We start from the raw sequence: 41,931 nt of genomic DNA, 5'->3' as shown, positions 1-41,931 counted from the left end.
GACAGATGCTATTTTTATTGGCGGGAGTGACGGGGTAACACTTGATAATACGCTAGATCTTATGGCTCGTGTTCGAAAATATGCCATTCCATGTGTGTTAGAAGTATCAACGCTTGAGTCCATTACACCTGGTTTTGATTCATACTTTATTCCGACCGTTTTAAATAGCACAGATGCTCGATTTATAACTGGATTGCAACATGAAGCAGTGAAAGAGTATGGCGAACTCATGAATTGGGAAGAAATCGTAACAGAAGGTTACTGTATTGCAAACCCTGAGTGTAAGGCAGCACAGCATGCGAACGCGAACGCTAACCTATCACTGGAAGATGTAGTAGCATATGCACGCTTAGCAGAAAAAATGTTGAGACTACCTGTCTTTTATTTAGAATATAGTGGCGTTTATGGCGATGTCGAAACGGTAAAAGAGGCAAGCAAAGTGCTGGAGCGTACGAAGCTTTTTTATGGTGGCGGTATTGCGAGTGAGGAGCAAGCTCGTGAAATGGCGATGTTTGCTGATACGATTGTCGTTGGTAACGTTATTTATGAAAGCATTGATCAAGCCGTTGCGACCGTTAAAGCAGTAAAGAGATGATTGCTGTAATGCTCGTGTTACAGTACAATAAAAAATAAGAACAAACGTTTGGTAGGTGGGATGAATATGAACATGCATCAATTGATTGAAAAGCTATTAACAGGATTAAATCCTGAACAAAAGGCAGCAGTTAAGCATACAGAAGGCCCACTTTTAATTATGGCGGGTGCCGGTAGTGGGAAGACACGCGTCCTTACGCATCGCATTGCCTATTTAATGATGGAAAAAGAAGTAGCGCCATGGAACATTTTGGCGATTACCTTTACGAACAAAGCTGCTCGTGAAATGAAAGATCGTGTCGCGGCAATTACTGGGCCCGTGGCAGAAGACATTTGGATTTCCACATTTCACTCAATGTGCGTGCGAATTTTACGTCGAGATATTGACCGGATTGGCATTAGCCGAAACTTTTCGATTCTTGACTCTACCGATCAGCTTTCGGTCATTAAAAGCATCCTTAAAGATCAAAATATTGATCCGAAGAAATTCGAGCCACGCGCCATTTTAGGAACCATTTCGTCGTTAAAAAATGAACTGAAAACGAGTGCGGATTTTGCAAAAGAAAAAGTAGGTCCGTTTGATAGCGTTGTTTTCGATGTGTACCAAGAATATGAAAAACGTTTGAAAAAGAATGCAGCTCTCGATTTTGATGATTTAATTATGACAACGATTCATTTATTCAAACGTGTACCAGAAGTGTTGCAATTTTATCAACGAAAATTTCAATATATTCACGTGGATGAGTACCAAGATACAAACCGTGCACAATATATGTTAGTCAAATTGCTAGCAGATCGTTTTCGTAACCTTTGTGTGGTAGGTGATTCGGATCAATCCATTTATGGCTGGCGTGGGGCGGATATTGCTAACATTCTCTCGTTTGAAAAAGACTACGATGATGCAAAAGTGATTTTGCTTGAACAAAACTATCGCTCTTCAAAAACAATTCTTGATGCGGCTAATAAAGTCATTGAAAATAACGTCAACCGCAAAGCGAAGAACCTGTGGACAGATCGAAGTGAAGGCAAGAATATTGTCTATTATCAAGGTGATACTGAGCATGACGAAGGTCATTATGTAGCCGGTAAAATCCGTGAGATGACGATGAGTGGAACACGAAGCTACGCTGATATTGCCGTCTTATATCGTACGAATGCGCAATCGCGGATTATTGAGGAAGTATTAATGAAATCAAACATTCCTTATAACATCGTTGGCGGCGTAAAGTTCTATGATCGCAAAGAGATTAAAGACATTCTTGCCTACTTACGCCTCATTTCTAATCCGAACGATGATATTAGTATGACGCGCATTATTAACGTGCCTAAGCGAGGAATTGGTGCCTCCACAGTGGATAAAATTCTTCAATATGGAGCGGACAATGATCTATCGATGTTTCAAGCGCTTCAGGAAGTTGAACAGATTGGACTTGCGGCCCGCTTCGTAAACGTATTACGAGAGTTTTCGCAGTTAATTACACAATGGAATCAGATGCAAGAATTTCTATCAGTGACGGAACTTGTGGAAGAAGTGATTGAAAAGACAGGATATCGTGACATGTTAAAAGCCGATAAGTCGCTCGAATCCCAGAGCCGCATCGAAAATATTGATGAATTCCTATCTGTTACGACAGACTTTGAAAAGAAACAAGAGGATAAGAGTCTTGTTGCTTTCTTAACGGATCTTGCGCTTGTCGCCGATATTGATCGTCTAGACGAAGGCGGAGAAGAGGAAAAGTCAAAGGAAACGGTCATTTTAATGACGCTTCACTCTGCAAAAGGCCTAGAGTTTCCCGTTGTTTTCTTAATTGGTCTTGAAGAAGGTGTTTTCCCACATAGTCGTGCCTTGTTTGAAGATAGCGAAATGGAAGAAGAACGGCGCTTAGCTTATGTAGGGATTACGCGAGCCGAAGAGGAACTATTCTTATCGAATGCACGGATGCGTACGTTATATGGCAGAACGAATATGAACCCGGTGTCGCGCTTTATTGCCGAAATTCCAGAAGAATTGATTGAAAACGAAGAAGTTACACAAATGCGCGCTACAGGCGGGTTCAGCTCAAAGGCTTCCCAAAGCGCGCCATCCTTTATGCGACCTAAGATGAAGCAAACGTCGCCAATGTATACGACAAATGGTAACGAAAAGCTAGATTGGTCGGTAGGTGCAAAAGCGAAGCATCGCAAGTGGGGAACCGGTGTTGTAGTAAGTATGCGTGGTGAAGGTGACTCCTTAGAGCTTGATATCGCGTTTCCTCAACCAGTGGGGATTAAACGTTTATTAGCAAAATTTGCTCCGATTGAAAAAGAATAAAGGAGTTGGATCGTTTGAACGAAGAACAAGCAAAGCAACGAGTAAAGGAAGTACGTGAACTCCTTGAAAAATACAGTTATGAATATTATGTACTTGATCAACCGACCGTTCCGGATGCCGAGTATGACCGGTTGTTACAAGAATTAATTGAACTAGAGAATAACCATCCAACCTTACGTGATGAGCATTCGCCAACGGTCCGTGTCGGCGGTCAAGTACTGGATTTTTTCCGAAAAGTTGAACATAAAGTGCCGATGTTAAGTCTTGGGAATGCTTTTAATGAAGAAGACTTACGTGATTTTGATCGCCGTGTGCGCAATGCTGTGGGCGATAACGTATCGTACGTTGCTGAGCTGAAAATTGACGGACTAGCTGTCTCGTTAACGTATGAAGAAGGGCGCTTTGTACTAGGTGCGACACGTGGCGATGGTACAATCGGTGAAGATATTACGAATAACTTACGAACGATACATGCGATTCCATTGAAAGTCAAAGGGGAAGCAGTTTCATTGGAAGTGCGTGGCGAAGCTTATATGCCAAAGCGCTCGTTTCAAAAGCTAAACGAAGCACGCCAGGAAGAAGGTCAAGAATTGTTTGCCAATCCTCGGAATGCAGCGGCGGGTTCTTTACGTCAGCTTGATCCGAAAATTGCTGCCAAACGAAACTTATCTATTTTCGTGTACGGAATGGGACAGCTTGCTGGTAAAACGATTGAACATCATAGCGAAGGCTTACATTTTTTAAAAGAAGCAGGCTTCAAAACGAATCCTGAATGGAAACAGTGTGATACGATAGAGGATGTTATTACCTTCGTCCATTCATGGGGAGAACGTCGACCGCATTTAGACTATGAAATCGATGGAATCGTTATTAAAGTGGATTCGTATTATCAGCAAGAAGAGTTAGGATTTACAGCGAAAAGCCCAAGATGGGCCATTGCCTACAAGTTTCCGGCAGAAGAGGTTGTAACGAAGCTATTAGGCATTGAATTAAGTGTGGGGCGAACAGGTGTGATTACGCCAACCGCACTATTAGAACCTGTAGCCGTAGCGGGAACGACTGTAAAACGAGCTTCGCTTCATAACGAAGACTTAATTCGTGAAAAAGATATTAAAATTGGTGATTATGTTGTTGTCAAAAAAGCAGGCGACATTATTCCAGAGGTAGTAAATGTCATTGTTGATCGTCGTACAGGTGAGGAAGAAGAATTTCATATGCCTGAAGCGTGTCCAGCGTGTGAAAGCAAGCTTGAACGCTTGGATGGAGAAGTAGCCTTGCGGTGCTTAAATCCAATGTGTCCGGCTCAAATTCGTGAAGGACTTATTCATTTCGTGTCGCGTAATGCGATGAACATTGATGGGCTTGGTGAGAAAGTCATTAGTCAGCTGTTTGCCGAACAACTCATTACCGATGTTGCCGATTTGTATGATTTGAAAAAAGAAGAATTAGTAAAGCTTGAGAGAATGGGTGAAAAGTCGGTTGACAACCTACTAGATGCTATAGAAAAATCGAAAGAGAATTCCTTAGAGCGTTTGTTGTTCGGATTAGGTATTCGTCATGTTGGTGCAAAAGCCGCAAAAACAATTGCACAACGGTTTGAAACGATGGATGCCGTAATGATGGCTTCAAAAGAAGAGCTCCTTGCTATTGACGAAGTTGGTGAGAAAATGGCGGATTCGGTTGCCGTTTATTTCAGTAAGCCTGAAGTAAAGGTGCTTATTGACGAGCTAAGAGACTTTGGCGTGAATCTTACGTATAAAGGGCCGAAAATCGTTAAAGCCGAGGATATTGATTCTTCATTTGCTGGGAAAATTGTTGTATTAACAGGAAAACTTTCGTTGTTTACACGCAATGAAGCGAAGGAAAGGCTAGAAGCGCTCGGTGCCAAAGTAACGGGCAGTGTGAGCAAGAATACGGATTTACTCATTGCTGGTGAGGATGCAGGGTCGAAGCTTGAGAAAGCGCAAACGCTCGGGGTTGCCGTATGGAGTGAGCAACAATTTTTCGATGAGCTAAATAAATAAAGGTTCATAACGTGTTGGAGGAGTGTTACACATGAAGAAGCGGATCAGTTTAATCCTGATCAGCTGCCTTTTGCTGTTGTCTGGCTGCTTTAATGATGACAAGCTAGAAAAACAAGAGGAAGTTGTAAAGAAGAAAGGTAAGAAAGAAGAGAAAGCGCTCATTACAGGGGAAATTAAAACAGGCGAAAAATATTATCGTAGCATTGTGCCTTTTGAGCCAGGTGGTGCGCGTGGTTTAATTAAGTATGGTGTGGATAATCGTCTTGATATTAACGAATTTGAGCTAGGGTTAATGAAGATTGCGCAAGAGAACTTTAGTACGGATAAATACTTCTATCAAGAAGGTCAATATTTATCATCGACAACCGTTAATAACTGGTTGAAACGTTCGGATGAAGCAACCGATAAAGACAATGGTACTTCCATGACACAAAAGGGGCTTAACCCGCCGCTTGGACTGAAAAAAGGTGCTTCTCATAAAGAGGTGCTCGATGCCGAAGACAAGCATCCAAAATACTTATCGTATGCATTAGAGCAAAACTATCTTGTGCAAAGTGGTAAAGATAAAGTAAAGCTTGGCGGTGTGGTCATAGGGTTGTCCTTTAACTCAACTTACTACTATAAAGCTACAGACAGCAAAGGGCTTATTTACAATGGTTCAAAGAAATTACAAGCAAGCGAAGTGAAACGGGAAGCAAAGAAAATGGGTGAAGAAGTACTTCGTCGCCTTCGTCAAAATTCAAGTTTAAAAAATATTCCTGTTACCGTTGCGCTGTATCAAGAAGCCGAAAAAGAATCGGTAACACCAGGTAATTTCTTCTCCTATGCAACAGCAGATTCAGATTCTAACGAACTAGGTGAATGGGAAACCGTCGATGATCATTACTACCTATTCCCATCCAATGATGCGACTAAAGAAAAGCGTGATGACGCTGAAAAGTTCAATAGTTTTAAATCGAAAATTCAAGACTATTTCCCGAACTATGTGGGTGTCGTAGGAAAAGCTCACTATAGTGGCGGAGACCTAGAGCGTTTAGATATTGAAATTCCGATGCAGTTTCAAGGAAAAGCGGAGGTCATTTCCTTTACGCAATATGTTACGTCCTCGGCTATGAAACAGTTACCAAGTGTTCCGGTCACGATTTCAATTCAGTCAGCCGTCGATAAACCAGAGGCATTGATTGTACGTGATAAATCAAATGAAGAACCATTTGTGCATATTTATAGATAATGAGATAAGAGTTGACCTTGTATACGCTAAGGTCACTCTTTTTTTCTTGCATAGATATGAAAGCGGTTGAAACCAACATTTGTCTTATTATTCTGACTATTAATGATTGTTTGAACTATGGGACTAGTTTGCGGTATTATAGACATGTTATACAAATGAAAACGCTTAAGTGCATAGGAGGGGACATAATGATTCGCGAATATAAACACGAACCATTTACAGATTTTTCTATAAAAGAAAACAAGAAAGCTTTTGAGGAAGCATTAGATCTTGTAAATTCACAACTGGGCAAAGAGTATCCTCTTGTGATTGGCGGAGAACAAATCGTAACGGATGAAAAAATCGTTTCTACTAACCCGGCTAATAAAGAAGAAGTTATTGGTACGGTTTCTAAAGCAAATAAAGATTTAGCAGAAAAAGCAATGCAAGAAGCAGTTGCTACGTTTGAAACGTGGAAAAAATGGGCGCCAGAAATGCGTGCTAACATTTTATACCGTGCTTCTGCCATTCTTCGTCGCCGCAAGCACGAATTCTCTGCATACCTTGTAAAAGAAGCAGGAAAGCCATGGAAAGAAGCAGATGCAGATACAGCAGAAGCAATCGATTTCCTAGAGTTCTACGCTCGTCAAATGGAAACAATTAAAAACGGTGTTCCTGTTAACAGCCGTTTCGGAGAAATTAACAAATATCAATACATTCCACTTGGTGTTGGTGTTATTATTTCACCATTTAACTTCCCACTTGCGATCATGGCAGGTACAACAGTAGCAGCTATCGTAGCTGGTAACACAGTACTGCTTAAGCCAGCAAACAACACGCCAGTTGTTGCAGCGAAATTCGTAGAAGTGATGGAAGAAGCAGGTCTTCCTAAAGGCGTTCTTAACTTCATCCCTGGTAGCGGAGCTGAAGTTGGTGACTACCTTGTTGACCACCCGAAAACACGTTTCGTATCTTTCACTGGTTCTCGTGAAGTAGGCTGCCGCATTTATGAGCGCGCTGCTAAAGTGAACCCAGGTCAAATTTGGTTAAAACGTGTCATCGCTGAAATGGGCGGAAAAGATACAATGGTTATTGATAACAACGTAGATACTGATTTTGCAGCAGCTTCGATCGTGTACTCTGCATTCGGATTCTCTGGACAAAAATGTTCTGCAGGTTCTCGTGCGGTCGTTCACCAAGACGTGTACGATGAAGTTCTTGAAAAAGCAGTTGCATTAACGAAAACGCTTAAAATGGGTAATCCAGAAGAATCTAGTAACTACATGGGACCTGTGATTGACCAAGCAGCTTATAACAAAATTATGAGCTATATCGAAATTGGTCGTTCAGAAGGTAAAGTAGTAACAGGTGGAGAAGGAGACGATTCTAAAGGCTTCTTCATTCAACCAACGATCGTTGCTGACTTGGATGAAAAAGCGCGTCTTATGCAAGAAGAAATCTTCGGACCAGTTGTAGGTTTCTCTAAAGCACGTGACTTCGATCACATGATGGAAATCGCTAACAACACAGAATACGGTCTGACAGGCGCACTTGTGTCGAACAACCGTGAACACATCGAACGTGCGAAAGAAGAATTCCACGTTGGTAACATGTACGTGAACCGTGGATGTACAGGCGCAATCGTTGGTTACCAACCATTTGGTGGCTTCAACATGTCTGGTACAGACTCTAAAGCAGGTGGACCTGACTACCTACTTCTTCACATGCAAGCAAAAACAACTTCAGAAATGCTATAAGCATAAATGAAAAGCAAGCAATTCCCGGTGGGAGTTGCTTGCTTTTTTGCGTTGGGAGATAGGGGGGTGTGGGGATTGGCGCGTGGAGGGGTGTGGGGATTGGCGCGTGGAGGGGTGTGGGGATTGGCGCGTGGAGGGGTGTGGGGATTGGCGCGTGGAGGGGTGTGGGGTTTGGTGCGCGGAGAGGTGTGGGGTTCGCGCGCAGAGAGGAGTGGGGTTCGCGCGCAGAGATGCGCTGTTCGCGCGCAGAGATGCGCTGTTCGCGCGCAGAGATGCGCTGTTCGCGCGCAAAGGTGTGCTGTTCGCGCGCAGAGGTGCGCTGTTCGCGCGCAAAGAGTGCAAATCACGAGTAAAACAAGCAAAAACAAGGGCAGAAAGAGCAAATCACGGACAAAAGAGGCAAAATCAAGCGCAAAAGAGATCAAATTAAATGAAAAAAAGCTAAAATTAGAAAAATCAAGCTCTGTTTCAGAGATCGGTTACCGCGTAGTGGGATGTGATTCACGCGCAAAGAGTGCAAATTCCACTCAAAAAAGAAATCAAACTACGCGCAAAATAGCGCTATCATCTAAAAAAATCAAAACCTACATAATTAGCATCATCAAATTCATCCCCTCACTCAATTACCTTTCAAGTCAGGTTGAGACAAAAAAGGTTGCAGACTCAGCGGTTACCATTACCTTAGTGCCCGTTCACGAATTAAAAGCATGGAAACTTCCTCTATGGGCAACGCTAAAGAAAGAGTACGAGATGAGGAGGTTTCCCCGTGAAGAAAAAAGAACGAGATGAACAAAATGAGCCTATTTTAAATGAAATGAAAACGATGCCGCATCAAATCAATGCGCCATCTTTCAAGGATACGACTCAGAAAATGCAAGCTCCTTTCGTCAATGAGTATGGTGTAACGATTGGCGATAGTTTATATGCATCAGAGGAGTCTCCATTAGAGAATTGGAGTGAGGAAACGGATCCGGCGACGATGGCTGGTGATCAGTGGGTTCATCCGACGAATGATATTGGCTGGAATACGGAAGAAAATCGTGAATTACTTCAGCAACAAACACCTCCGGAAGGTCCGACCGAGCATCCGGATCATGATACAGGGTATGGGAGCGACTAATTCGCACCCTTTTTCATACTAAATATGTCCAATCCTTACCGTCTTGTTGCTTATACAGGACGGTTTTTGTTATCATCTACTTATTATGTAAACGTAAGTTTTATTGGAGGTGGCCAAGAGTGTCGCGAATTTCGAAAGAAGAAGTAAAGCATGTTGCTAATTTAGCACGTCTTTCTGTTAGCGAAGAGGAAGTGAATCAGTTCACAGAACAGCTTGGAGCAATTATTGAATTTGCTGAGCAATTAAATGAACTAGATACAGAAAATGTAGAACCAACAACACACGTATTAGCATTGAAAAATGTATTGCGAGAAGATGTTGCCAAAGAGTCAGTAGGTAGAGAAGCTGCATTGAAGAATGCTCCACAAGAGCGAGACGGACATTTTAAAGTACCAAAGACGTTTTAATAGGAGGAAGTATGTCGTTATTAGAGAAGAAAATCTCAGAATTGCATGAGCTATTACAGAGTAAAGAAATTACAGCAACGGACTTAGTGGACGCGTCTTATACGAGAATTGGTCAAGTAGAAGACCAAGTAAAGGCGTTTTTAACCTTAAACGAAGAAGAAGCACGTAAGCAAGCGAAAGTATTGGATGAAGCAGGTGTGTTTAACCAGACGTTAGCTGGCTTACCAATCGGATTGAAAGATAACATTTCAACTAAAGGATTACGTACGACAAGTGGAAGTAAGTTGCTTGCTAATTTTGATCCCATCTATGATGCAACGGTTGTTCAATCTCTGCAAAATGAAGGAACCATTACGATCGGAAAATTAAATATGGATGAATTCGCGATGGGTTCTTCCAATGAAAATTCAGGCTTTTACGGAGCACGTAATCCGTGGAATCTACAACATGTACCAGGTGGGTCTTCAGGTGGCTCAGCCGCTTCTGTAGCAGCAGGGGAAGTGCTGTTTTCTTTAGGATCTGATACAGGTGGTTCGATTCGTCAGCCTGCCTCGTATTGCGGTGTTGTCGGCTTAAAGCCAACGTACGGCCTCGTATCACGCTATGGATTGATTGCTTTTGCGTCTTCACTTGACCAAATTGGTCCAATTACACGTACGGTTGAAGATAATGCCTTCTTATTGCAAGCCATTGCGGGTCATGATGCGATGGATTCTACGTCTGCCAATGTAGACGTGCCAGATTATCGTTCGGCGCTCACAGGGGACATTAAAGGATTGCGCATTGCGGTTCCAAAAGAGTACGTAGCTGAAGGTGTCGATCCTGAAGTGAAGCAAAAAGTGCTAGATGCGCTAAAAGTTTTGGAAGCAGAAGGTGCGGTATGGGAAGAGGTATCGCTTCCTCACTCTAAATACGCACTGGCAACGTACTACCTCCTTTCATCCTCTGAAGCATCGGCGAACCTGTCTCGTTTTGATGGGGTTCGGTACGGTGTGCGTTCAGCGGAAAGTGAAAACTTACTTGAACTCTATAAAAACACACGAAGCGAAGGCTTTGGTGATGAAGTAAAACGCCGTATTATGCTAGGAACGTTTGCGCTAAGTTCAGGCTATTATGATGCATATTATAAAAAAGCACAAAAAGTTCGTACACTTATTAAGCAAGACTTTGATAACGTATTTGCGAACTATGACGTTATTGTTGGACCAACAGCGCCAACGACAGCCTTTAAAGTGGGCGAAAAAACAAACGATCCGCTTACGATGTACGCGAATGATATTTTAACGATTCCTGTAAACCTTGCAGGTGTTCCGGCCATCTCTATTCCTTGTGGTCTATCTAATGGATTGCCAGTCGGCTTGCAAATCATCGGTAAGCATTTTGACGAGCGCACCATTTATCGCGTTGCTTCTGCATTTGAACAAGCAACGGATCATCATAAAGAGAAACCGCAATTGTAGGAGGTGGAGACATGAGTAAATTTGAAACGGTTATAGGACTTGAGGTCCATGTGGAATTAAAAACGAATTCAAAAATTTTCTGTGGTTGCTCGACTGACTTTGGAGCACCAAGCAATAGCCATACGTGTCCGATTTGTTTAGGTCATCCAGGCGTATTACCTGTTTTAAATAAGCAGGCTGTTGAATACTCCATTCGAACGGCGATGGCATTGAACTGTGAAATTAATCCTGTACAACACTTTGATCGTAAAAACTATTTCTATCCAGATAATCCGAAAGCGTACCAAATTTCGCAATTGGATCGTCCGATTGGGGAACATGGCTGGATTGAAATTGAAGTCAACGGTGAAAAGAAGAAAATCGGTATTACCCGTTTGCACCTTGAAGAGGATGCAGGGAAAACAACGCATGCGAATGACGGTACATCACTTGTTGATTTGAATCGCCAAGGAACACCTTTAATGGAAATCGTATCTGAGCCTGATCTCAGAACACCAGAAGAAGCCTACGCTTATTTAGAAAAATTAAAAGCCATTATTCAATATACGGGTGTCTCCGACTGTAAAATGGAAGAAGGTTCATTGCGCTGTGATGCGAACATTTCCTTGCGTCCTGTCGGACAAGAAGCGTTCGGAACGAAAACAGAGCTTAAGAACTTAAACTCCTTCGCCTTCGTTCAAAAAGGATTGGAATTTGAAGAGCAACGTCAAGCGGAAGTACTGACTGCCGGTGGCGAAATTCTTCAAGAAACGCGTCGTTTTGATGAAGCGACAAAACAAACCATTTTAATGCGCGTAAAAGAAGGTTCAGATGATTATCGCTACTTCCCAGAGCCAGATCTTGTTGAACTGCACGTGTCAGAAGAGTGGATGGAGCGCATCCGTCAAGACATTCCGGAGCTTCCAGATGCACGTAAAGCACGCTACGTATCAGAATTTGGCTTGCCAGCGTATGATGCAGGTGTCTTAACGGCCTCTATTAAAATGGCTGATTTCTTTGAAGCCGGTGTACGAGAAGAAGCGGATCCGAAGCTACTTTCAAACTGGGTCATGGGAGAAGTAAGTGCCTTTCTTAACAGCAACAACAAAGAACTGGATGAAACACCATTAACACCAGCGAGCCTTGCTAACATGATTAAACTCATTGAAGATGGCACCATTTCTTCAAAGATTGCCAAGCAAGTATTCAAAGAACTGATTGAAAAAGGCGGCGATCCAGAAACGATTGTCCAAGAAAAAGGACTTGTCCAAATTTCTGACGAAGGTGCCATTCGTTCCTTTGTTACAGCCGTCATTGATCGCAACCCTCAATCTGTTGAAGACTTTAAGAGCGGAAAAGGAAAAGCAGTTGGCTTCCTTGTCGGCCAAGTCATGAAAGAATCAAAAGGAAAAGCAAATCCACAGCTTGTAAATAAGCTATTAGGTGAGGAATTGCAAAAACGATAAAGCTTTAAGCCGTAGCATCCGATGATGGATGCTACGGCTTCTTTTTTATGGTTAGAAATTCCTTTTTTAAGGGAAATGTCTTGGTATAGATGTTTCCAAGTTAGTAGCTAGTTATAGCATGTTAATATCTGTTTAATACTTTGTAGGTCCTTCGAGCCATTTTATGAAATAGGTATTGTAATATTCGTGTCATAGTAGTAATATTCAAGTAACAAGTTTGTAACATTAATGTAATAATAACTACTAAAATATGGCGAGGGGTCTTATACAATGAAAACACTAAATAAAGCTGCATTACTACTCTTATCTGCAGGCCTTGCTGGATCCATGATGAATGTTGGGACAGTAGCTGCTGCAAGCAAACACACTACTCACCACGTAAAATCAATAATAAAAGAAAAGAAACATACCTATAAAACATTGAAATATGGACAAAAAGGAACAGAGGTAACGTTCTTACAAAAACGTCTTCACGAACGCGGGTATTCTGTCGCCGTGAGTGGCACATTCGATAAAAAGACAGAAAAGAGCGTCATGAACTTTCAAAAGAAATTTTATTTAAATGAAACAGGGGAAGTAGACCGCGCAACCCGGACGGCGGTTTATGCCGATCAAACGAAACCAACGCTACATACATTAAACATGAAATTCGTCGGCTGGGCAGATAATCATTCTTTTGAAGCCATAAGCGTTGACACAAAAGAACCGATCGTATTCCAAGCTTACATGGGCGATTGGGACAAACAACTAAAAGACGGCAAAGCCTATCAATTATCCTTTGTGAAACACCAAAATGGACTGTATATTTTAAAAGAAGTACGTGGATTGAAGAAGTAAGTCAGACGAACGGAAGATGAGAACATCACTCATCTTCCATTTTATGTTTTATCCCCTTTTCTTCCACCTTCTCTTCGTCTACAATGGGAGAGAAAGGGTGTGCTTGTTTGAAGGATCAAACGCGAAAGGGAAAGGTATTCTATTACTCAGGTATTCTTGTTTTTTTGATCGGGTGTTTAGTGAATCAACAAAAAGAAAATTCCTCTGAGTCGTTCACTTCGCTGTCTACTTCGCTCGTTTTACTTGGTATTTTCCTGCTATTATTCTCTTATTTTTTTAAAAAAGAATCCTCGAAAACAGAGCGTTAGAGACCATTGCACAATTCTCCCGCTTCTTCGTGAGCATCTGACAGTTTTCTGCGAAACTTTACGAACGATTTCTATCCTACATAGGTTTAAAAGGATGATATGATGAAGTCGATTCAATCGCGGAGGTGGATGTTTTGAAGAGAGCGGGAGTTTTTGTTGCTGCTGGATTGTTACTACTATTAACCGCGTGCCGCGGCACAGAAGTTGCGGATGGCGATATGAAATTGGATGTTTCATATAAAAAAGGGCAGTATCCTCGTTCGTACAAGCCTATTTCTATGGATGAAGCGCAAGACGTTTTACCCTTTAAACCGCATTTTCCTGAAGCAATTCCTTATGCTTTTAAGACGCCTAATGTGGTAATAACCGATTGGGGACAAAAGAAAAAAGTGCAAGTAAGTGCTGATTATGAACGAAAAACCGCTCAAGATGAGAAAGGTTATATTACGTATCAAGCCTTTAATCATAAAAATCTTGTTTCAGATATGATTTCAGAAAAAAAATATAACGAAACGCTAGAGCTTGCTAATGGTGCGACTGCTTATTATGCCTACTATGGAACGTATGCAGAGCTCTTTTGGAAAATTGATGAGGAAGAATACGATCTGCGCCATATGTTTGCAACAAATTATAATGAAAAACAATTAAAAAGCGAGCTTGTAAAAACAGCAAACTCAATTGATTAGTCAGTGGGCGTACGCCCACGAATTGCATAAGTAGGTCCATCAGATAATTTCTGTTGGGCTTTTTCTTGTTTCTGCTGAATGTGTTGCTGTTTTTCGGCCCCATTCCGCGCAGCTGCGGCCTCCACTTCTGCAGCTGTTAACGAAGAACCATAATTCGCTCCAATATTCAGCTTGCCGGTTAAATCTTTAATGCCTAGATTGGCGAAATTATTGCTCAGTTCGTACTTATCGATATGAAGCTGATCGATGTGAACTTTTTCAATGATGACAGAGGCTTCTTTTTGTTCATTTTGTAGGGAGGAGAGCTCTAGTTGTAATTCTGTAAGTTTCGTATGAATAGCGTTCATTTTTTTATCATGATGGAGGACGGCATTGAGTATGGATTTAAACAAGGGCATAACCGCACCTCGCTTTCCTATTTTTCTAGCTTGTACAGTCTATGAACAGAGTGAGAAAACAATGCCTCGTAAACGAAAAGGGGAGAATGACATGACGTTTAAGCAATCAGCACTGAATCTCGGATTTCTTGATATTAATTCCATCGGACGAAGCTGTACATTATCGTACGGCCAGACAATGCGCAGTCGGGTTTTTAATGTCACTCGTAAAAACCAAGCATTTGGGATGATCGATGGTGATGGTGCTCATCATACGGCGGAGCGTTTTACAATGAATGACAATGACATCATTGATATGCCACGAGAGCGCAATACGTATTATTAATCAATGCGTACTGCCTTTTCGTTAGTAGCCGTGCGAAGGATGCGAACTTCGAGTAAACCGTTGTAAAAGCGCGCCGATGTTCTTGCTTCTTGAATAATTTCAGGCAGAGGGATCGTTCGTTCGAATGGTCCTGTTTGTCGTTCTTTATGTACAGGAGTTGTTTCTTGATATGGTGAATCTAAACGCCCTCGAATGGTTAACTGATTAGACACGATTAATAAGGATACATCTTCTTTACGGACCCCGGGTAAATCAAAGAGAATGATCCATTCACGGTTATTATTGTGAATGTCCACTTTTGGAAAGGCTTGCTCTTGTTGTGATGCCACACCTGCTGATGATTGCCGAAATTGATTGGATGATTCACGTGTTTGATTCATTTGTCCAGGAAACGAGTTCCCTGTTGCTCCGTTCGTTGCTCCATCAAATATACTGTTCCAAAAGTCGTTTCCTTGAACTTTTTGTGCAAGCTCAAGCCATTGTTTTAATTTATCCGCATCCATCACAGCACCTCCAAGAGTCAGCCTAAACACATAATTAGTGAAAAGAATCATATAGTTTTAAAAGAAAGGGAGGGAGAACAAGTGAATTCACCTTCTATTGTTATAAATATTTTTCTTTTTAAAATTAATTCCTTTGAAAATGCGTCAGCGGTTAATATTGGGGAAAATTATTTGTCCGAATGGCACAATTCTGATAAAAAAAATCAAGGCTTCGGGCAGCACTCAGGAGATGATTCGCGCTTCTTTGGAAATGAATATGTAGTTGACGATCGTGATGCCGTTGACTCACCATTAACACAGTCTTCCTATGGAAGGTTACCATCGCTTATTGACGGCGTCTAAAAGAGGAGTGAGGCTATGTTATTTGCACCAATGGTTATTAACATGCTTGGCTTTAAAGTGAACATTATGGACCGATCTGCCACGCTGAGCTTTGGACCGATTCAACAGCTTGATTTATTTAGTTCCAATAAGATCAACCAAGGTTTTGGGGAAGAAAACGGTGATTTAGCCGTTGTGAACTTGCCAATTGTTTGGTTAGGAGATCAAGACGTCATCGATTCACCATCCGTCAAAAATAGTGTGCTATAAGGGATAACGAAACAGCCGTTTTATTCAACGGCTGTTTTTCTAAGTCTATTAAATAGGACTGTGAATTTCTCGGGCTGGTGTTAAATACGTTAGAGATACAATCTTTGAGAGCAGGGAAAGGCGAGGAGATGTCGTACTGATTCGTATTATTTTTTGTATACAGCCTCGAGACTCATTGACCACGTTATGTTTTGATTCAATGGTCGTGTATAAAGAAGCCGCTGTCGCTGCCATCAACGAAAGAAAGAGCCCCATGTTTCTTGGGCTCCCTCACTTTAAAAATGAATTTTTCCATAACCGATCAGTACGATGACAACAATTAAAATAATAACGAGTAAAAACATCGCCGGCATACCTTGGCCTTTACGTTTACGTGCAATCATCATTTCCATAATTCCAATAAGTACGATTGCTAGCACTGCTTTTAAAATATAGATGCCTGGAAATTGAAGCTGATACAATAAGTAACCACCTGTTACGATCATAACGAGATAAAACAAGCGTTGTAGCATGAGCGTAACGTTTTGGCGTGTGAAATAAGAGATGACAAACAATAGTGCGAGTACAACCCATGAACCTTCATGGGTATGCAAAAAGGCATTAAACAATCCCAATCCCTCCAATCTTTTTCAAAAATGTACATATATTCATAGTAGCGATAACGCTACGTAAACACAAGAGCTTATAGCATTTTATACATCATGACATCATCCACATAGTGACCGTTGATGTAAAATTCTTGCGGAAGCACGCCTTGGGTGAGAAAACCATATTTCTTATAAAAGGAGAGCGCTCGTGCATTCGTTGCCATTACGCGTAGCGAGAGCTTCTTTTTACCGAGCCTGCGCATCCACACTTCCCCTTCCATCATGAGTGCTTGCGCAATGCCTGCACCGTGATAGTCCGGATGAACGGCAATGGCGAGCTCTGCTACATGCGCATTTGCGGGTAGCGGTATAGGGGAGCGATAGCTAAAATAACCGGCGATCACATCATCGCACAGGGCGAGCAGTTCGCTACCAGGTGGCGATTTTTCCAAATAGTTCTCTGTAGATTCATAGTTGTTTAGAATCGGTGCATTGTCGTTGTTCCATACGAGGCGATTGAGCGCGATTAGAGCGGCGGCATCGTGTCGTTCTGAGAGGCGAAACGTTACTTTCATGTTCGGTCAAATCTCCTTTTCTTATACGTTCTTTTTCATTTTGCGTTGTACATACCAGTTTACGAGTGTGTTTACAAACCCTGTTTTGTGACTGCTTTGACCATCACCGCTAAGCGCATCACTGTTCGTAAGGTCGATTTCTTCGGCGTCTAATTGATAGGAAGCTGCGAATAAGCTAGCCACCTGCTTTTTTACAAGGCCACGTAATGGGATATGAGAAATCATACCATAGGTAGCAGCTTGTCCTGTCGTTCCTCGTGACGGGTCAGCCCGCACGATAGCGACGGCTTCGCGAAGATCTTGTACGTATTGATCAATGACGGCATCGTGTGAGGCGGTCACCATTGCGTGGAGCGCATCGGGACGCTGTAGACGATCGACGAGCCAGCCTTTCTCTTCCATTACGTCACCAACAGCAAAGATATTAAGAGTAGGAGAAGTAGAACGAAAGGATAGGAGACTTGCTTTTGGATCGCCAATTAGCTCTAATCCTTCGATACCGGCAATGCCTGTCTTTAACCCCTTCACCGCATGTAGCGTTCGCTCGGCAAGCTTCATGTAGCCATCGCGCCCATTCGCTTGAATACTTGCCCACGCAGCGGCATACGCTCCGCCTGGTCGCGTGCCCAGTAGTGCAGGGGAGGCAAACACACCACCTGGCCAATCTTGCTGCACGAAAATTTGGTGCTTAAAATAGTCCATGGAGCGATATAAAATACACGAAGCCCCTTTAGCAGCAAAGCCGTATTTATGAATATCCGCTGACATCGACGTGACGCCTGGTACGCGGAAGTCCCATAGTGGTAAATCAACGCCGTGCGCTTCAAGAAACGGTAAAATATAACCGCCAACACACGCATCCACATGAAATGGAAGGTGATGCTTTTGCGCGAGCGCTCCTAACTGTTCAATTGGATCAATTAAGCCATGCGGATATTCTGGCGCCCCACCAACGATTAATACGGTGTTGCGGGTGATCAGCTTTTCTACAGCGGCAACATCGACTGTATAATCAGCGGAAAGGGCAGCGCGTTTAATTTTCACGCCAAAATATTCTCCCCCTTTATCCCAAGCGACGTGTGCTGTGACCGGTAAAATCATCTCAGGCTTCTTAATGCCTTTTGCTCGTCCCCAATCGCGGTACGTTTTCACCGCAAGAAGGCAACTTTCCGTTCCGCCTGACGTCATGACCCCACAGTTTTTTTCATTGCCATGTAGCAGCTCGGCTGTATAAGTGAGAACGTCTTTTTCCAAGCGTTTTAAGCTTTTAAAGGCAGTGGGGTTTAAGCCATTTGCGGAAAAATACTGTCCGTATGCATCACCAAGAAAATCTGTATACTCTTGATCTAAATAATAGACGAGACTCCACGTTTTTCCTTCTTTATAGTGAGGATCATCACTTGCAAAGGTCGCGAGTTCTTGCAGGATTTCCTCATAAGGTCGACCTTTTTCCGGTAAAATGCTGCGCATACTGTGTTCCTCCTTATGTGTTTAAAAAATTGTTTGATATAAAAGAGCGAGAGCAATGCCTAAGTAATTGCCAATCGCATAGCCAATAATGCCCGTCACAAGACCTGTAATTAAGACGGCCTTATTTTTCAGACCACTAACAACACCAGGAACAAATGGCGGTGAACAAATCGCTGATACCGACGTAATAATCATCGTATCGCTATCGATATGAAAGAGCTTACATAAGAGCGCATGAATGAGCATACTGCCGAATATGGACACGACGACGTACGATAAAATGACGCCATTCAGCTGCTCTAATACGCGTAAATCGGTCATCGTTGCCACGGTAAAGCAAAATAAATAAATTATATACATCCCGAGATGAAACGTATATTTTACTTGGCGAAGCGGCGTAATAAAAGAACCAATAATACCGAATGACGTAATGAGTAAAATCGTGACCTCGGTAACATGATCTTCTGGAATGAACCGTGTCACTCCCCACGAGATGGCAAGAATGAAACCCGCAATAAACAATACAGCTAACAGCTTGAATGCATGTTTGCCGTGCAATAATTTTTTGTACGTTGCCACTGATTCATCGCTAATATCGCTAGCGTTTTCACTATAAGCAGCTTGCGAATCGGCACTAAAAGGGCGAAGGCGAAACATTTTTTGAAAAAAGAAGCGTGCAACCGTCGACATAAACAAAATATAGAGCAGGGAGAACACCGTATCATACGTATTAAATAAAATATACGTATTGTTATCGACGTGTAGCGCGGCCTTCATCGCCGCAAGATTCGGGGTACCGCCAGTATAGACGGCGGCTGCCATTCCCGAAAGCTTCCAACTATCGGCATAGTGAGTATGCGTTGCAAGCTGCAGAATGAAGGTCGTCACCGCAATCGCTATGACGGCAAGCAACATGCTAAAAAGGCCAGTATCCGCACGCTTCAGCCACTTTTTCACGTCGAGTGAAAAAAGCAACATCGGTAAAGCGAGCGCGACACTGACGTCTTGAATGGTTGCTTGTATGTCTCCAAAGCCTGATGGTAAAAGGCCGCTATTACCGACAGCCACACCGACTAAATAACAAATAATTGCGATGCCTAGGCGCTGTAATACGGGAAAAGTTGAGCAAAGATAAATAATGAGTGCGGGAAATAAAAGAAATGCAATGAATGTGAGTAGAGAGGAAATCATGAGAGAACGCTCCTGCCGTAAAGTAGTAGATGTCTTTAACTAATACGCTACAATAGGGCGTGATTCCTTTAAGAAGTATTTGGTATACTAGAGCAATAGAAATGGAGTGAGCACTATGAATATATTGTGGGATTTTGATGGGACGTTAATGAATACGTATCCGGCATATACAGACATTATGGCTCGGGTGCTCGGAAAAGAAGCGCAGCGTGACGACATTCAAAAGCAGTTGAAGGTCTCTTTTCCACATGCGATGACGTATTTTCAAGTAACAGCCGAACAAGAACGAGAAATCCGCTCGCTTTGTGATCAGATTTCACCTGCTGATGTTAGACCGTTTGCTGGCGTAGAGAAAGTCCTTGCTTTTGCCGATCAGAACGTCATTATGACACATAAAAATCGCCAAGCGGTGCTTGATATTTTACGCTATCATCACTTAGAGCATTATTTTGCCGACATGGTGACCGGTGATGACGGCTATCCACGCAAACCGCATAGCGCATCGTATGCGTATTTACACAACAAACATCACATCGACCTTGCGATTGGTGATCGTGAGCTTGATTTGTTGCCAGCGAACAATCTTGGCATTGCGACGTGTAGCTTTCAGCGAAATTGTTCCATAGCTACGTATGAGATTTCCGATTATGAGGATTTTTTTCAATTGGAGATCGTTAAAAAAGGAGAAGCTCTTTAAGTGGAACAGGTCCTCTTTTGGAGGAGAAAATTGCATTTAGCAACACAAAAAAACATACAAATAGCAAGCAAATTCGCATAGTAAATAGCAAAGCAAAAGACCACAAAATTGTGGTCTTTTAATTTATTGTGGTGATAAAAACTCAACTATAACGTCCTTGAATTTATCAGCTTCTTCGTAATGGGGAGTGTGCCCGCTATATTCAAATACATAGGTCTCACCATTGATAGCATCCTTCTTAAAAACTTCAATGTGTTTTTCACAAGTAGCAGCATCATATTTTCCAATCGCTAACAACATAGGGTTAGTTACCTCTTTAATTTTAGGAAGTAATGAGTCGAAAATTTTCCCTTCTTCCCTAAGAAGATTAAAGTGTATTTCCGACCTATCATAGAATTCTTCCCATTCTTCTTCGGAGTGAAAAGAGTAGTAATCAGTAGGATTGCTGTGATTGTGTCTATAAATCTCCATTCTATTTTCTCCTAGTTCATCACTTAACTCCATATACTTTTCTGTTAATTCACGAATTGGCAAATTACTTTCCGCAAGGGTTAAGCCTTTATCGTGCAATTCAGGTTTACCGTGTTTTTTTAATAACTTTGCAGTTTTTCTAATTAGACTTCTAGAAGTTAGTTCGAAATCAAAAGTCGGACCTTCAAAAATGACTTTGTCAATAGAGTTAGGATATTTTGAAACGTATAAAAGTGAAAGAAATCCACCAAAAGAATGCCCAATAACTGACCATTTTTCAATATTAAAGTGATTTCTTAATGCTTCGCAATCTTCGATTAAATCATTTAATCCAAATTCTTCGTTATCACGGATAATTTCTGAACGACATACACCTCTTTGATCAATAGCAATCAATCTGATATGTTCTCCTAATTTTTTTGATTGATGGTACGAAAAATCGTGACAGCTTTCCCCTGGACCACCGTGAAGATAAAGAACAGGAGGTTTATCATTCTGACCATAACATTCTACATAGAGTTTTTTACCTCTAATCTCGATTAATTCTCCACTCATATTGTTATTCCCCTTATTCTTTTATTTCTAATTATTAACAATTATATAATATATTCCTTATAAATGTAAGAAAGAAGGGGTTTTCCTGGACCTTAAATAAATGATGTCCTCTAATTCATACGTCTTATTTGTTAATCCAATTCTTTGAGCTGTAGCTGGTGTCAGCTCTTTCTCACCTGCCTTCACGGTCATATAGAAGTTGTAAGATGGTTAGAGCGTACTGGGCGTATTTTGGATTGAAATTGGCATAGATATAACTTTTACCTTCGCCTCTTGCTGTTACAAGGGGACGTTCTAAGATGTTTAGCCTTCGTCTGATTACTTGGATAAACGCATCAGATGATTGATCGTTCACTTGAATTAACAGCTTCGCTAATTCCTTCTCCGAAAGTCCACTCACGTCCGTTTTGCAATCAACGGTATAGTATCCTTTATCGATGGCAGCGATGGGATGTTCTAATGGATTGTCTGCATCTTTGATATATTACAGGTTTTGTAATCGTTTGATAGAAAGCGTGTGTTTTTAATTGTTCCTCCAGATATCGTGTTGCTATTCGGAAGTAAGATCTTGTTTGAAGGTCTTGACTTCAGCCCACCATTTGAGGTTGATTCTCGCATCTTTATACTCCTCATAAGTCTGTTGTTTCAATTTCGTTTTGTCGGTCTTACATAAAAATGATGTGCGTCATACATTTTAAATTCGTTAGAGAATGTACAATATAGAGCGGACATTATAGAGGCATCCTCATCAGTGATAAACCGCCATTCCTTCGCTTGAATCATCTCTTTGATCAACCAGTAATGGGCGATATGGACATAGTGACAGAAAGCGAACGACTTGTTTTTAAACGGATGAATCGCGATGATTTTGCTGAAGTAGCAAACATACTTCAGGACCCAGAAGTCATGTACGCATGGGAACAAGATTTCATGGATGAAGATGTGTATGCGTGGATTGAGCGGCGCAATGCCCGCTATCATACGTTTGGTTACGATTATTTTCTTGCTTGTGATCGATTTTCTGGTGAAGTCATCGGTCAAATCGGACTTTTAGATGAATGTATAGATGAGCAGCATGTGGCAGGAATTGGCTATATTCTAAAAAAGAGTATTGGCACCAAGGATACGCCGTAGAGGGAGCGAGCGCCATGCTTGACTATGCCTTTAACACGCTTGGATTGAACAAGGTGGTTGCTACGATTCGCCCTGAAAATAAAGCGTCATGTAAGGTAGCTGAGCGATTGGGAATGACGATTGAAAGCGAGTTTGTAAAGGTGCACGATGATAAAGTCATGCCGCATTTCGTTTATAGCATTCAGCGGGCGAATTTTAATGAGAATGGAAGGGCAAGGTGAGGCAGGGAGAGCTCACCTTGTTTTTTAAAAAGGGAACTTTTTACCCTGCTAACTAAACGACTTTTCGCCAGTTAAATCATACTTGCTGAGGTTAGGAGTCCTGGCTTATGCATACAACTTAATCAAGGATGAACAACGGTATCATCTATGAGATTGATGATATGGCAGCGTTCGTAAATTTCAACACAGTAGAAAAGATAGATACTTGTCATAAGATAGTGTAAACTGTGAAGACAAGCAACGTTTGTATTCTTTTTTTGCCCTCTTCTTCGTATATATTCGATAGGGTGTGGAGCATAGAGTTGCTTACTATTGTGAAAGCTAGACACACCAACTCTACTTTTAAGGTGGTGTGTAATCGTGAAAAGGAGGAATAAAAAGATGATGAAGACTTCTCCTATCGTACAAACGAGACATATAGCTAGACGATTAAAACGTGAAGCATTTATGCAGCGGAAAAATAAAGAGTATTCAGGGTCAATTGACATTGCTGAGTTATTAAAAGGCAAGGACCTACCCTATATTAATTCTAAAGGAACCGTTGTCATTGATTACTCGAACGAAAATCATAAACAGATCGCTAAGGAGTGGTTGGAAGATTGATCCAAATTGGCGAACTGTATAGTGTATACTTTCCATATCCTCCTGGTGAGGTTGATGAACAAGGGCGGGTCGGTAAGAAACGACCTGCCCTTGTTATTGCCGTGGATGCTGAAAAAGTAATTGCGGTAGCAGTAAAAATTACGAGCAAAGAACGTAACCGATCCTATTCTGATCGTGTAAAAATTGAAGATTGGAGACAAACAGGTCTACGAAGAGAGTCGTGGGCGGTTGTTAGTTCTCTGCTGCCATTGGAGCTCGATCCAGACTTGAATACAGAACTACACAAGATTGGAAACCTAACAAATCGTGATTTTCAAAGAGTTTATAGAGTATTTACTCAATGGCACCGTCTGTGAAAAGCAGTATAATAGTACTGTATTTCTAATTCAGTAATCCGTTTTTATCAAAGCTGTTGACGATATCAAACAACTAATTATAACAAGTAGGCACATTTGGACATGCTTTAGCATGTCCTTTTTGATGCGTTTGGCAAGGATGCAATCTAAAATTTTAGGACTAACGCGTAACGTTACGTTTCTTCTAAATTAAAATCACCGATTCACCGATTGGGTGATACGGTGGTGTGGGCTCGTAAGCAAAATACTTACCCCGCCAACCAAATAAGAACAATAAGAATAACTTGCATCACTGTTCGTGGAAGGAGCTTTGGTGATTCTTTCCCAGCAAACGGCAAGCGTTTTTGCGCCGCACGAATATTGGCGGGAAACATAAGAATAAGTAGAGCGATCAGATAGATAGAGGCTAGTTTTGAAGTGGCTGGTATTAGCAAAGCAACGGCCCCGATGATCTCTAGTATACCAGTTAGTGTGACTAGAAAAGCAGGATTCGGTAGCATGCGAGGGACCATGCGGATCATATCTTGTCTCACCTTACCCCAATGGCCAGCTGCTCCTACAAGCATAATAAGAGCGATGACGACTTGCAGTGGTGTGTGCCAATTGTTGAAATGATCGACACCAAGCCAGCCGATGCTACGTGCTATTAAAAATGTACCGATGAGAGTTACTAGTATTTTCATTTTTTTCTCCTCCGTTCTCTTGTTCACCATCCCCGCTCGTAGCAGACTGTAAACACGTTACTAGTATAAGGAGAAGGCACTTCTTTGACAATAGTTCGTGCACCTGTCATACTATTACCTAACGAACGTTAGTTAGGGGGTCGGAGATGGGCGCACAACAAATTAAAGAAGCGGCGTTACATTATTTTGCAAAAGAAGGCTATGACGGGGCCTCATTAGCGGCGATTGCAAAGGAAGCGGGGATGAAAGCTCCCTCTATTTATGCACATTTTAAAAGCAAAGATGAACTTTTTTTAGCCGTCATGGAAGAGGTTGCTTCCCAAGAGCAAGAAAAGGTGCGCGCTTATTTTGTTGCAAGTGGCGCGATGAGGTTACAAGAGAAGTTGTATGACTTTTTCTTACAACAAATTAAACAGTATGAAGAAAATGAAGCGATGCGTTTTTGGTTGCGCATATCTTTTTTTCCGCCAAGTCATTTGCAGGCGCCTATTCTCGAACGCTTGTATCGTAATTTAGATGAGATGGAAGCGGTGATACAAGAAGAATTCAATCGTAGTAAGCTTGATGGAATTGATGAGCAGAAAGCCGCGAAAGCATACATTGCGGTGCTAGATTCGATTCTCGTCGAGCTGTTATATGGAGGTAAAAAACGCGTGCAAGAGCGTTTAGAGGCATCGTGGTATATGTTTGCACGCGGTGTGTTTTTATAAAAAGGTGAGGTTTGATGACAAAATATTGGATTTATACGTTAATAGCCGGATTATTAGAAATTGTTTGGGTGAGTGGATTTAAGTATGCCCATGACTTTTGGACGTGGGCAGGCACGGCGCTTACGTTACTTCTCAGCTTTTTCTTAATCATGGAATGTTTAAAAAAATTACCAGTCGGCACACTTTACGCCGTGTTTACAGGCATAGGGACAGCAGGAACGGTTGTGACGGAAATGGTGTTCTTCCATGAACCTGTACGGATTGGTAAACTGATCCTCATTGCAATTTTACTTGCAGGCGTTCTCGGTCTTAAAGCATTAAGCGGAGAAAAGCAAGGAGGCGAGGCGTAATGGGTTGGTTGTTCGTATTATTAGCAGGTTCCTGTGAAGTCATCGGTGTGATCGGCTTAAATAAAGTGAGTCAAAAGAAAAATATTAAAAACTTTCTACTAATGGAAGCAGGGTTTCTCTCTAGCTTCGCGCTTCTATCATTAGCGATGCAAACATTATCAATGGGAACAGCCTATGCCGTATGGACGGGAATTGGGACGGTTGGTAGCATTGTAATGGGCATGTTGTTTTTCGGAGAATCGCGCGACCGTAAGCGCCTCTTTTTTATTTCACTCGTCGTGTTTGCAACGATTGGGTTGAAGGTGATTTCATAGTTAAAATCCGCCACTCACACACGTGATGAGGGGCGGATTTTTTTAGTTCCACGTTACCATTATAGGTAGTGAGGCGAGATTTTGGCCGTCGGGTGCGATATGCTCTTGAACGTTGTATGCAGGCAGTGGCTGTATGTGGGTGACATGGCGCAGAAAGGTCTCTAAGGCAAGGGTAGCTTCGAGTCTGGCTAATGGAGCACCGAGACAAAAATGCGGTCCTTTGCCGAATGTTAAGTGCTTATTGCTATTACTACGCGTTAAATCAAAAACATGCGGAGACGGAAAAACCAAGGGATCATGATTGGCAGCGGAGATCCATAACAAAATAATATCTCCTTTTTTCATCGGAGTTCCAAAAATGGTTGTATCTTCTGTTACTTCGCGATCGAGCGTGATTGGAAAGCGAAATCGCAGTGTTTCTTCAATGGCTTGGCTGCACAAGGATGGTTTGCAGCGCAACGTTTCATACGAACTGGGCGCATCATAAAGCAAGCAATAAAAGAGATTAGTAATAAGATTAGTTGTCGTTTCATTGCCTGCTGCAAGCAAACTAATGCTAAATTGGGCGATTTCTTCATCCGTAAGCGTGTCGCCTTCATAGGCTACCGTCGTTAAGTCTGAAATGATATCTTGCGTCGGCTGCTGGCGTTTTGCTTTGATGAGCGGTAGAAGGTATTGTTCAAATTGCGCCATGACGGCAAGTTTTTCCTTCTGTTGTTGTTCTTTCTGATAGGAGACATTCGGTAAAAAGAGCGCATCGGACCATTTTTTTATGGTTTGTGTATCTTCTCTTGGCGCACCAAGTAAGTCACTAATAATCGTGATAGGCAGTGGAATCGCAAAGTCTTGCACCAGATCGATTTCAGCTTTCGTATGCATCGCTGAAATTAATTGGTCAACGATGCGTTGAATGCGAGGTCGCCAGTCTGAGAGGCTATGTGGAGAGAAGGCACGCGAGACGAGATGGCGTACGTCGCGATGAAGGGGCGGATCGACCGTGTTCATGCTCACGCGACTGTCTTTTTTAATAACAGGAATGACACTACGCTTTCGTCGATTAGAGAACAGCGTATATTCTTTTAGCGCATATTGCACATCTTCATAGCGAAAAATGCTCCATACGTCTTGCTGCTCATCATAATAGACGCGCTGCTTGTTCAACATAGATTCATACCAATCGTAAGGATTCCAACGCTTCTCTGGTGTGTTTAGTTTTGAGACATCATGTAAAGAAATCGTATCTCGTACAGCAACCATAACCTAAGCACCTCACCTTATTTGTGATACTAGAAGCGTACGCTAAGTTGGGCAGAAGCACATCGAGATTTTTTCCTAAAAAATAGAAATAGATTTTAGCAGGTTTGGACTATTGCTATTTTGCCACTGTAACTACGGGAACACGAAAAGAAAGATTACACTTTGCTTTTTTTTTCAGGAATCTCTATAATATAAATTGGTAATAACAGTCCTATGGGGCTGTTTTTTTCTGAACACTACAGCAATCCATTAGAACAGTGAATCAGGTGAAAACAATGATGAAACGTGCTCGATTAATATACAATCCAACTTCAGGTAGGGAAGCGATTAAAAAGAAGCTTCCGTACATTCTTGAACGATTAGAAATGGCGGGTTATGAAACTTCAACGCATGCGACGACGCCGGCAGAGGGCTGTGCCACGCAAGCAGCTCGTCAAGCGGCCGAACGCAACTTCGATTTAATTATCGCAGCTGGCGGAGACGGAACGATCTATGAAGTAATTAACGGTCTTGCTGAATTAGAAGATCGCCCGATGCTCGGTATTATTCCAGCAGGTACGACGAATGACTTTGCGCGCGCTGTTGGTGTGCCACGTACGATTGAAGGGGCGTGCGATGTCCTTTGTGAAGGCACGGACATGCCTGTTGATATCGGAAAAGTAAACGATCGCTACTTTATAAATATTGCCGGTGGCGGCCGTATTACGGAATTAACGTATGAAGTGCCTAGTCGCTTAAAGACAATGATTGGTCAGCTTGCGTATTTCTTAAAAGGCATTGAAATGTTGCCATCCATTCGTCCGACGTATGTGGAAATTGAATATGACGGCAAGCTTTTTCAAGGCGAAATCATGCTATTTCTTGTCGCGAATACGAATTCCATTGGCGGTTTTGAAAAGCTAGCGCCGACGTCCGAATTTAATGATGGTATGTTTGATTTAATTATTTTAAAGAAAGCGAACTTAGCCGAGTTTGTTCGCTTAGCAACATTGGCGCTTCGCGGCGAACATATTCATGATGACCACATCATTTACGCGAAAGCTAATCGTATTAAAGTACGACCAACGAATAAGATGCAGCTTAATTTAGATGGTGAATACGGCGGTCTCTTGCCGGGCGAATTTGTGAACCTTCGCCATCATTTCCAACTGCTCGTGCCGCGCGATCGTGTGGAGACGAGTGAACTAGACAACGAAGATGGGACTCTTTAAGAGCCCGTCTTTTCTTTTAAATCGCTAAATAAAGGAAGATGACGCATGACAAAGGCGAACGCGCCTGTTTCAAAAAATGATGAACTACAGGTAACGATTACAGATTTAACGCACGACGGAGCGGGCGTTGCAAAAGTAGATGGCTTTCCTATTTTTATCCCCAATGCACTTGTAAATGAAGAGGTAGAAATTAAAGTCGTTGCTGTGAAAAAAGGCTACGGCTTCGGTCGCCTGCTTAGCATTACGAAAGCAAGTGAGCATCGCACCGAACCACCATGTCCGATTTACAAATGGTGTGGCGGCTGCCAATTGCAGCATCTTTCCTATGAAGGACAGCTACAATTTAAACGAAAACAAGTGCAAGACGTATTACAGCGCATCGGTAAGCTAGAGGACGTTCCCGTGCTAGAAACGCTCGGCATGAACGACGAACCGTGGCGCTATCGCAACAAAGCCCAAGTACCAGTTGGAGCACGAGACGGTCGCCTTATTACTGGTTTTTATCAAAAACGAAGCCATGAAATCGTCGAAATGGATTCCTGCATTATTACCGGCAAACAAGACGATGAGGCCATTCAAATCGTTAAAGAAATTCTAAATAACTACAACATCACACCATACGATGAAAAAACCCATAAAGGCACGATTCGTCACATTATCGCTCGCTACGGCAAAACGACCGAAGAACTGATGATTGTCCTCGTTACAAAAGGAAAAGAACTGCCGCATGCTAAAAAGATCATCGCTGACTTACAAGCAGCGCTACCAAAGCTAAAATCAATCGTTCAAAACATTAACAGCAAAAAAACAAACGTTATATTTGGCGACGAAACAAACGTCCTTTGGGGCAATGAATACATTTATGACAACATTGGCGACATTCGCTTTGCGATTTCAGCACGGTCTTTTTATCAAATCAATCCCGATCAAACAAAAGTTCTGTACGAAAAAGCACTACAATACGCCAAGCTTACGGGAAGTGAAACGGTCATTGACGCTTATTGCGGCATCGGAACAATATCCCTTTTCCTCGCCCAACAAGCCAAACAAGTATACGGCGTCGAAATCGTCCCAGAAGCCATCGAAGACGCGCGTCGCAACGCCGAACTAAACAACATCACCAACGCACAATTTGCCGTCGGCGCATCCGAAGACATCTTACCACAATGGAAAAAACAAGGCATCACCCCAGACGTCATCGTCGTCGATCCACCACGCAAAGGCTGCGACGACGCCCTACTACAAACCATCATCGAGATGAAACCACAACGCGTCGTATACGTCAGCTGCAACCCAGCCACCCTCGCCCGCGATTTACGCGTATTAGAAGATGGTGGATTTAAGACAGTGGAAGTGCAGCCAGTGGATATGTTTCCGCAGACCACGCATGTGGAGTGTGTGGCGGAGATTATTTTGAGAGAAGGCAACTGACCCTGTGGGGGAAGTTGTCTTTTAGTCTTTTATTTATTCTGGAAAGTATTTATAAAGGTATAGTGAATTTCAATATTGCCGTCTATGCTAACGGTTATATTTTCCACCAAGAAATGCAGTAAATTAGAATTAAGGTTTTTAAGTATCTAGTTCTTTAAGCTTTTTGTCTGTTAGCTCTCAATATTCAATTAAATCTTGTTTGGTTATGACTTGCTCGGTATATAGATATAGATTAAGGTATTCAAGCTTCTTTAAGCGTAAATCTTGAATTTGATTATCCACATTAGAATTAGACATTTTCTTTCCACAAGTTAATGCTAATCGAGATATATTAATAAGAGTACAATCTGAAGAGTTCTGGGAAGAAGCAAATATATTTGAATTAGAAGAATTACGTGAAGCTATTCGTGAACTTGTGAAGTTTTTAGAAAAGTAAAAGCAAAAAAATTACTATACCAACTTTAGTGATATGTTCACTCTTATCAATAAAGATGAAGAGGCTTTCTACGGTTCTAGTGATTTGCAGAATTACCGTAAAAAAGTGAGTCGCTACTTAAAAGATCATCAAGATCAAACGGCTATTTATAAATTGAGGCACAATAAATCTTTAACTAAAAAAGATGTAGAAACGCTTGAAAAAATCTTATGAATTGAATTAGGTACAGAAGACGATTATAAAAAAGAATTTGGTAATGTTAGTAAGATAAAATGTAGGTTTGGATCAACAAGCGGCTAACGAAGCGTTTTAGAGTTTCTTAACGAAGAAAAACTAAATGTTAATCAAATAAAATTTGTTAAATTAATTATTTATTATGTAGTGAAAAACGGGACTCTTGAGAAGACATTATTACAAGAAGATTGGTGTGATCGATAGTATTAATAGAAATACAGAGGAATTTGAAGGAGCATAAAATAGATTTAAAAAAAAAACACAAATCCATAAAATAACGGCCCTTATGTATTTAGTGGCGGTTGTTTTATGGATTTTTTATTTTTATAGATTAACCTTAGGAAGAGATAAGTTTTCTATTGCAGTTAAATATTTTCCCAAGGACAACTGATAATTACCTAACATAGTTTTGAATTCATTTTCATCAAGTCTTTTACCTGTAGGATGTCCTGCATCATTTCTAGTTTGACGTATTATATCAAGGAAATTAAAATTTAACTTTAAATTTTCAAATCCAAAACTTTTAAAAAGGTCTGAATGAACCTCAGCCCTTTTAGTAAACTCATCTAATCTAATATAGGCTGTTTTAGCTTTCATTACTTTTGATAAAAAATTCTCTGTCTCTTTTTCAGTGTGGTTGTTTTGATAATAAATATGGAAGGCTTCGCACAGTTTTTTTAATGAAATTTCTGCTGCACATCCTAACATTACACTTGCAGCAAGAATATTTCCTTGGTTGCCTGTTGCGCAGGTCTCATATAAATAGTTTTTTTGTAGTGCATCGATTCTATCGTTTCCAGAAAGGTATTTAATAAAATTGGTGTATACAGAATCTTTTTCTAAGATAATAACCTTATCTTCGTACTCAATTTCTTCTGCAATAATAGCCCTAGTTCCAATACGGGCACCTGAGCAAGCATAATCCTCATCATTCTCATAAATATCACGACAACACTTTGAAAGTATTTGGAGGTTTTCTTGTGCAAATTCCTTTAAATTTACAGGGACTTTTATTTCGACATATAACTTTCTTTGGTCTGATACTATTCCTGAAAATTCCCATTGAGGTGAATAAACTACCTTAGACATTTTCACTATATTTGCTAATTCAGTTTGCTTTTCTATTTCAAGTAAACTAACTAAAGTTATCTTCATTGATTCTTCATTAACTGTTGGAATAAACATAATTCTCTCCTTACTCTAAATTTAAAAAATAGATTTCAAGTTAGTAAATATCTGGGGACAAATTATTTTTCCAAATTTCTTTGACGATTTCTTCAGGAGTGGAAGCAGCCTTGTTTCCAGTTATATTCATTGTCATCTTTAACTTTAATTTTTTCTTTTCGTCAATATCATAAGTTATCATCTCATTCATTGAATTGTCTGACGTACTTATGAGTCTCCCATAAGAAACATTTATACTATTATTTCCAAATAAATTGCCGTACCACATTTTGATTCCACTCACATTTTGACCATTAATATATAAACTAAAAATAGTTTTATAGTTATTTATATTTTCTTGATCAAATTCAAAATCAGGATTTATAGATTGAATGTGCATAAACAGTGAAGTAAAGCCGTCTACAATTTGATTAAAGCTGTCTTTTAAAAATCTTTCAATATCTCGATCAGTAATGCGTTTAGGAAACGATAAATCCAAATCAGAAAAATCTATAGTTGAAGGTTTAACTTTATTAATGTCTTTTGAACCTTCTTTAATTCTTCTTGAAGGTATTCTAGGATTCAATGTCGGAGCTTCACCTACAGGTTCTACATAATAACGCGGTTTTTCATATATTCGATATAGTAACTCTTCAAATTTATTATTAAATTCTGTATCATTACTAAAATCTATTGCATACTGGCCCTTAAAGTGAAATGGAAATACCTTAGCAAATTCCCCTTGATGGAGCATAATTGGAATTAGTTTTTTAGGATCTTCCATAATTAACGGAAGGGTCAATTGAGATTCAAATCCCACTCCCCCTTCAAAATTATCAGCTTTTTTTGCGTAGTTCTCTGTTAAAACAATAATTATGAAGTCACTATCCCTCACTTTTTCAACCATCATTCTATTAAGATGAACTGATGTTTTCTGCGTTTCGAAAACATCAGCATCTGCAATTAATCCTTTTGCTCTTAAGCAATTAGCAAGGTAAAGAACCCATTCTTGATGTTCTTCTGAATCCCAACTGTAACTTATGAAAACACGTTTTTTTTCCATTCGACAAAACTAATCTCCTTAATTGAATCAAAGTATTTTCTAATTAAAAGAATTCTGGGGGAAAGATTGTACAAAACCGCCCGCATTCCACACTATTGAAGGTTTAATTATATCTTTTATATCCATAATATCTTCTCTAGCAATTTCAATTGTAATAGAAGGTAACTGTATTTCCGATTGATCAATATTATGGATTTTTGCTAGTCCCCTTGGAAGAGAGAAGTAACTTCCTTCCACATTTTATGAGCTAATATGCAAATCCACAGAGGTCTCTGAAGTAGTCCGTAAAGTGTAGTCCATTACTCTCAAGTACTCTTCAACAGCTGTAATTATTCCGTTTTCAAATTGTAATGGATAAAATACTTTATCTTCATTCCAAAAATTAGTATTTACTAACTCTACAATTCCATTTCTATATAATTGTGTATAGGAATGAGAAAATGTTTCTTTGTAAAGGATGCCTTGGTAATTTTTACGCTGTGAATCGCCATATTCCCCAATTAGCATAGGTATATATTTTCGATTGAATTCCTGAAGATCAATTGATAGCGAACTTTGCGTAAATGACTTGCTTGGGAACAATATGTACTACAGTTAAGGGTTTTTGGTTAAAATTACCTTCTTTTCTTTTTATTTTGAACACCCTATTGTTAATCCAAGAGGTGTGCGAATCTTCGGTCTGGAGGGTAAGTTTGTACAGTTCCAAAAAATCCTTCTTTGATGACATAATTTTCGGATTTTATTGAGCTGAATTATCCTCTATTTTTTGTTCAAGCTCCAGTAGTTCTTCTTGTAACTGGTTTCTCAAAGTAATAGTACTTCATTCGCAAATTATGAGTTTTTTACATATCTTAGGTGTTATTTCATCATTTATATAGTTAATAGAACCGTATATACCAAATGAATTCCATAATACATCGAAAGCTGGTTTTAAAGTACTTGCTAGCGGTTTTTGATAATCTTCTATTAATATTTGAGGTAGAGATTTTTTCTTTTTCATTAGGATATGTGTCAAGAAATTGATTGAAATTTAAGCTATGGAGGAGTCTTTAGTACCTAAAATAACTATGTTGAGCAAAAAAGGTCCTTCTAAACCCAAGCTGGAAGTGTAGCTACTAGTAAATTAGAACGAGAGTTTGTGTATTTATCATACCATAAATACTATTATGTTGTTCGGGGGAATTGTATTATTATTACAGGTGAATCTGTGTAATTACAAATATTAAGAAGTCTTTTTTTATAGGGAGATCCATTAGCTTCATCATACAATTTCACAATCAAAGAGTTCAAATTGATTATATATTCTCTTCTTAGATTATCTGTGAAATTTTTACCTAAAAGAAAAATTTGTTTATTTAAATGTATTTTATAAATTTATTTAAGGGGGATATATATGTTATCTATCAGCAAAGTACTACAATTCGCAGGGTTAGATATTTCTAAAAATATTAAGATTGCAAGACATATGGACACTAGAGGTGTAGATGTACACGAATTGTATGCTACTGGACATTTTGAATTATATCAATCATACCAAGAAAAGAATCATTTTAGGGATTGTGATTATCTTGTTTCCTGTCTAGGCATTGAGAATAATCAAGCTATTTTTATAGGTGTTTACGAAGTTAGGGCTATAAATAAGGTAAATGGTTTTCCGGACTATCTTGATGTTCCATATAAGGGAAAAGCAAAAACTTATAGCAGATATAAGTATGAGTTAAAAAAGCTTTCTGGATTTGAAGAGTTAGAAAATAGACTATTAATTAAGTGGGAAAGTAGAGCTCAATCTTGGTGTATGAAATTTGAAACAAGTGAAAAAGAAATTATTCAGTTATTACCTAAGGGCTATGTGAGGGACTTTCCTGGCTATCTCGAGATAAATTTATCTTTTCGAGAACTTCAAAAGGTTATTGTTGATCCAAATGCAAATAATATATGGCACAAGATGCTATCTTCAGTAGGGGGAGTATATCTTATAGTAGATACTGAAGATGGATTGCAGTATGTTGGTTCAGCTGTTGGGAAAGAAGGAATTCTTGGTCGTTGGAAAGAATACGCTAATAATGGACACGGCGGGAATAAGAAGCTAAGAGAAATCATTGAACTAAATCCTGAGCGAGTTCAAAATTTTAGATTTTCTATCCTTCAAACACTACCAAGGACGTTAACTCGAAATGAAGCTTTGATTGAAGAAAGTAAATACAAACATAAGCTAGGTACAAGAGCATATGGTTTAAACTTGAATTGATATCGAAATTAGAAAGATTGTACAAGCCTATTAATGCATAACAATAATCAATGCAATGCCCATTAATATTGAGGAAAATTAGATTTATAAAAAAATAAAAGGTGTGGTATGTCAACATCAAATTAAACAACGATTTTAAGGGCTGCGTTTCGATAGCTGACCGGACTTTGATACCGAAGAGATGTTGTTATACCAATTGATATAATCAAAAAGTTCAAGCTCTAGGTGAGTAAGGACATGAAACGGCACACCGTTTATGAGTTCTGTTTTAAAACTTTGACACCGCGTTATCATAAGGGTTTCCTTTATCGCTCAGGGGGCGTTTAATCTGGTATTTACTTAATAATTGATCAATTCCGACGTTTTTAAACTCCGATCCCAGATCGGTATGGAAGAGCTTCACATTCTCCAAGGGTCGATCCATCGTTACGAAGGCACGTTGAACCAGCGCTGATCAATTTTATGCTTTTCAACTTCTAAGTAGCTAATCAGCTCTTTTGGGTAATGCCCTGTATTATAATCTAGCTTAATATCATCGTTTGGGCTATAAAGCATTAAGGAAAACATAGCTCCCTTTAAGTAATCCATATCTATGCAATAAAGCATAGAGATACCACGTGTCCTAAAAACAAACATAAGTCGATAGTTTCCTAGACATAAAATTTATTTTGAGGATTTGATAATTAAACGCGCTAACATCTTTTGTGTTGTCACGTACAAACCGCACATGTGGAGTGTATGGTGGAGGTAGTTTTGAGAAAAGGCAACTGCCCCTTTGGGGAGAGGCTGCCTTTTTATATTTAAAATTTACGAATAAAGGATTGATAAGAAACTAGAAATTTATATTACTTTAAAAAAATTGAGTCTAACTGTATCCTCTTATTAGCCTTATAGGACCGTTTGGAAATCATGATTTCATGACTATTTCCAGATTAAGATTGATCAGATCGGACGAACTTATTTTTTTTTAACATGCTAACAAAATCTTTCTTTTCGTTTTACGCTAATATTTTCATGTTTGCTTGTATAATGAACTACCCCTACTAACGACATGTTCAATCGGCGTCATTAGCAAGTAGATTGTCGTCTCTCGCTAGTTACAGTGCGATGGTAGATAGGTATTGTAAACAGGGAAGGAACCATTACAACTAAAATTAGTGAACAAGGAGGGCTCTTATGTATGACGTTCATACGCGTGTTAAAATCCCCGCAGGCTTTTGGGCAGGATTACGTCAATTAGGGATTGCTCCCTGCGACTTGGTTCGAAACGCACGATTACCTCTCACCATTATTACTGAACCAGTTGTCACCACCGCTCAATATTTAGCGATCTGGCAGGCGTATTCCGACCTTGTTGATGATACTGCCAAAGGAATTGTTAAACTTGCGACCGGTTTTGAAACAGCACATTATCCACCAACCGTTTTAGCGACGTATCATGCTCGTGACTACCGAGATGCTCTAATGCGAATGGCCCGGTACAAACAACTGTGCCCTCCAGAAAGCTTACGTATTACCGAAGAAGGAGAGCACTGTACCATCGAACTGGATTGGTTGGATACGAATCAACCTGGTCCGCCGCTGCTGGTTGGTATCACACTGGCATTTCTTTTGGAGTTAGGGCGGCGGGGCACAGGTCAGCCTTTGACGGCAAGATTTGTTGAATTTTCACATGCTATGGGTGACTTACAAGTACTTGAAGCCTACTTCGGCTGCCATATCCGGATAGGTTCCAATTGTAACCGATTGACGTTAAATAGAAGAGATTTGAATCGTCCGTTTGTTTCCTACAACGCAGAGTTGTTAGAGATATTAACTCCTGCATTGGACCAATCCTTAGGTGAGCAGGAACACAGACGGTCAAGTACCGAAATGGTCAAGTGGATCATAAAACGTAGTCTAACAGGAGGGCGTCCCGACATACAGACAGTCGCGAGCGAGTTGGGGATGAGCGATCGTACCTTACAGCGCCGACTTGCTGACGAAGACACGAATTTTAAGCATCTGTTGACACAAGTTCGACGTGAGCAGGCACGAGAATATTTGGCAGATCCCTCCTTAGATATTAAAGAAGTGGCCTTCTTAATTGGATATGAAGATCAGAACTCATTTTACCGTGCCTTTCGCCTTTGGGAAGGGGATACTCCTGCAAATTGGCGTACTGAACATTTAGGGACACATTTTATACATTAATTCTACCATTGGTACTAAAGAAATAAGGGGAGAACACAATTATGGATATGGGATTAAACAATAAAACAGCTTTAATTACAGGATCAACGAAAGGTATAGGTAAAGCTATTGCCATTGAACTTGCTAAGGAAGGTGTGAATGTACTAATTAATGGACGGAATTATGAGGAGGTGGAACGAGTTGTAAATGAAATGAAATCAGATTTCCCAGGTACCACTTCTCAAAATGCTGCAGCCGATCTTGTAGATAGTCAACAAAGAGAGGCTTTATTTGAAAAATACCCTCATATTGATATTTTAGTAAATAATATGGGGATGTATGAAGTGATGCAATATGAAGACATTGACGATGAAGTATGGGAAAAATACTTTCGGACGAATGTTCTGGCTGCAAATGGTTTATCAAAATTTTATTTACCGAGAATGTTAAACAATGATTATGGACGCATTATCTTTATTGCGAGTGAAGAAGCCGTTATGCCTTCAGGACAAATGCCTCAGTATTGTATGACAAAATCAATGCTATTATCATTGTCAAAAAGCTTATCAAAATTAACAAAAGGAAAAGAAGTTACCGTTAATACAATCCTGCCAGGCCCCACACTCTCTGAAAATGTGCATCAAATCATTGAAGGGATTTATCCTAATAATGAAAGGACTTTTGCAGATAAAGAAAAAGAATTTATGACTACAAACCTACCTCAATCTGAAATTCAGCGCTTTATTAGGCCAATTGAAATCGGCAGACTAACTACATTTATATGTAGTCCTTACGCATCCGCATTTAAAGGGTCTCCCATTCGTATGGATGGAGGAATGGTGCCAACTATTTTTTAACATTTTATTAGTATGCATTATATAGAGGTTAAACTAATGACGATCGTGCTTCGTTTTTCAGCTAATGCACCCGTTAGCTGCTACCCTTTAATGTAACAGCTTCCATTCATGTATATCAATCGTACTCGACATACCCTAAAATAATACGTATAACAGTTTTATTGGAGGCACATCATGAAGAACGAACTGATGAAGTATGTGTTACATTGGCGGCGTAGGATTTGGCAGCATTCTTTTAGAGTGGCACTAGTAGCTTCACTTATTTGGGCGGTTGTTTTTGCAAGCTTATGGGCAGCAGGTGAAATATTTGATTGGGGCTTTTTGGGAGTGGTTGTTGGGATCACAATTATGGCAACGCCAGGTTATCTTCTTATTGCCATTCCTTATCGGGTACTGGTATATAAGTTTATATCTGATAAAAGATTGTCAATTACTGCATTAATTGCGTATTGGCTCGTGTTGTTTCCGCTTTATATCTTGCTAGTTTCTCCGCCGTGGTTGTCTTTGCGAGAATTTTATTCATTTTTGTATATCACTTCTCTTACAGCAATTGCTTTTTGGTTGGCAGATTCATTTGTTAATCGAAAGCGATGTTAATGATGATCGATATATACATAATAAAAACGCAGCAGATTTCGCATCTGCTGCGTTTATTTGATTAGGCTAGCTTATGAAAAGTGTTTGCTGAGCAATATGTGTCAGGTTCATATGCTCTATTAAGAGTTACCGAAGAAATAGAAAATTGCCCTTCTTGTGTTCTAAGGGAAAACAAATCACGTATAAAATAAATTTACATTTTATCCTTATTTCAATAGTATGTAATTTATGGATTGTCATTGTAAATGAAATAAGCCACGGCCCATGAAAGACAATCTCTGGGATGAAGATCAATCCTGATAAGAAAGGGGTTCATAAAGCGAAAAGTGGAGGTTCGTAACTTATGAAATATCCATATAAAATCACTAGAGACCCAATAGGAGATTTAACAATAAAGCTACCAAAAGAACTTGATATTTTTGAGGATTTTGTAGGTGTAATTTATACTGTAAAAGGAGCATTAAGAATTGTTGAGTGTATTGATAAAGTAATAAATGGAGAGCATGAACACTTCGAATACTCCATCAATGGCATTAGCGTTGATATAAGAAAAGAAGAAACCGTCGCCTATAATCCTTATAATGAGGAATTAGGTCTCCATTACGAAGACACAATGGAAACGGATCAGTTCAGGGAATTAGTATTAATCTGGAAGGACGAAGTGTTAGGAAATCCTGAATATTAATTGAATTAAATAGATAGGAAGAGGGCTTCAGGATTTTTCTGAGGCTTTTTGCTTTTTAAAACGATCAACAGATTGCTCGAATCTAGCTGTTTTCTTTAAAGGAAATGATGAAGAAGTAAGTATAACCACCTATCCAAACTACAAAAATAGCCAATAAAGTGGAGGTTAGTAACTTATGAAATATCCATATAAAATCACTAGAGACCCATTAGGAGATTTAACAATAAAGCTCCCAAAAGAACTTGATATTTTTAAGTATTTTTTAGGTGTAATTTATACTAAAGAGGACGCTTTAGAAATTGTTGAGTATATTGACAAAGTAATAGATGGAACCTATGAACACTTTGAATACTCCATCAATGGTATTAGTGTCGATATACGAAAGGAAGAAACCGTCGCCTATAATCCCTATAATGAGGAATTAGGCCTCCATTACGAAGACATAATGGAAACAGATCAGTTCAGGGAATTAGTATTAATCTGGAAGGACGAAGTGTTAGGAAATCCTGAACGTTGATACAATTAAACAGATAGGCAGAGGGCTTCAGAATTTTTCTGAAGCTTTTCGCTTTTTAAAAAAATCAACAGATTGCTCGAATTGAGCCGTTCCTAGTTAAAATGTCTTCGCCCCCTAAGGAATACTAGGTTTCTCTTTATGCTGTATGTATCTCCATACATAGTTAACGGACTCATATTTAAGTTTGCAATTACTAGCACAAATGCCATATATCAATTAATTGTTTTTTTATGTAAACTATTTAAAAGGGAAAACGTGGAGGTGCTAGAAAGAGTGCATAAAAGAAAATGGGCAGTTTGGATTGTTAGTTTGACACTAGTTAGCTTAATACTAGGAAGTTGCGAAATGCCTGAGAAAAAGGTGCATTCAGGTTACACACCTGTACAAGATTATGATGGAAAAGAGTTTGCTTTGCCTAATGGCAGTGAAATGTCTCAGCTTGCAAAGACACATAAGGAAGAAGTAAGTGAAGCAGCGCTGAACTATGTGAAAAATACCTATCACATTAAAGCAAAAGTAACTAACTTAGTCGGTGCCCGCGATGCGGTTGTAGCGCATCTCAAGTCGGATGAGCTACCAACCTATTACACGTCTGTTATTGTGGACGTAGCGGATGCCAAAGTAACTGGCAATGTAAGTGAAGTAGAAGGAACGGTAGAGAGCTCCATCATGTCTGGAATTTATGTAAAAGCATACGAAAAAGAGTTTGAAAACCTAGAAGCATTTTGTGAAAAAATGGCGAAAGAGTACCCTGTAATTGGTATGAGAAACGATGCGATTGAACGGGTGCATGATTTAGGTGTAGTAAGGCCGTATTATTATGTAAGTGTTCTAAAAGAAGCTTCTTTAGATGCTTATAATGCTTATAAAAAAAACCATGATATTACAAGTAAACAATTACGCACAGCTATAAAGGAAGGTTCAAGCGAAATAGATCCAAGCATAGTGTTGACGTTTTATATGAAAGAGAAGCATAGGGATCCTGATGGTAAATTAGCTAATCAAATTATTGAAAGATTTAAAACTACAAAAGGATTTCCACCTGGAATGTACACGATTCTTGTTAATAGCAATGAAGTATTAACGAGAACGGGTAACGATAAAAGTAGTAAGGGAACGACCCCTAGTAAAGATGAAATTCATGTAAATTAAGCCAATGAGGTGAATAGATGACTACTCTTAAAAAGAGGTAACTATACTACTGATGAAGATTTAGTGAGACTAGCTGGAGATCAATCGTATAAAGAACAATATACAAATAGAGAGTTAAAAGTGGACGGTAAATTTTACAGAGTAATGAATGTCCGACATAGCCCCCAAACCGGCTTTGATGCTATGACAGTTATGAACGTCAAAAGCAAAGAGTATTCTATTATATACCAAGGTACACAAGCGAAAAAAGACGCACGAATGAGGCAAAATAATTTCTATCTACTTGGACCTATAGCATTTTAACTAATTTTTCTATTTTTTTGTTTTGCATTATTCACATCAGGAAACCTGCCATAACTCTTTCATGGGCCAAATCGCTATCCTCTACCAAGCACTCTTGGTGAGTGTTTTTGTGGAAGGGTAGCGGGTCTAAATACATTATATCTTCTGGAATAACAATAGAGATGTATTTGAATAAAGAGGATACTATTGCAACGGCCTATCCAAAATACAACGAATAGCTAATAAAGTGGAGGTTACGAACTGATGAACTATCCATATACAATTACTAAGACACCATTAGGACGTTTAACAATAAAATTACCGAAAGAAATAGAAATTTTCGAAGATTTCGTAGGTGTAATTTTTACTGAAGAGGACGCTTTAGAAGTTGTTGAGTATATTGATAAAGTAATAGATGGAACCTATGAACACTTTGAATACTCCATCAATGGCATTAGCGTTGATATGAAAAAAGAGGAAACGACCGTACACAATCCTTTTTACGAGCAGAACGATCTGCATTACGAAGACACAATGGAAACGGATCAGTTCAGGGAGTTAGTGTTAATCTGGAAGGACGAAGTGTTAGGAAATCCTGAATATTGATTGAATTAAATAGATAGGCAGAGGGCTTCAGAATTTTTCTGAGGCGCCCTTCGTTTATTAAAAGATTAACAGATTACTTGAATCTAGCTGTTTTCTCTAAAGAAAAGGTTGGAGTAAAAATGATGA

The 41,931-nt window shown here is 40.0% G+C and carries 43 protein-coding genes and 1 pseudogene; 31 read left to right on the top strand and 13 right to left on the bottom strand.

All coding sequences use genetic code 11. The features are described 5' to 3' along the window. The 11 genes from pcrB to A374_RS17085 all read left to right on the top strand — a co-directional run. A partial coding sequence (gene pcrB / locus A374_RS17145; protein WP_007203505.1) for a heptaprenylglyceryl phosphate synthase occupies positions 1–595 on the top strand: 595 nt, incomplete at its 5' end. Between the two features lie 72 nt (positions 596–667). Next, the gene (gene pcrA / locus A374_RS17140; RefSeq protein ID WP_007203504.1) at positions 668–2,905 is read left to right on the top strand and encodes a DNA helicase PcrA; all 2,238 of its coding nucleotides are present in this window, start codon (positions 668–670) and stop codon (positions 2,903–2,905) included. Positions 2,906–2,919: 14 nt separating this feature from the next. Further along, on the top strand, positions 2,920–4,929 hold the full coding sequence (gene ligA / locus A374_RS17135) for an NAD-dependent DNA ligase LigA (protein WP_007203503.1): 2,010 nt from the start codon (positions 2,920–2,922) through the stop codon (positions 4,927–4,929). Between the two features lie 31 nt (positions 4,930–4,960). Beyond that, positions 4,961–6,160: a CamS family sex pheromone protein gene (locus A374_RS17130; protein ID WP_007203502.1), complete on the top strand. Its 1,200-nt coding sequence runs from the start codon at positions 4,961–4,963 to the stop codon at positions 6,158–6,160. A 188-nt stretch (positions 6,161–6,348) separates the two neighbouring features. After that, complete coding sequence (gene pruA / locus A374_RS17125; RefSeq protein ID WP_007203501.1) at positions 6,349–7,896, top strand: L-glutamate gamma-semialdehyde dehydrogenase; 1,548 nt, start codon at positions 6,349–6,351, stop codon at positions 7,894–7,896. 766 nt (positions 7,897–8,662) lie between these two features. After that, the gene (locus A374_RS17115; RefSeq protein ID WP_007203499.1) at positions 8,663–9,016 is read left to right on the top strand and encodes a DUF3905 domain-containing protein; all 354 of its coding nucleotides are present in this window, start codon (positions 8,663–8,665) and stop codon (positions 9,014–9,016) included. Between the two features lie 119 nt (positions 9,017–9,135). Further along, positions 9,136–9,423, top strand: coding sequence for an Asp-tRNA(Asn)/Glu-tRNA(Gln) amidotransferase subunit GatC (gatC, locus tag A374_RS17110; protein ID WP_007203498.1), 288 nt, complete (start codon positions 9,136–9,138; stop codon positions 9,421–9,423). 11 nt (positions 9,424–9,434) lie between these two features. Then, the gene (gatA, locus tag A374_RS17105) at positions 9,435–10,883 is read left to right on the top strand and encodes an Asp-tRNA(Asn)/Glu-tRNA(Gln) amidotransferase subunit GatA (protein WP_007203497.1); all 1,449 of its coding nucleotides are present in this window, start codon (positions 9,435–9,437) and stop codon (positions 10,881–10,883) included. 11 nt (positions 10,884–10,894) lie between these two features. Further along, a complete protein-coding gene (gatB, locus tag A374_RS17100; protein WP_007203496.1) occupies positions 10,895–12,328 on the top strand; it encodes an Asp-tRNA(Asn)/Glu-tRNA(Gln) amidotransferase subunit GatB in 1,434 nt (477 codons plus the stop codon). Between the two features lie 270 nt (positions 12,329–12,598). After that, positions 12,599–13,165 carry a peptidoglycan-binding domain-containing protein gene (locus A374_RS17095; RefSeq protein ID WP_007203495.1) on the top strand — a complete coding sequence of 189 codons (567 nt, stop codon included), beginning with the start codon at positions 12,599–12,601 and terminating at the stop codon, positions 13,163–13,165. A 442-nt stretch (positions 13,166–13,607) separates the two neighbouring features. Then, positions 13,608–14,159 carry a hypothetical protein gene (locus A374_RS17085; protein ID WP_007203494.1) on the top strand — a complete coding sequence of 184 codons (552 nt, stop codon included), beginning with the start codon at positions 13,608–13,610 and terminating at the stop codon, positions 14,157–14,159. Here A374_RS17085 and A374_RS17080 read toward each other — a convergent pair. Beyond that, on the bottom strand, positions 14,156–14,551 hold the full coding sequence (locus A374_RS17080; RefSeq protein ID WP_040340710.1) for a hypothetical protein: 396 nt from the start codon (positions 14,549–14,551) through the stop codon (positions 14,156–14,158). The genes A374_RS17085 and A374_RS17080 overlap by 4 nt on opposite strands. Here A374_RS17080 and A374_RS17075 point away from each other — a divergent pair. After that, the gene (locus A374_RS17075) at positions 14,538–14,882 is read left to right on the top strand and encodes a hypothetical protein (RefSeq protein ID WP_007203492.1); all 345 of its coding nucleotides are present in this window, start codon (positions 14,538–14,540) and stop codon (positions 14,880–14,882) included. The two genes, A374_RS17080 and A374_RS17075, sit on opposite strands and share 14 nt — an antisense overlap. Here A374_RS17075 and A374_RS17070 read toward each other — a convergent pair. Then, positions 14,879–15,385: an Hsp20/alpha crystallin family protein gene (locus tag A374_RS17070; RefSeq protein ID WP_007203491.1), complete on the bottom strand. Its 507-nt coding sequence runs from the start codon at positions 15,383–15,385 to the stop codon at positions 14,879–14,881. The genes A374_RS17075 and A374_RS17070 overlap by 4 nt on opposite strands. Positions 15,386–15,466: 81 nt before the next feature. Between A374_RS17070 and A374_RS17065 the strand changes: the two genes are divergently transcribed. Next, a complete protein-coding gene (locus A374_RS17065; protein WP_007203490.1) occupies positions 15,467–15,727 on the top strand; it encodes a hypothetical protein in 261 nt (86 codons plus the stop codon). Positions 15,728–15,742: 15 nt separating this feature from the next. Next, positions 15,743–15,976, top strand: coding sequence for a hypothetical protein (locus tag A374_RS17060; RefSeq protein WP_007203489.1), 234 nt, complete (start codon positions 15,743–15,745; stop codon positions 15,974–15,976). 275 nt (positions 15,977–16,251) lie between these two features. On the opposite strand, the gene A374_RS17055 is transcribed toward A374_RS17060, so the two are convergent. The 4 genes from A374_RS17055 to A374_RS17040 all read right to left on the bottom strand — a co-directional run bounded on the left by A374_RS17055 (position 16,252) and on the right by A374_RS17040 (position 19,799). Next, entirely contained in the window at positions 16,252–16,584 is a 333-nt protein-coding gene (locus A374_RS17055; protein WP_007203488.1) for a YisL family protein, read from the bottom strand. Between the two features lie 74 nt (positions 16,585–16,658). Beyond that, complete coding sequence (locus tag A374_RS17050) at positions 16,659–17,138, bottom strand: GNAT family N-acetyltransferase (RefSeq protein ID WP_007203487.1); 480 nt, start codon at positions 17,136–17,138, stop codon at positions 16,659–16,661. Positions 17,139–17,159: 21 nt separating this feature from the next. Continuing rightward, complete coding sequence (locus A374_RS17045) at positions 17,160–18,608, bottom strand: pyridoxal phosphate-dependent decarboxylase family protein (RefSeq protein WP_007203486.1); 1,449 nt, start codon at positions 18,606–18,608, stop codon at positions 17,160–17,162. Positions 18,609–18,629: 21 nt separating this feature from the next. Then, positions 18,630–19,799 carry a DUF819 family protein gene (locus A374_RS17040; RefSeq protein WP_007203485.1) on the bottom strand — a complete coding sequence of 390 codons (1,170 nt, stop codon included), beginning with the start codon at positions 19,797–19,799 and terminating at the stop codon, positions 18,630–18,632. A 115-nt stretch (positions 19,800–19,914) separates the two neighbouring features. Between A374_RS17040 and A374_RS17035 the strand changes: the two genes are divergently transcribed. Beyond that, a complete protein-coding gene (locus A374_RS17035) occupies positions 19,915–20,496 on the top strand; it encodes an HAD hydrolase-like protein (protein WP_007203484.1) in 582 nt (193 codons plus the stop codon). 123 nt (positions 20,497–20,619) lie between these two features. On the opposite strand, the gene A374_RS17030 is transcribed toward A374_RS17035, so the two are convergent. Further along, entirely contained in the window at positions 20,620–21,522 is a 903-nt protein-coding gene (locus A374_RS17030) for an alpha/beta fold hydrolase (protein ID WP_007203483.1), read from the bottom strand. A gap of 801 nt (positions 21,523–22,323) precedes the next feature. Between A374_RS17030 and A374_RS21505 the strand changes: the two are divergent. The 3 genes and pseudogenes from A374_RS21505 (at position 22,324) to A374_RS17015 (ending at position 23,836) form a co-directional block, all read left to right on the top strand. Further along, positions 22,324–22,877, top strand: a pseudogene (locus tag A374_RS21505) (GNAT family N-acetyltransferase). Between the two features lie 381 nt (positions 22,878–23,258). Beyond that, complete coding sequence (locus A374_RS17020) at positions 23,259–23,480, top strand: hypothetical protein (RefSeq protein WP_007203482.1); 222 nt, start codon at positions 23,259–23,261, stop codon at positions 23,478–23,480. Then, positions 23,477–23,836 carry a type II toxin-antitoxin system PemK/MazF family toxin gene (locus A374_RS17015; RefSeq protein WP_007203481.1) on the top strand — a complete coding sequence of 120 codons (360 nt, stop codon included), beginning with the start codon at positions 23,477–23,479 and terminating at the stop codon, positions 23,834–23,836. Before A374_RS17020 ends, A374_RS17015 begins: the two co-directional genes overlap by 4 nt. Before the next feature lie 248 nt (positions 23,837–24,084). On the opposite strand, the gene A374_RS17010 is transcribed toward A374_RS17015, so the two are convergent. After that, positions 24,085–24,519 carry a DoxX family protein gene (locus A374_RS17010; protein WP_007203480.1) on the bottom strand — a complete coding sequence of 145 codons (435 nt, stop codon included), beginning with the start codon at positions 24,517–24,519 and terminating at the stop codon, positions 24,085–24,087. Positions 24,520–24,665: 146 nt separating this feature from the next. Between A374_RS17010 and A374_RS17005 the strand changes: the two genes are divergently transcribed. The 3 genes from A374_RS17005 to A374_RS16995 are packed head-to-tail and all read left to right on the top strand — an operon-like array spanning position 24,666 to position 25,893. Beyond that, entirely contained in the window at positions 24,666–25,229 is a 564-nt protein-coding gene (locus A374_RS17005; protein ID WP_007203479.1) for a TetR/AcrR family transcriptional regulator, read from the top strand. A gap of 14 nt (positions 25,230–25,243) precedes the next feature. Further along, positions 25,244–25,579: a DMT family transporter gene (locus A374_RS17000; protein WP_007203478.1), complete on the top strand. Its 336-nt coding sequence runs from the start codon at positions 25,244–25,246 to the stop codon at positions 25,577–25,579. Beyond that, the gene (locus A374_RS16995; RefSeq protein WP_007203477.1) at positions 25,579–25,893 is read left to right on the top strand and encodes a DMT family transporter; all 315 of its coding nucleotides are present in this window, start codon (positions 25,579–25,581) and stop codon (positions 25,891–25,893) included. The genes A374_RS17000 and A374_RS16995 overlap by 1 nt, the downstream gene beginning before the upstream one ends. A gap of 42 nt (positions 25,894–25,935) precedes the next feature. Here A374_RS16995 and A374_RS16990 read toward each other — a convergent pair whose 3' ends face one another. Beyond that, positions 25,936–27,150: a cytochrome P450 gene (locus tag A374_RS16990; protein WP_007203476.1), complete on the bottom strand. Its 1,215-nt coding sequence runs from the start codon at positions 27,148–27,150 to the stop codon at positions 25,936–25,938. Positions 27,151–27,428: 278 nt separating this feature from the next. Here A374_RS16990 and A374_RS16985 point away from each other — a divergent pair, with 278 nt between their 5' ends. Further along, entirely contained in the window at positions 27,429–28,361 is a 933-nt protein-coding gene (locus tag A374_RS16985; protein ID WP_007203475.1) for a diacylglycerol kinase, read from the top strand. A 45-nt stretch (positions 28,362–28,406) separates the two neighbouring features. Next, positions 28,407–29,792: a 23S rRNA (uracil(1939)-C(5))-methyltransferase RlmD gene (gene rlmD, locus A374_RS16980; RefSeq protein ID WP_007203474.1), complete on the top strand. Its 1,386-nt coding sequence runs from the start codon at positions 28,407–28,409 to the stop codon at positions 29,790–29,792. Positions 29,793–30,786: 994 nt separating this feature from the next. On the opposite strand, the gene A374_RS16975 is transcribed toward rlmD, so the two are convergent. Together A374_RS16975 and A374_RS16970 are read right to left on the bottom strand one after the other, a co-directional pair. Beyond that, positions 30,787–31,647: a hypothetical protein gene (locus A374_RS16975; protein ID WP_007203472.1), complete on the bottom strand. Its 861-nt coding sequence runs from the start codon at positions 31,645–31,647 to the stop codon at positions 30,787–30,789. A 40-nt stretch (positions 31,648–31,687) separates the two neighbouring features. Beyond that, complete coding sequence (locus tag A374_RS16970) at positions 31,688–32,689, bottom strand: toll/interleukin-1 receptor domain-containing protein (RefSeq protein WP_007203471.1); 1,002 nt, start codon at positions 32,687–32,689, stop codon at positions 31,688–31,690. A gap of 1,393 nt (positions 32,690–34,082) precedes the next feature. Between A374_RS16970 and A374_RS16965 the strand changes: the two genes are divergently transcribed. After that, positions 34,083–34,937: a GIY-YIG nuclease family protein gene (locus A374_RS16965; protein ID WP_007203470.1), complete on the top strand. Its 855-nt coding sequence runs from the start codon at positions 34,083–34,085 to the stop codon at positions 34,935–34,937. Positions 34,938–35,072: 135 nt separating this feature from the next. Here the strand turns inward: A374_RS16965 and A374_RS21500 are convergent, their stop codons facing one another. Together A374_RS21500 and A374_RS16960 are read right to left on the bottom strand one after the other, a co-directional pair. Continuing rightward, positions 35,073–35,231, bottom strand: coding sequence for an IS3 family transposase (locus tag A374_RS21500; protein ID WP_083842073.1), 159 nt, complete (start codon positions 35,229–35,231; stop codon positions 35,073–35,075). Positions 35,232–35,363: 132 nt separating this feature from the next. Then, entirely contained in the window at positions 35,364–35,543 is a 180-nt protein-coding gene (locus A374_RS16960; RefSeq protein WP_156793265.1) for a hypothetical protein, read from the bottom strand. A 570-nt stretch (positions 35,544–36,113) separates the two neighbouring features. On the opposite strand from A374_RS16960, the gene A374_RS16955 reads away from it, so the two are divergent. From A374_RS16955 to A374_RS16920, 7 genes are all read left to right on the top strand, one after another. Beyond that, positions 36,114–37,130 carry a helix-turn-helix transcriptional regulator gene (locus A374_RS16955; protein WP_007203468.1) on the top strand — a complete coding sequence of 339 codons (1,017 nt, stop codon included), beginning with the start codon at positions 36,114–36,116 and terminating at the stop codon, positions 37,128–37,130. Between the two features lie 41 nt (positions 37,131–37,171). Next, the gene (locus tag A374_RS16950) at positions 37,172–37,966 is read left to right on the top strand and encodes an SDR family NAD(P)-dependent oxidoreductase (RefSeq protein WP_007203467.1); all 795 of its coding nucleotides are present in this window, start codon (positions 37,172–37,174) and stop codon (positions 37,964–37,966) included. Positions 37,967–38,140: 174 nt separating this feature from the next. Further along, entirely contained in the window at positions 38,141–38,563 is a 423-nt protein-coding gene (locus tag A374_RS16945) for a hypothetical protein (protein WP_007203466.1), read from the top strand. Between the two features lie 343 nt (positions 38,564–38,906). Further along, entirely contained in the window at positions 38,907–39,248 is a 342-nt protein-coding gene (locus A374_RS16940) for a hypothetical protein (RefSeq protein ID WP_007203465.1), read from the top strand. Between the two features lie 175 nt (positions 39,249–39,423). Beyond that, positions 39,424–39,765, top strand: coding sequence for a hypothetical protein (locus A374_RS16935; RefSeq protein ID WP_007203464.1), 342 nt, complete (start codon positions 39,424–39,426; stop codon positions 39,763–39,765). Positions 39,766–40,110: 345 nt separating this feature from the next. After that, complete coding sequence (locus A374_RS16930) at positions 40,111–40,917, top strand: DUF1672 family protein (RefSeq protein ID WP_007203463.1); 807 nt, start codon at positions 40,111–40,113, stop codon at positions 40,915–40,917. Between the two features lie 546 nt (positions 40,918–41,463). Continuing rightward, on the top strand, positions 41,464–41,805 hold the full coding sequence (locus tag A374_RS16920; protein WP_007203461.1) for a hypothetical protein: 342 nt from the start codon (positions 41,464–41,466) through the stop codon (positions 41,803–41,805). Positions 41,806–41,931 lie beyond the last annotated feature (126 nt).

Source organism: Fictibacillus macauensis ZFHKF-1 (genome assembly GCF_000269865.1).
In the GTDB taxonomy this organism is placed as follows: Bacteria; Bacillota; Bacilli; order Bacillales; family Fictibacillaceae; genus Fictibacillus_C; species Fictibacillus_C macauensis.
Note: the sequence above shows the minus strand (reverse complement) of the source record. Positions and strands in the feature narration are given on the sequence as shown.

Bases quoted from the DNA above. Each gene is read 5' to 3' on its own strand.
- pcrA (WP_007203504.1), top strand. From the start codon at position 668: ATGCATCAATTGATTGAAAAGCTATTAACAGGATTAAATCCTGAACAA.
- A374_RS17130 (WP_007203502.1), top strand. From the start codon at position 4,961: ATGAAGAAGCGGATCAGTTTAATCCTGATCAGCTGCCTTTTGCTGTTG.
- pruA (WP_007203501.1), top strand. From the start codon at position 6,349: ATGATTCGCGAATATAAACACGAACCATTTACAGATTTTTCTATAAAA.
- gatA (WP_007203497.1), top strand. From the start codon at position 9,435: ATGTCGTTATTAGAGAAGAAAATCTCAGAATTGCATGAGCTATTACAG.
- gatB (WP_007203496.1), top strand. From the start codon at position 10,895: ATGAGTAAATTTGAAACGGTTATAGGACTTGAGGTCCATGTGGAATTA.
- A374_RS17095 (WP_007203495.1), top strand. From the start codon at position 12,599: ATGAAAACACTAAATAAAGCTGCATTACTACTCTTATCTGCAGGCCTT.
- A374_RS17075 (WP_007203492.1), top strand. From the start codon at position 14,538: ATGGATTTAAACAAGGGCATAACCGCACCTCGCTTTCCTATTTTTCTA.
- A374_RS17070 (WP_007203491.1), bottom strand. From the start codon at position 15,385: ATGGATGCGGATAAATTAAAACAATGGCTTGAGCTTGCACAAAAAGTT.
- A374_RS17060 (WP_007203489.1), top strand. From the start codon at position 15,743: ATGTTATTTGCACCAATGGTTATTAACATGCTTGGCTTTAAAGTGAAC.
- A374_RS17050 (WP_007203487.1), bottom strand. From the start codon at position 17,138: ATGAAAGTAACGTTTCGCCTCTCAGAACGACACGATGCCGCCGCTCTA.
- A374_RS17045 (WP_007203486.1), bottom strand. From the start codon at position 18,608: ATGCGCAGCATTTTACCGGAAAAAGGTCGACCTTATGAGGAAATCCTG.
- A374_RS17040 (WP_007203485.1), bottom strand. From the start codon at position 19,799: ATGATTTCCTCTCTACTCACATTCATTGCATTTCTTTTATTTCCCGCA.
- A374_RS17035 (WP_007203484.1), top strand. From the start codon at position 19,915: ATGAATATATTGTGGGATTTTGATGGGACGTTAATGAATACGTATCCG.
- A374_RS17030 (WP_007203483.1), bottom strand. From the start codon at position 21,522: ATGAGTGGAGAATTAATCGAGATTAGAGGTAAAAAACTCTATGTAGAA.
- A374_RS17020 (WP_007203482.1), top strand. From the start codon at position 23,259: ATGATGAAGACTTCTCCTATCGTACAAACGAGACATATAGCTAGACGA.
- A374_RS17010 (WP_007203480.1), bottom strand. From the start codon at position 24,519: ATGAAAATACTAGTAACTCTCATCGGTACATTTTTAATAGCACGTAGC.
- A374_RS17005 (WP_007203479.1), top strand. From the start codon at position 24,666: ATGGGCGCACAACAAATTAAAGAAGCGGCGTTACATTATTTTGCAAAA.
- A374_RS17000 (WP_007203478.1), top strand. From the start codon at position 25,244: ATGACAAAATATTGGATTTATACGTTAATAGCCGGATTATTAGAAATT.
- A374_RS16995 (WP_007203477.1), top strand. From the start codon at position 25,579: ATGGGTTGGTTGTTCGTATTATTAGCAGGTTCCTGTGAAGTCATCGGT.
- A374_RS16990 (WP_007203476.1), bottom strand. From the start codon at position 27,150: ATGGTTGCTGTACGAGATACGATTTCTTTACATGATGTCTCAAAACTA.
- A374_RS16985 (WP_007203475.1), top strand. From the start codon at position 27,429: ATGAAACGTGCTCGATTAATATACAATCCAACTTCAGGTAGGGAAGCG.
- rlmD (WP_007203474.1), top strand. From the start codon at position 28,407: ATGACAAAGGCGAACGCGCCTGTTTCAAAAAATGATGAACTACAGGTA.
- A374_RS16975 (WP_007203472.1), bottom strand. From the start codon at position 31,647: ATGTTTATTCCAACAGTTAATGAAGAATCAATGAAGATAACTTTAGTT.
- A374_RS16970 (WP_007203471.1), bottom strand. From the start codon at position 32,689: ATGGAAAAAAAACGTGTTTTCATAAGTTACAGTTGGGATTCAGAAGAA.
- A374_RS16965 (WP_007203470.1), top strand. From the start codon at position 34,083: ATGTTATCTATCAGCAAAGTACTACAATTCGCAGGGTTAGATATTTCT.
- A374_RS21500 (WP_083842073.1), bottom strand. From the start codon at position 35,231: ATGATAACGCGGTGTCAAAGTTTTAAAACAGAACTCATAAACGGTGTG.
- A374_RS16960 (WP_156793265.1), bottom strand. From the start codon at position 35,543: ATGCTTTATTGCATAGATATGGATTACTTAAAGGGAGCTATGTTTTCC.
- A374_RS16955 (WP_007203468.1), top strand. From the start codon at position 36,114: ATGTATGACGTTCATACGCGTGTTAAAATCCCCGCAGGCTTTTGGGCA.
- A374_RS16950 (WP_007203467.1), top strand. From the start codon at position 37,172: ATGGATATGGGATTAAACAATAAAACAGCTTTAATTACAGGATCAACG.
- A374_RS16945 (WP_007203466.1), top strand. From the start codon at position 38,141: ATGAAGAACGAACTGATGAAGTATGTGTTACATTGGCGGCGTAGGATT.
- A374_RS16940 (WP_007203465.1), top strand. From the start codon at position 38,907: ATGAAATATCCATATAAAATCACTAGAGACCCAATAGGAGATTTAACA.
- A374_RS16935 (WP_007203464.1), top strand. From the start codon at position 39,424: ATGAAATATCCATATAAAATCACTAGAGACCCATTAGGAGATTTAACA.
- A374_RS16930 (WP_007203463.1), top strand. From the start codon at position 40,111: ATGCCTGAGAAAAAGGTGCATTCAGGTTACACACCTGTACAAGATTAT.
- A374_RS16920 (WP_007203461.1), top strand. From the start codon at position 41,464: ATGAACTATCCATATACAATTACTAAGACACCATTAGGACGTTTAACA.